Source organism: Acidobacteriota bacterium, from assembly GCA_034211275.1.
In the GTDB taxonomy this organism is placed as follows: domain Bacteria; phylum Acidobacteriota; class Thermoanaerobaculia; order Multivoradales; family JAHZIX01; genus JAGQSE01.
Window position 1 is genome coordinate 1 of sequence record JAXHTF010000033.1, and the last position, 45,802, is coordinate 45,802.

General features: G+C 69.4%; 20 protein-coding genes and 1 tRNA gene. 4 read left to right on the forward strand and 17 right to left on the reverse strand.

Annotation, left to right across the window (positions count from 1 at the left end):
• The 5 genes from SX243_07865 to SX243_07885 form a co-directional block, all read right to left on the reverse strand.
• Positions 1-10,476, reverse strand: a 10,476-nt coding sequence (locus SX243_07865) for an amino acid adenylation domain-containing protein (protein MDY7092872.1), incomplete at its 3' end; no start/stop codon positions are given.
• The gene (locus SX243_07870) at positions 10,473-15,332 is read right to left on the reverse strand and encodes an amino acid adenylation domain-containing protein (protein MDY7092873.1); all 4,860 of its coding nucleotides are present in this window, start codon (positions 15,330-15,332) and stop codon (positions 10,473-10,475) included. The genes SX243_07870 and SX243_07865, both read right to left, overlap by 4 nt.
• Entirely contained in the window at positions 15,329-16,657 is a 1,329-nt protein-coding gene (locus SX243_07875; GenBank protein ID MDY7092874.1) for a MupA/Atu3671 family FMN-dependent luciferase-like monooxygenase, read from the reverse strand. Before SX243_07875 ends, SX243_07870 begins: the two co-directional genes overlap by 4 nt.
• Positions 16,654-21,417 carry an SDR family NAD(P)-dependent oxidoreductase gene (locus tag SX243_07880; GenBank protein MDY7092875.1) on the reverse strand — a complete coding sequence of 1,588 codons (4,764 nt, stop codon included), beginning with the start codon at positions 21,415-21,417 and terminating at the stop codon, positions 16,654-16,656. Before SX243_07880 ends, SX243_07875 begins: the two co-directional genes overlap by 4 nt.
• Before the next feature lie 24 nt (positions 21,418-21,441).
• On the reverse strand, positions 21,442-27,036 hold the full coding sequence (locus SX243_07885; protein MDY7092876.1) for an amino acid adenylation domain-containing protein: 5,595 nt from the start codon (positions 27,034-27,036) through the stop codon (positions 21,442-21,444).
• Between the two features lie 484 nt (positions 27,037-27,520).
• Here SX243_07885 and SX243_07890 point away from each other — a divergent pair, with 484 nt between their 5' ends.
• Positions 27,521-29,539 carry a hypothetical protein gene (locus SX243_07890; GenBank protein MDY7092877.1) on the forward strand — a complete coding sequence of 673 codons (2,019 nt, stop codon included), beginning with the start codon at positions 27,521-27,523 and terminating at the stop codon, positions 29,537-29,539.
• 45 nt (positions 29,540-29,584) lie between these two features.
• Here SX243_07890 and SX243_07895 read toward each other — a convergent pair whose 3' ends face one another.
• The 4 genes from SX243_07895 to SX243_07910 form a co-directional block, all read right to left on the reverse strand.
• Complete coding sequence (locus SX243_07895; protein ID MDY7092878.1) at positions 29,585-30,967, reverse strand: S41 family peptidase; 1,383 nt, start codon at positions 30,965-30,967, stop codon at positions 29,585-29,587.
• Positions 30,968-31,172: 205 nt separating this feature from the next.
• On the reverse strand, positions 31,173-31,835 hold the full coding sequence (locus SX243_07900; GenBank protein ID MDY7092879.1) for a hypothetical protein: 663 nt from the start codon (positions 31,833-31,835) through the stop codon (positions 31,173-31,175).
• Between the two features lie 181 nt (positions 31,836-32,016).
• Positions 32,017-32,454, reverse strand: a complete 438-nt coding sequence (locus SX243_07905; GenBank protein ID MDY7092880.1) for a TA system VapC family ribonuclease toxin — start codon at positions 32,452-32,454, stop codon at positions 32,017-32,019.
• Positions 32,451-32,762, reverse strand: a complete 312-nt coding sequence (locus SX243_07910) for a DUF6290 family protein (GenBank protein MDY7092881.1) — start codon at positions 32,760-32,762, stop codon at positions 32,451-32,453. The genes SX243_07905 and SX243_07910 overlap by 4 nt, the downstream gene beginning before the upstream one ends.
• A 206-nt stretch (positions 32,763-32,968) precedes the next feature.
• On the opposite strand from SX243_07910, the gene SX243_07915 reads away from it, so the two are divergent.
• Positions 32,969-33,292: a hypothetical protein gene (locus tag SX243_07915; GenBank protein MDY7092882.1), complete on the forward strand. Its 324-nt coding sequence runs from the start codon at positions 32,969-32,971 to the stop codon at positions 33,290-33,292.
• Between the two features lie 385 nt (positions 33,293-33,677).
• A complete protein-coding gene (locus tag SX243_07920) occupies positions 33,678-34,505 on the forward strand; it encodes an alpha/beta hydrolase (GenBank protein ID MDY7092883.1) in 828 nt (275 codons plus the stop codon).
• A 43-nt stretch (positions 34,506-34,548) separates the two neighbouring features.
• Here SX243_07920 and SX243_07925 read toward each other — a convergent pair.
• Positions 34,549-34,625: transfer RNA gene (locus SX243_07925), tRNA-Glu, on the reverse strand.
• A 204-nt stretch (positions 34,626-34,829) separates the two neighbouring features.
• Here SX243_07925 and SX243_07930 point away from each other — a divergent pair.
• A complete protein-coding gene (locus tag SX243_07930) occupies positions 34,830-36,677 on the forward strand; it encodes an alpha-amylase family glycosyl hydrolase (GenBank protein MDY7092884.1) in 1,848 nt (615 codons plus the stop codon).
• Between the two features lies 1 nt (position 36,678).
• On the opposite strand, the gene SX243_07935 is transcribed toward SX243_07930, so the two are convergent.
• The 7 genes from SX243_07935 to SX243_07965 all read right to left on the reverse strand — a co-directional run.
• A complete protein-coding gene (locus SX243_07935; protein MDY7092885.1) occupies positions 36,679-40,260 on the reverse strand; it encodes a M1 family aminopeptidase in 3,582 nt (1,193 codons plus the stop codon).
• Positions 40,257-41,264 (reverse strand): ABC transporter ATP-binding protein, encoded by a 1,008-nt coding sequence (locus tag SX243_07940; GenBank protein MDY7092886.1) that lies wholly within the window; start codon positions 41,262-41,264, stop codon positions 40,257-40,259. Before SX243_07940 ends, SX243_07935 begins: the two co-directional genes overlap by 4 nt.
• A gap of 61 nt (positions 41,265-41,325) precedes the next feature.
• Positions 41,326-42,141 (reverse strand): hypothetical protein, encoded by an 816-nt coding sequence (locus SX243_07945; protein ID MDY7092887.1) that lies wholly within the window; start codon positions 42,139-42,141, stop codon positions 41,326-41,328.
• Complete coding sequence (locus SX243_07950; GenBank protein ID MDY7092888.1) at positions 42,138-43,103, reverse strand: ABC transporter ATP-binding protein; 966 nt, start codon at positions 43,101-43,103, stop codon at positions 42,138-42,140. The genes SX243_07945 and SX243_07950 overlap by 4 nt, the downstream gene beginning before the upstream one ends.
• Positions 43,100-43,489, reverse strand: coding sequence for a GntR family transcriptional regulator (locus SX243_07955; protein ID MDY7092889.1), 390 nt, complete (start codon positions 43,487-43,489; stop codon positions 43,100-43,102). The genes SX243_07950 and SX243_07955 overlap by 4 nt, the downstream gene beginning before the upstream one ends.
• Positions 43,490-43,740: 251 nt before the next feature.
• A complete protein-coding gene (locus SX243_07960) occupies positions 43,741-45,336 on the reverse strand; it encodes a 4Fe-4S binding protein (protein MDY7092890.1) in 1,596 nt (531 codons plus the stop codon).
• A 69-nt stretch (positions 45,337-45,405) separates the two neighbouring features.
• Positions 45,406-45,802, reverse strand: a 397-nt coding sequence (locus SX243_07965) for an NAD(P)/FAD-dependent oxidoreductase (GenBank protein ID MDY7092891.1), incomplete at its 5' end; no start/stop codon positions are given.

A 45,802-nucleotide genomic window follows, 5' to 3' on the forward strand; every position in this document is an offset into this window, starting at 1 on the left:
CACCGCCCAGGCGCCCTGCACCAGGGTGCTGAGGGTCAGTCCCCGCCGCTGCCCCAACGCCTCCAGCCGCGCCACCGTGGCCGGTCCGACGATCCTTTGAGGCGGCTCGGGAGCGTCCTCCGCCGGCGTTTCTGCGCCGCCCCGGCGGCCGGTGCCGTCCAGGGGCAGCGGTGTGGGACCGGGCCAGCGGCGCAGGTAGCGCCGCCAGAAGGTTTCGCTGGAATGGTGGTGAAGGCGGCGTTGCCAGGCGATGAGCTCTCCGTAGCGGTGAGCCGGCGGCAGGCGCAGCGAGGGCTCGGCATAGCGTTGGAGCACCTCCGCCAGCACCAAGCCGGTGGACCAGCCGTCCAACAGGAGGTGGTGGTGGGTCCACAGGAAGACGTGGCGGCGGGGCGTCTCTCCCGCCTCGGCGACGGCGTAGAGGGCGAAGCGCAACAGCGGCGGCCGTTCCAGGTCCACGGGCTGGCGAGCGTCCTCCGCCAGCGCTCGTTCCAGTGCCGCCCCGGCCTCCTCGGGGGACCACCGGGCCTGGGCCCACGGCAGCACCACCCGCCGGTGGATCGCCTGCAGGGGCTCGCCCTTGGGACGCGGTACCAGCGCGGCGCGCAGGATCTCGTGTCGCGCCACCGTCTCGTCCCAGGCGCGCCGGAAACGCTCGGGGTCCAGCGGACCGTCCAGGGTGCAGCACAGCTGCTGCAAATAGGTGGTGCCGCCGGCGTCGTAGAGGCTGTGGAAGACCAGACCCTGCTGCATCGGGGAGAGGGGATAGAGGTCCTGCACCGGGCGGCGGCGTCCACCGTCGGGACCGTCTTCCGGGAGCTTGACGGGGAGCTCGACGGGGAGCTTGACGGGGAGCGGCAGCGCCGCCAGCTCTTCCCGTTCCAGCCACTGGGGCTCGGTGCCGCCGAGGATCGCTCGGGGGAAGTCGGTGGGGGTGTAGGCGGCGTGGTGGGGCTCCCGGCAATGCTCCAGCAGGCGTTCGATCTCTCGGCCCCAGCTCTGCACCAGCTCGGTGGCGGTGGCGCGAGGGTGACGGCCCTGGCTGAAGCTCCAATGCAGCTGCAGCCGGCCGCCCCGGACCACGGCGTTGAGGTCGAAGGGGAAGGGGCGGGGCTGGAGCGGGTGCACCGCGGGTCCGGGCGCGTCCTCCACCAGGGCGAAGGGCAGCTGGTCGTCGGCGGGGAGCTCGCCCCGGCCCAGGTAGTTGAAGCTGAAGTCAGCGCCGGGCCAGGGCTGCACCAGGCCGGCGGCGGTGAGGGCGCCATAGCCCAGACCGCCGTCGGGGATCCGGCGCAGGGTTTCCTTCACCCGCATCAGTGCCTCCGCCGCATCGTCCGCCGGCAGCTCCAGGGCGACCGGGTAAAGGGCGGTGAGGGCACCGACGGTGCGGCTCAGGTCCAGGCTTTCCGGAGCCCCGCTCATGCCTGCTTCCGAACCTGCTTCCGGGCCCGCTTCTGGGGCCTTGCGGCCGTGGCCTTCGAGCATCACCCGCACCGGCGCAGGAGTTCCGTGGAAGCGGCGGAAGGCGAGGACCGCAGCAGTGAGGATCACTTCCTCCGGACGGTTGCCGTAGGCCGCGTCGGCGCCGGTGAGGAGGAAGTCGGTGAGCTCCTTCGACAGCTGCGATTCCACCACCGCCGCTTCCCGGTGGATGTCGGGGGCGTCGCCTTCCGTCACCGCTGTCGGCAGCGGCGGCGGAGGATCTGCGGGGGGTGCCCAGCGCTCCACTTGCCGGTGGCCGGCGGGGGAATGAGCCCAACGCTGCAAGGCCTCGCTCCAGGCGCGGGTGGAAACCGCCGGTGGTAGAGCCTTTCGTGCCAGGCTGCGGGCCAGGTCCTGCAGCAGCACCCGCCAGGACACCCCGTCCACCACCAGGTGATGAGCCACCAGCAGCCAGCGGGGGCCGGCCTCCGGCGGCTGCTCGAGCCACAGCGCCGCCAGCAGCGGCGGCCGAGAGAGATCGAAGCTGCTGTGGAGCCCGGCGGCGGCCTTCTCGAAGGCGCGGCGGCGGTCCTCGGCCCCGGCCACCCTGCGGAGGTCCAGGCGCCGGAGATGGAACGGCGCCTCGGCGGGATCCATCAACCTCTGGCTCCAGGTGCCCTGCCTCGGCCGCCATCGGAAGCTGGCCCGAAGGGCACCGTGGTGAGCGATCACCGCCCTCAAAGCCCGCTCCGCCGCCGGCGCCGTCAGCTCCGCCGCCGGTCGTAGCAGGATCGCCTGATTCCAATGCTCTGGATGGGGCGGCTCGGTGCTGAAGAACCAATCTTGGAGCGGCAGCAGGGGAGCGGGGCCCCGATCCAGCCGCCGGCCTTCCTCCGCCGCCTCCACGGGGCGGGCGGCGGCAGCCAGGTCGGCGAGGGTGCGGTGCTGGAAGAGTTCTCGAGGGGAGATGCGCAGGCCCTTCTCCCGCGCCATATCGGCGATTTGCAGGCTGAGGATGGAGTCGCCGCCAAGGGCGAAGAAGTCGTCCTCCGGAGCCACCTCCTCGACCCCCAGCACCGCCGCCCAGATCTCCGCCAGCCCGGCCTCGGCGGGGCTGAGCTGGCGGCCGGGGGCTGCGTCCTGGGGCATCGGGCCTGCCGACGGGGTCTCCGTCGCGAGCTCTTCCGGCGCCGGCAGCTGGCCCAGGGCCACCTTGCCGCCGGGGGTGCGGGGAAGGCGGGGCATGGGGACGAAGAGCGACGGCACCCACGCAGCGGGAAGCCGGGTGCCCAGGAAGGCACGGAGATCCTTCTCCAGCCCCCCGTCTCCCAGCGCCCCGTCTCCCAGCTTCTCGCCCTCCGGAGTCTCGTTGGCGGCGGCGGGTTCCGGTCTGTTGGAGGCGGGCTCGAAGTAGGCCGCCAGGCGCGGGCCGGAGTGGCTTCCGACCCCCGCCACCATCCGCACCGCCGCTTCTCCCACCGCCGGGTGCCCGGCGAGGGCCGCTTCGATCTCCCCGGGCTCGATGCGCAGGCCCCGGAGCTTGAGCTGGCGGTCCAGGCGACCGAGGATCTCCACCGCTCCGTCGGGGCGCTGTCGGGCCCGGTCGCCGGTGTGGTAAAGCCTCGATCCCGGTAGGCCGGCGAGGGCGGAGAAGGGATCGGGGCGGAAGCTCTCGGCGGTGCGCCGGGGCTGGTGGAGATAGCCGCGGGCGAGGCCCGGTCCTGCGAGACAGAGCTCCCCCGGCCAACCCGGTGGCACCACCTCGCCGCGGCGGTCGAGGAGGTAGGCCCGCATCCGAGACAGGGGCCGGCCCACCGCCACCGAGCTGAAGTCGGGGGGCAAGCTCTCCGGGGGCACTGGCTCGGGCACCGACGGACGGTGGGTGAGGGCGGTGACCGTGGCCTCGGTGGGGCCGTAGGCGTTGATCATCGGCACCGGGTCCGAAGCTCCGGGCCTCCTCAGCTCGCGCCAGCGTTGGAGAGCCCGGGCGGAGACGGCTTCGTTGCCGGCCACCACCCGGCGGAGTGCTCCGGGCAGGGAGGCCCCCGCCAGGGACTCGATCCATCGGCGCCAGAAGGAGGCGGGGAGGTTGATGACGGTGACCGCGGCGCGGTCCAGGAAGGCGCCGAGCTCGACGAAGGATTCCCGGGCCGCCGGCGGGGGCAGGACCACCGTGGCTCCTACGGACCAGCTGGTGAACAGCTCTTCGCCGGCGACGTCGAAGGCGAGGGCGGAGAATTGCAGCACCCGGTCCCGGTGCCGGAGGCCGAAGGCGCGGGCCGCGGCACCGACGAGATGGCCGAAGGCCCTGCGGGAGATCACCACCCCTTTGGGGCGGCCGGTGGAACCGGAGGTGAAGAGCAGGTAGGCGGCGGCTTCGGGGTGGGGCGCTACGGGATCGGCGACCTCCGCCGGCAGATCTTCGGCGGAGGCCCTGAGCAGCTCCTTGCGCTGCGGCGGCGCCTCCGCATCCAGCGGCAGATAGGGAATGCCGGCGAGCACCGCCGCCAGCATCTCCAGCACCGCCTCGGAGCGGCTACCGAGCTGGTCCTCGTCGATGACCCAAGCTTGCCGTAGCGAGCCGTTTCGAGACCGTCTCTCGGCGGCCCGGGCTTGGGCTCGCTGCCACAGCTCGGCGAAGCTCCAGGCGATGCCCGCCGACGGATCCTCCAAGGCCGTCGCCTCGGGCCAGCGGCGGACGGCGGCGAGCACCAGCTCCGCGGGGTCGGACGGGCTGTCACCGGCGGCCCCGGCGGTCTCCAGCAGCAGCTGATGCCGCTGGGCTGGGCTCAGAGGGCTGAGCTGTGCCAGCCGCTGGGCTCCCGACGGCAGCTCTAGCAGCAGCCGTGTCGTGGTTTCGAGGGCCCGGAGAGCGATGGTGCGGTCCACTCTGCCGGCCTCGTATTGCACCCGCAGCTCCAGCGGTGGCCCCGGCAGGACGGTGAGCACCAGTGGATATTCGGTGCGGTTTTCCATCACCGCGTCGCTCACTCCCAGCTCTCCCGAGGCCTGTTCCACGGAGGCGTCCAGGGGGTAACTCTCGAAGAGCACGAGGGTGTTGAAGAGCTCCGGCGGGTCGTTGGAACCGTCCTCCCCCTCGGCTCGAGTCCAGCGGCGGATGGCCGGTAGGGAGACCCATTCGTGGGAGCCGCGACGGGTGTTCTGTTCCTGCAGGCCTGCGAGCCAGGCCTCCGGCGAGGCGTCGGAGAGCACCTCCACCGCCGTCGGCACGGTGTTGATGAAGAGGCCCAGAGTGACCTCGCCGCCCCCGGCTCGGGGTCCCGCTTCCTGGCCGGCGAGTTCCGGTGGCCGGCCCGACACCACGGAACCGAAGGTGACCTTGCGCCGGCCGCTCCAATGAGCTAGGAGCAAGGCCCAAGCGCCGTCCACCAGGGTGCTGAGGGTGAGGCGTTGTCGGCGGGCCCAGCTCTGAAGTCTTTCGGCCTCCGCGGGGCTCAGCCGGCGGTGGACCTCGGCGGAGCCGGCGGCGGCGCTGCGGCGGGGGGGCGGCAGCGGGACGGCTCCGGCGGCCCCGGTCAGCGCTGAGCGCCAGAAATCCCGGGCACCGGCCCGGTCGCGGGTGCGTAGCCAGCGGATGTGGTCGAGGAAGGGACGGGCTCTGGGCAGCTCGGAGGATTCGCCGAGGCGATAGACGGCGAAGACCTCCGCCAGCAGCTGCCCAGCGGACCAGCCGTCGAGCAGCAGATGGTGGTGGGTCCACAGGAAGCGCCAGCGCCGCGCACCGATGCGCGCCAGCACGAGGGAGAGGAGGGGGGGACGCAGCAGATCCATGTCCCGGGCCTCGGAGCGCAGCAGAGCCTCCAAACGCCGCGCCTCGCCGTCCTCGTCGAGACCGTCGCTGCGCCAATCCTCCTGCCGCCAGGGCACCGTCACCGCCTTCGCCGGCAGCACCGCCTGCAGCGGCTCAGCGGAGCTGGTGTCGCCGGGACGGAGGAAGGCGGTGCGGAGCACGCTGTGGCGGCGCACCGCCCGGGCCCAGGCGCCGCGCAGGGCCTCGGGGTCGATGTCACCCTCCAGCACGCAGTGGAATTGCTCCACATAGGGCGGAGCCCCGGCCTCCGCGGCGCTCTGGCCCTCTCCTGGCGTATCTCTACGGGTCTCGGCATCCCGGTGGGTCGCCCAATGAAAGAGGATGCCCTGTTGCAACGGGGTCAGCTCGTAGATTTCCTCCGGCGGTGCCGGCAGCTGGCGCAGGGCTGCCGTCAGAGCTTCTCGGGTCAGCCCCGGGCACGAAAAGTCCGGGGCCGCCCACAGGCGCGTGGGCTCCTCCCTCAGGCATCGCTCCAGCTCCTCCGCCACCGTCTCGAAGCTGGCCGCCAGGGCCTCCATCTCGGTCTCCGGGATCTCCCTTGGGGCATAGGCCCAGACCACCTGCAGCGGAGCCTCCGACGGATCCCCGGAGGCCTCCCCCGGAGCGCCGCGGTAGACATTGATCTCCAGCCGATGGCGACGCTGCTGGTGGGGCGAGCGGGGGGCGCCGCCGGGAGCCTCTGGAAGCCAGCGGAAGGCTCCGTCGCCCGCGGGTCGGGCCGGCAGGCTGCCGAGGAAGTTGAAGCTGACCTCGGCGGTCTCGCGGGTTCCCAACAGGGGGTGGGCCGCAGCGAGGCCGGTCTTGACGGCGTGGACCCAGGACTCCACCGTGCCGTCGTGGGCCCCCACCGCCGGCACCGTCACCACCACCGCGGCGAGGGAGGTGAGCCAGCCGACGGTGCCGGAGGCGTCCAGTACCGCGGACTCGCTCTGGGAGAGAGGAGAGAGGAGGTCGCGGCCGTGGCCTTCGAGATGCAGCCGCAGGCGGGCGCCGGGCTCGAGGCCGCCCCAGGCCGCCAGCGCCGCCGCCAGCGCCGCCAGCAGCAGCGTCTCCGCATCGGTCCGGCTCTGGCGGGTGGCGCCCCCGTCGAGGCCGGTGCTGAGCTCTCGGGAGAGGCGCTGCCGGAGCAGTCGGGCTTCGCCGTAGGTGCTCGCTTCATCGTCGGCGAAGAGCCGCTGGCAGGGCTCTTCCGGAGAAGTCTCCTCGGCGAGGAGCTCGGCTTCCCGCCGGGCCACGGCCCGAGCCCAGCGGTGCCAGGGAGTGGCGACGGGGGGCAGAGGGCGGCGATGGTAGAGGGCCTCGAGGTCGTCCAGGAGGAGCATCCAGGAGTAGGCGTCTACCACTAGGTGATGGGCGGTCAAGAGCAGGCGCGGTCCCTCCTCCATGCGCATCAGCAGCCCCCGCATCATCGGACCGCGGGAGAGGTCGAAGCACTTCTGGAGCGCGTCCGCCAGCCGCCGCTGCTGCGCCGCCGCGTCCTCCGGCGGCAGGCGGCTCAGGTCCCGCACGACGAGCAAGGAGGCGAGGGGTAGCTCCGCGGTGGGGCGATGGCGCTGGCGCCACACCGCGCCGCCCTGGCCTGCTTCTGTCTCTTCCTCGACCTCGAAGGTTGCCCGCAGCGCCTCATGACGCTGCAAGAGCTCCCCCAGGGCCAGCTCCAGGCGCCGCAGATCCAGATCCACCGGCGGTTCCAGGGTGACGCCGAGGGTGAAGTGATGGGGGTCGGCGGGATTGCCCTCCAAGAACCAGCGCTGCACCGGGGTGAGGGGAATCTCCTCGCCGGCTTCCGGCGGCTCGGCGAGGTCGTCACTGGGATCTTCTCCGGGACCTTCGCCGGCGCTCTCCCCCCGTTCCAGCCGACGGCTCAGCCGGGCGACGGTGGGGTGCTCGAAGAGATCCGCCGGCGAGACCGGAAACCCCTCCCGCCGCAGCCGCCCCGCCAGCTGCAGGCTGAGGATGGAGTCGCCGCCGAGGTCGATGAAGTGATCGTCCCGCCCCACCGAGGCCACTCCCAGGACCTGGCCCCAGATCTCCGCCAGCCGTTCTTCGGTCTCACCGGACGGTCCCGCATCGGCGGCGGCCCCGGCGTCCGCGCTGCGGGAGATGGCCGGTGCGGCGCCGGGATCGGGGAGAGCTTGGCGATCGATTTTGTCGTTGGCGGTGCGGGGCAGGGCATTCAGGAAGAGGTAGCGTCCGGGGAGCAGCGCCGGCGGCAGACGTCGGGAGAGGAAGGCGTTGAGCTCCCGGGGCTGTGGCTCTTCGGCACCGGGGACGAGCTCGCCGTAGGCCACCAGCTGCAGCTCGCCCCCCAGGGGTCGGGACACCACCGCCACCTGGGCGATGGCGGGATGGGTGCCGAGGGCGGCGGCGATCTCCCCGGGCTCCACCCGATGGCCGCGAATCTTGACCTGGTCGTCCAAGCGCCCGTGAATCTCCAGCCGGCCGTCGGCGGTCCAGCGGGCGAGATCGCCGGTGCGGTAGAGGCGAGCCCCGAGGGTTCCCGGGGGCGGCGTGGGGTCGGGCTGGAAGGCGGCGGCGGTGAGGGCGGGACGGCGGTGGTAGCCGTGGGCCAGCCCCGGGCCGCCGACCCACAGCTCGCCGACGGAGCCGACGGGCAGCGGCGGTGCGCTGCTGCCCGCGCCGGGGGGCAAGATGTGCAGTCGGGCGGCGGCGGCGGGGCGACCTGCATCGGGTCTGGCTTCATCGAGTCTGGCATCATCGGAATCACGCTCCGAGCGCCGGACCGAAGCCTTCGCCGGCTCGCCGAGGGAGCAGGTGGAGGTGATCTCCGCCGGTCCATAGCAGTTGAACAGCCGCCTCCCCGGTGCCCACCGCCGCACCATGCCGGCGGGCAGGGCTTCGCCGCCGACGAAGAGGGTGCGGGGAAAGGCCTCATCGGATTCCTCGTCCTTGGCCCCTGGGTCGATCCCGACGGCGACCTCCTCGGCGGCGAGGAGGGAGGGAAGGGTGGAAACGTGGTGCAGACGGCGGTGGGCGGCGACCTCGCCGACTCCGCCGGCGCGCTGGATCTCCTCCGGCGTCACCAGGCAGAGGGTGGCGCCGGCGCCGAGGGCGAGGGTGACCTCCCACACCGAGGCGTCGAAGCTGGGAGAGGTGAGCTGGGACGCGCGCTCCCCGGGGCGGACGGGTAGCCGCAGCAGGGCTTCTACCAACAGGCTCCAGCCACGCCGTCCGAGGCGCACTCCCTTGGGGCGGCCGGTGGAGCCGGAGGTGTAGATGAGGTAGGCCGGCGCCGCGCCGGGGGGAGTCTCCAGGGATGGCCCCTCGCCACCTTCTTCCTCCACGGTGCTCCAACTCCACCGCGGAATGGTGTTCTCGGTGTTCTCGTCGGCCTCCTCGGTCCCGTCGGGGACCAACAGGGCCCGGGCTCCCGAATCTTCAAGCATCCAGCGCCGCCGGCTCGCCGGGTAGGCCGGATCCAGGGGCAGATAGGCGGCGCCGGTGGTGGTCACCGCCAGGGCGGCGAGAACCCATCGCGGGCTGCGGGGACAGAGCACCGCCACCGTATCGCCGAGGCCGATGCCGCGGCGGCGAAGGCCTCGGGCCAGGCGGTGCAGGCGGCGATGGAGCTCACCGTAGGAGATGGAGGAGCTCTCGGCATCCAGCGGCGAAGGCTCCAGCGCCGGTTGCTCGGGCCTTACCGCGGCGTGATGGGCGAGGCGCTCGAGAAGGTCTACCCCGCCCTCCGGGCTGCCCGGGGCGGCGCTCCACTCCCAGCGCAGCTGATGGCGCTCCGGGGCCGAAAGATGAGGCAGGGTGGCGACGGCCCGGTCGAGGGCCCGGTCGAGAGCCCCGTCCGTGACCGCCGTCAGCAGCTCCTCCAGGGCGCGGAGGAAACGCCGAGCCTGGAGCTCCGGCAGCCGCGACGGGTGATAGACCAGGCGCAGCAGCCAACGGTCCCCGGGGGCGACCCCGAGGCCGACGGGAAAGGGCAGGCGCTCGACGGTGTTCAGATCCAGCACCTTCAGGCCTCCCGCGGCATCGGGGTCGGCGGCGGTGAAGTCGGCGGAGCCGCGGGGATAGTTCTCGAACGCCAGGATGGCTTCGAAGAGCATTTCGTGCTGGCTTCTTCCGGACCAGCGGCGGATCTTGGCCAGCGGCGTGTGCTCGAAGCGCCGCCGATCTACCGAGCCCTGTTGGATCCGCTGGAGGAAGCAGCGAAGGCTCTCCGCCGGATCCACCTCGATCCGCACCGGCAGGGTGTTGACGAAGAGTCCGAGCATCCCCTCGATGCCCCGCAACTGCGCCGGCCGGCCCGAGACCACGGTGCCGAAACGAGCCCAGGGACGGCCACCGTCGGAGCGGCCGCTCCAACGCCCCAGCAGCAGGCCGAAACAAGCCTCCACCAGCACCGCCGGGGTGATGCCGGCGGCCCGGGCGGTAGCCTCCAGGGCAGAGCAGCGACCCTCTGTCAGCCGGCGTTCCAGGGCTCTTTGATCGACCTCCTGGGAAGGTGCTCCCGACCTTGGGACCAGGCGCTTCTGGAGGAATCCCAGGGAGGCGTCGCCGGCCAGCTGCGGTCGCCAGAAGGCTCCGGCCTCATCGGCCGGGGGCAGCCCCCGACGCTGCAGCCAAGTCAGGAAGTCACCGTAGGCTCTTCGCGCCGGCAGTCGCAGCCCGGCCGCGCCGGTGGCGCCCGTCTCCGCGGCGCCCGTCTCCGCGGCGCCCGTCTCTGCAGAGTAGAGCGCCAGCACCTCCTCGAGCACCAGGTACAGCGACCAGCCGTCCAGGAGCAGGTGATGGAAGCTCCACAGAAAACGCCAGCGGGCTCCCTCCGCCGCGTCCGCCAGGCGGATCAGGGTGAAGCGCTGGAGCGGTGGCCGGGTGAGGTCGAAGGGATGGCCACGGTCCGCCTGGAGCAGCTGGCGGAAACTCTCCGCCGCCTCGCCTTCCGTCAGCCGTCGCCAGTCGAGTTCGTGCCACGGCATGGAGGCGCTGCGGTGAATGGCCTGCACCGGCTGCTCCACCTCCTCCCAGAAGAAGGTAGCCCGCAGCGCCGGATGGCGGGCGAGGACCCGATTCCAGGCGCGGCGCAGCGCTGACCGGTCGAGATCACCGCGGCGCGCCCTCGCGGGAACAAGGATCGTGCCGAAGGTCTGCTCGTGGTAGAGCCCGGGCCGCTCCGACGCCAGGCTCTCGAAGAGCATGCCCTCCTGCATCGGCGACAGCGGCCACAGGGTCTCCAGGGCGGAGGGCTTCACGAGGAGGGCTCGTCCTGGTCGGCGGACCCGCCGGCGATCCGGTTCATCAACTGGTCGAGGGATTGTTGGCTAATTTCCACTTGGGGGAAGTCGGAGGGGGTGAAGCCGCCGGCCTTCGGGTCCAGGCAATGGCTCACCAGGGTCTCCAGGTGCTCTTCCAGCGCCGCGGCCAGAGCCTCGACGGTGGCGGTTTCGAGCCGCCGGTCGTAGCTCCACAGCAAGTGCAGCCGGTCTTCCAGCGAGTAGACCAGCAGCTCGAGGGGGAAGGGCCGGGGATCCTCCGGGTGATGGAGAGTGCCCACCGGTGCGTCGAGAACCCGGATGCCGCTGGCGGCCAGCATGCGGTCGAGGCGTCCCAGATGGTTGAAGGCCACGGGCAGGCCCCGGGGGCTGGCGCCGCCGGCGCGCAGCTGCTGCCGTAGGCCCTCCTTCACCCTCGTGAGGTCGCCGCCGGGGTCGTCCTCGAAGCCGTCACCGAGCTTCAACTCGACGCCGGTGAGGCGGGTCAGCCAGCCGACGGTGCGGGCGAGGTTCCACTCCTCGCCGGCCTCGACCTCCTGGCCGGCGGCATCGCCGTGGCCGCCGTCGCGGCCGTGGCCCTCCAGGCACAGGCTGATGGTGTGCGTCCCGGGCTCCAGCTCGGCGGCGCGGTCCGCCAGGGTGCGGGCGAGGGCGGTGAGCAGGAGCTCGTCCGGGCGGGTGCCGTAGGCTTCGCCGGCCCGCTGGTAGAGATCCTCCGTCAGCTCCACCGGCAGCCGGCGGGAGAGTCGTTGGACCGCCGCCTCGCGGCCATCGGCTTCGGGATGATCGAGGAGGGGAGCGGGGGAGAGCTCATCCCGGGGCTCTGTGTCCATCCGAGAGCCCCGAGCCGTCCGGGAGCCCCGGGCCCACAGGGCGAAGGGGGTGGCCGGGGTCAGAGCTCGGTCTGGTTCCTCCGCCAGCGCCAGCAGCTCCTCCGCCAGGACGGCGCAGGAGACGGTGTCTGCCACCAAGTGGTGGACTACCAGCAGCAGGCGTTGGGGGACGGCTTCGCCGGTGGGGCTCGCCGAAGATTCCGGCAGCTCTGCCAGCATCAACCGCAGCAGTGAGCTCTCCTGCCGATGCGCCAGATCGAAACCTCCCTGGAGCGCGTCCGCCGCCGCTTCCAGCTCCTGGTCGAGCTCCGACGGCGGCAGCTGGCGGAGGTCCCGCACCGTCACCGCCGGGGCCGCCGCCTCGCCGTGGAGCTGCTGGTGGAGCTCCGCACCGTCGCCCTCGAAGGAGAGGCGTAGGGCATCGTGGCGTTGCACCAGGCGTGCCGCCGCGGTGTGCAGGCTCTCCACGGTCAGACGCCGCGGCGCCACCACCCACAGGGCCAGATTCCAATGCTCGGGATGTTCCAGGGGCAGCTCGAAGAACCATCGCTGGGTGGTGGTCAGGGGGACCGGTCCGGGGGGCGCCTCCACAGGACCGCGCTCTTCCTCCAGCTCCGCCACCGTCGCCAGGCGGGCGATGGTGGGGTGGGTGAAGATGGCCTCCGGCTGCAGCCGAATCCCCGCCTCGGCGGCCCGAGCAAGGGCTTGGATAGAAAGGATGGAGTCGCCGCCGAGGGCAAACCAATCGTCGTGGATGCCCACCCGCGGGCGGCCCAGGAGCTCCGCCCAGATGGCCGCCAGCCGTTCCTCTACGGCATCCCGAGGCTGGTCGTCGAGCTCCGCAGTCTGCTCCTCCGAGAGCAGATCGAGGAGCGCGCCGCGGTCCACCTTGCCGCGGTCGGTGAGGGGCAGCTGGGCTATCGGCACGATGCGCGCCGGCAGCAGGTTCGCCGGCAGCCGCTCCGCCAGGGCGCCGCGGAGCTCTTCTTCAGTCTGTTTCGAGACCGCGAAGGCGACGAGCTGGATGCCCTCACCGCCGGGGCTGGGGCGGGTAGTCACCGCGGCGGATTCGATCTCCGGCAGGGCGGTGAGGGCGGCTTCGATCTCTCCGGGCTCGACCCGTAGGCCTCGCACCTTGACCTGGCGGTCGAGGCGTCCGAGGAAATCCAACGAGCCGTCCGGCAGGCGTCGGGCGCCGTCGCCGCTGTGGTAGAGCCGCGCTCCCGCCCCGCCGGCGGAGGCCTCGCTGGCGAAGGGATCGGGGCGGAAGGCGAGGGCGGTGGCCCGGGGATCGCCGAGATAGCCCCGGGCGAGGCCGTCGCCGCCGATGAGCAGCTCGCCGGGAACCCCCACCGGCTGCAGGTGGGCCCCGGCGGTGGCGCTGGCTACCACTACCCGGGTGCCCCCCAAGGGCCAGCCCAGGGAGACGCTGTCGGAGACCTCGTCCCCGGGCTCGAAGCGCCGGCAGGTGGTGAAGACCGTGGCCTCGGTGGGGCCGTAGCCGTTGATCACCGCCGGTGCCGAGCGGCCTTCCCCGACGGGCTCCCGGGCTACCCTCGCCAGCGCCGCCCGCACTGCCGGCGCTGCCAGCCGGTCCCCGCCGGCGAGGAGCTGGGGGACCTTCGCCAGGGCGTCGGGGTGCTTTTCCACCATCAGATGGAAGAGGCCGGCGGTGAGCCAGAGGGTGGTGACGCCATAGGCCTCGATGCCGCCGGTGATCTCCTCCAGTGAGCGCTGAGACCCGGCCGGCAGAGCGAGGGCGGCGCCGGTGGCGAGGGCTCCCCAGAGCTCCAGGGTCGAGGCGTCGAAGCTCGGTGGGGCGAGCTGGAAGAGCACCTCGCCGGGGCCCAGCCGCAGCACCGCCCGCGGGGTCCGCAGCCCTTGCAACAGCCGCACGACGGCGCCGTGGGGCACCGCCACCGCCTTGGGCCGGCCGCTGGAACCGGAGGTGAACATCAAGTAGGCCAGCTGGCTCGGGTCGGTGATGAGCGGCTCGAAAGGCGCCGCTTCCTCGCTGTCCGACGCCGGCGGCGAGTCCGACAGCTCCGGCATCAGCACCGTCCAGAGGTTTTCCTCGGCGTCCTCGAAGCCCTCCTCCGCCACCAGCACCGGCGGCGCCTCGGGAGCCGTTTGCCGGAGCAGGCCGAGGAGCTGCCGCCGGCGGGAGGCGGGATCCCGGGGGTCGAGGGGTACGGAATAGCCGCCGGCGAGCACCGTGCCGAGGATGGCCACCACCAGCTGCGGCGAGGTGGGCAGCAGGATGGGGACAGGCACCTCCGGCCCGACGCCGGCCCGGCGCAGGCGGTGGGCGAAGCGGCGGGCGAGGGCCGCCAGGGCGCGGTAGGTCAGGGTGGTGCTCGGTGGGCTCAGGTAGAGCGCCGGGGCTTCGGGATGGGCGTCGGCGGCTCGCAGGAAAAGCTCCGCCAGGTTGGGACGGGCTGCGGGCTCGGTCCCGCCTTGCCACTCCGTCAACAGCTGATGACGCTCCTGGGCGCTGAGCATGGGCAACTCCGCCAACGGCCTTTCGGGGTCCTCCAGAACCCCCTCCATCAGCCGCAGCAGATGGCCGGACATGCGCTCGATGGTGCTCTGATCGAAGAGGTCCGTGGGGTATTCCCACCACCCCGCCATGGCCTCGTTACCCTCCCAAAAACCCAGGGTCAGGTCGTCCCGGGCGGTGCGGGTACCGGTCTGGCGGAAGTGGCGCAGCTCCAGCTCCTCGAAGTCCGGGTGGGTGATGCCGACGTTCTGCAGCACGAAGGTGACCTGGACCAGGGGATTGCGCCGCAGGGTGCGGCGGTGCCAGAACTCTTCCACCAGCCGTTCGAAGGGCACTTCCTGATGGGCGAAGCTGGCCAGGCACATATCCCGCACCCGCTCCAGGAAGGTGCGGAAGGTCACTTCCCGGCCCCTCTGCTCCCGCAGGTCGAGGCGCAGCACGGCGATGTTGATAAAGAAACCGATGAGCTGTCGGGCGCTCTCCTGCTCCCGGGTCACCACCGGCGAGCCCACCAGCAGGTCCCGCTGGCCGCTGTAGCGGTGGAGCAGAGCGCCGAAGACCGCCAGGTAGAGCATGAAGGGGGTGACACCGTGGTGCCGGTGGAAGGCCTCCATGCGGGCGCTGAGCTGCGCCGGCAGCTGCACCGCGTAGCGCTCGCCGCGAAAGCTCTGGCGCGCCGGGCGGGGCCGGTCCGTAGGCAGCTCGAGGACCGTCGGTGCGCCGTCCAGCTGGCGCTTCCAGAATTCCATCTCCTTTTCCAGCCGCGGACCGGAGAAGCGCCGCCGCTGCCACACGGCGTAGTCATGGACCTGCACCGTCAGCTCCGGCAGCTGCGGGGGCCGGCCGGCCAGCCGGGCGTCGTAGAGCTCCGGTAGCTCCTGGAAGAAGAGGGCCATGGACCAGGCGTCGGTGACCAGGTGGGGCATGGTCACCGCCAGCAGGTGATCGCTGACCTCGTCCGCATCGACCCCCTGGGGAATCTCTTCCGGGTCTGGCATGCGCAGCAGGCTGAGCCGCGCCAGGGGCGGCTCCTCGAGGTCGAAGGGCTGACGCCCCTCGGCGGCGGTGAGGCGTTCCATCTCCGCCTCCGCCCGATCCCCGAGGCGAGAGAGATCGAGCACCCTCAGGGGCAACACCGGCAACTCTTCCGGCGGGATGGGGATCTGCACCGCCTGGCCGTCGACCTTGGTGAAGCGGGAGCGCAACACGGCGTGGCGTTGCACCAGCTGGTTCAGGCTCTGAGCCATGGGGCCATAGCGCAGCCGGCCCACCAGCCGGCCGGCGAAGGGGATGTTGTAGGCCGCGGAGCCGGGGACCAGCTGGTCGATGAACCACAGCCGCTGCTGGCCGAAGGTCAGGGGATAGTGATCCGCGGCGGCGGCCCGGGGGATCTCGCCGCCGACCTCGTCCAGGCCTTCCTTGCGCAGCCGTAGCTCCAGCAGGCGGCGCTTTTCCGGCGGCAGGGCGGCGATGCGCTTTTCCAGCAGGTCCGAGCTCTTCATCGGATACCCTCCTGGGGCGTCCTTGCCCCGGATGCTCGTGCGTCGGAGACCCGAGCCCCGGATGCCTCGGCGGCGGTGGGGTGATGCCGCCGGACCACGGCCGCCAGGCGTTCCAGGCTCGCCATCACCCGCTCCGGTTCCAGGCCGAAGTCCACCAGGCAGGCGATCTCGTTGACCCCTAGCCGGGCCAGATAGTTGATCAGCGGCGTCACCGATTCGGCGGTGCCGATGAGGGAGGCGGCGCGGGTGTAGTGCTCGAAGGCCAGGGGGATGAGGGCCTCCAGATCGGTCTCGTCGATGCCCTCGACGGTGAGGAAGGAGTCGCGCTGCTGGAGATGGCTGCGCAAATAATCCCCCAGCGGCTCGCGGGTCGCTTCCTGGGCCGCCGCCAACGACTCGTCGAGGTAGGTGTGGAGCATGAGGGTGACTTTGCCTTCGCCGCCCGCGCCGCCGCCGCCGTCCTCGCCCAGGGCGTCCTCGCGGGCAGCGCGGTAGCGGCGGATCTTCTCCTCCAGATCGGGGAAGGGCTGGCTACCCAGGGAGGAGAGGAGGTGGGTGTCCAGCTCTCCCGCCTGCTCCCAGGTGCGAGTGTTGCCGGAGCTGGTGGTCCACACCGGCAGCTCTTCCCGCACGGGCCGCGGCAGGGTGCGCACCTCGATGGTCTCGCCGGCGCCGTTGCGCCGTTCGATGGCGTCGCCGCGCCACAGGGTGCGCAAGTCTTCCAGATGCCGCACCAAGACTTCCTTACGGTCCTCATAGTCCTGGGGCCGCAGGATGAAGTCGTCGGGGTGCCAGCCGGCGGCGCAGGCGATGGCGGCGCGGCCGCCGGAGAGGTTGTCCACCACCGCCCATTCCTCCGCCAGCCGCACCGGGTCGTGGAGCGGCAGCACCACCGAGCCGGCGCGGATCTCGATGCGCTCGGTGATGCTGGCCAGGGCGCTGGCGAGGAGCGAAGGATTGGGGTAGAGACCGCCGAAGTCTTGGAAGTGGCGCTCGGGGGTCCAGACGGCGGTGAAACCGTGGCGGTCGGCGAAGCGGGCACTGTCTAGGAGCAGCTGATAGCGGCCGGGACGGGCGCCGCCGGAGCCGTCGGCGGAGAAGAAGAAGAGGCTCATCTCCATGGGCGCCGGCGGTGCCGAGGGATCCGGCTGGGCGAGCTCCGACGGCAGCTGGAGGGCGCCGCCGGGATCCGCCTCCGGCGAGCCTTCCGGCTTCCGGCGGCCGCCCTCGGGGCTCAGTCCTTCGCGCTTCAGACGCAGCTCCAGCAGCCGGCGCTTGTCCGGCGGCAGCGATGCCAGGCGTCGTTGCAGCTCGTCGGAGCTCATCCTTCCTCCTCCGCCAGCAGAGCTTCCACTTCTTCCGGTGACAGGTTCTCGATCTCCGCCAGGAGCTCGTCCATGCGCGCCGCCTCGGCCTGTTTTTGGGCCTTCTCGGAGTCGATTTCTCGGGCCAAGGCGGTGGCGGTGCGGGCTTCGAAAAAGGTGCGCAGGGGCATTTCCACGTCGAGCTCGGCACGCAGCTTGGAGATCACCTGCAATCCCACCAGCGAGGAGCCGCCGAGCATGAAGAAATCGTCGTCCAGCCCCACCGCTTCGACCCCCAGGAGCTCCTGCCAGATGGCCACCACCGTTTCCTCGGTGGCGGTTTCCGGGGCTCGATAGGGGGCCTGGTGGGTGGTGGTACGGGCGTTGCCCGCGCCGCCTCCCGCCGCCTCCCGGCCGGCGCGGCTCCACTGCCGGCGCCGGGTCTCCAAGTCGCCGGTGGCCACCGCCAACCGCCGCGGGCCGCCGGGGCCGCCGGGGCCGCCGGCGAGGGCAGCCAGAACGCGGTCGACGCTGTCCAACAATTCGTCGTCGTCGAGGGTGAGGGCACTTTGGGCCGCCCCCAGAGAGCCCGCTCCGAGAGATCCGGCGGCCAGCGAGTCCGCACCCTCCAGGGGGGCTTCCCAGCCTTCCCAATTGACGCTGCACCAGGGCAGGCGGCCGGCGCGGCGCTCGGCGAAGGCGTCTACGGCGGCGTCCGCCGCTGCGTAGGCCGCCAGCCCCAAGCCGCCCAGGATCGGGGCCAAGGAGGTGGCCACCACCGCCGTCGCCGGGCTTGGATCCTGCTCCGCCAGCAGCCGGTCGAGGAGCTGCAGTCCCCGCACCTTGGGCCGCCGGTGCACCCGCAGGAAGTCGCCGCCGGTCTCGGCGACGGTTTGATAGGGGGTGGGGAAGGGGGCTTCGGGGCTGTCGTCGCCGCCAAAGCCGGCGCAGTGGAAGACGGCGTCGTAGCCACCGAAGCGCTCCCGTCCCGTCGCCAGGGCTGCGGAGAGCTGGTCCGCGTCGGCGACGTCCGCCGCGAGCACTGCGACGGATTCCAGGCTCTCCAACCGGCGCTTCTCGGCAGCGCTGGGGCTTCGGGGGTCGAGGAGGCTCAGGCGGGCGCCGCAGCGGCGCTGCAGATGCTCCGCTAGCAGGAGCCCGAAGTGCCCCAGGCCGCCGGTGATGAGGACGTGGGCGCCGGCGGGCAGCAGAGCCGCCTCCGCCGCCGGCGCCGGCAGTGGGAAGGCGCCGAGGTGCAGGTGCCAGCGATGGGCTCCACGGAACGCCAGAATCTCCGCCTGGGTGTCGGCTTCGGCGCGCTGGAGCTCCTCCAGCAGCAGTCGCTGGATCTCCCGGGAGATTCCGTCGCCGTTAGGGGCGGGCAGGTCCAGGAGCCGGCAGTGGAGGTTGGAGTGTTCCTGGGGGATGCAGCGCAGCAGACCCGCGAGAGCGGCGGGCTGGGAGGTTGGATTGGCATCCGGTCCTGCGCTGGTCTTCGCACCTGCTCCCCCCGCCGCTTCGGTGCCCAGAACCCCCAGAGCTCCGTGGGTTACCACCGTCAGGCGAACGGTCTCCCGATGGACCTCCTGCGCCAGGCCGTGGACCAGGTGCAGCAGGTGCTCCTGAGCTTCGGCGCCGTCCGCCGCCGGTGCAGTCGGCGGCGTGGTCAGGAGAGCCACGTCGGTAGGGGTTCCGGAGCCTTCGGCGAGCTCTCGGAACAGCTCCCGGGCTTGGTCTGAGCTTTCCGGTGCCGGGCTGGTCGGTGCTGGATGCGCTACGGTTCCGAGGCCGGCGGCCAACGAGGTCGTCCACTCCTGTTCCGGCGCTCCGCCGGTCGTGAGCAGCAGCCATCGGCGGGGAGATGGCTCGTCCGGCTCCTCGACAGCCACCGGCGGCTCGGTGACGCTCTGCCAGCCGGGGGCGTAGAACCAACTTTCCCGGTCCGCCCGCTTGCCCCGCTCGGGCGCGCTCACCGGGGTGGTGGCCTCGACCCAATAGCTCTGGCGTTGGAAGGGATAGAGGGGCAGAGGGACTCGGCGACGGTAGGGCTCCGGGCGATGCGGCTCCGGGCGATGGGGCTCCGGGAGCCGCAGCTCCGAGGTCAGGGCCTCCAGGCGCACCGGCACCCCGTCCACCCACAGGGCGGCGGAGGCCTCCAGGATCACGGTGGCGTCGTCCCGGGGATCCTGCGGATGGCGCCCGCCGGAGGCCGCACGCTGGCCGTTCTCGAAGGCCGGCTGCTGGCGCATCAGAGTGGTGAGGGCCTCGCCGGGGCCGAGCTCCAGGAGCCGCCTCCCCTTGCCGGCGGCCCCTTCCAAGAGCGCCGCCGCAGCGGCGGAGAATCGCACCGGCTGACGCAGCTGGCGGGCCCAATACTCCGGGTCGGTGGCGTCGTAGGCGGAGATCCAAGTGCCGGTGACGCAGGAGAGGAAAGCCTTGGTCGGAGCCTGCCGGGGGACCGTCGCCACCCGCTGCGCGAAGTCCTCGAGGAGGGGGTCGAGGTCGGGGGAGTGGAAGGCCCGGTCGACGTGCAGCCGGCGATGGTGGACCTGTTCCTCCTCCAGAGCTTCCAGCAGAGCGTCCAGGGCCTCCGGTGGGCCGCCCACGGCACACACCGCGGGGCCGTTGACCGCCGCCAGGTGGATCGCGGGGTGACGTTCCAGCCACGAAGCCAGCTCCTCCTCTGGCAGCTGCACCGTGGCCATGGCCCCCGGCGGCAGCGAGGCCATCAGACGACCGCGTTCCGCCACCAACTCCAGGGCGTCGCGCCAGTGAAAGACTCCGGCGAGGCTGGCGGCGAGGTACTCGCCCACGGAATGGCCCAGGAGCACTCCCGCCTCGACCCCCCAAGAGGCCCACAGCCTCGATGCGGCATAGCCGACGCTGAAGATCGCCGGCTGGGTGACGGCGGTGCTCGCCAGGACACTGGCGGCTCGCTCCTCGGCACCCGGCTCGGGAAAGAGCACCCGGCGCAGATCGAGGTCGAGGATCGGCTGGAGGACCTCGGCGCATTGGTCCAGGGCACGCTGGAAGACCTGGTAGCGGCGGTAGAGGCCGGCGGCCATGCCGACGTATTGAGAGCCCTGACCGGGGAGGAGGAAAGCCAGCTCCGGAACGGCCGCCTCGGCTTGTGTTCCGCTCGCCTCTTGGGCCACGGCACTTTCCATGCCCTCGCTTTCCAGAGCTTCAGCTCCGGCGGCCAGGGACGTTCCCGGCGGCAGCACCCAGGCCCGACGCCGGGGCAGGATGCGGCGGCCGGCGGCGAGGGTGTGGGCGATGTCCGCGAGCTGGGCGCTGGTCTCCTCCTCCTCGGAATCCCCAGTCTCGGCGTCGAGCGCCCGCAGGTGCACCGCCAACGCCTGGCTCTGCACCGGCAGTGCGTCGGCGCTGCAGGCGGAGAGGGCGATCAGCTGGGGCCCCGGGTCCGGCGAGCCGGCACCTCGGCTGGCCGCCGGTGCCTGCTCCAAGACCACGTGGGCGTTGGTGCCACCGATGCCGAAGGACGAAACGCCCGCCCGCCGCGGGCCCCCGGCGACCTCCTCGGACCAGGGGCGGGTCTCGGAGTGCACCATGAAGGGGGAGGCGTCCAGCTGCAGCGCCGGGTTGGGGCGCTGGAAGTGGAGGGTGCCGGGGACCGTGCCCTGTTCCACCGCCAGCACCGCCTTGATCAGCCCGGCGCCGCCGGCGGCGCCGTCCAGGTGGCCCAGATGCCCCTTGAGGGAGCCCAGGGAGCAATAGCCTCGCCGCTCCGTGTGGGCGCGAAAGGCGCGGGTGAGGGCAGCCACCTCGATGGGATCCCCTACCGCGGTGCCGGTGCCGTGGCCCTCGACATAGCCGACGGTGGCGGGATCGAAGCCGGCGAGGGCCAGCGCCTCGAGGATCGCCGCCTCCTGGCCGTCCGCCCGTGGTGCGGTGTAGCCGACCTTCTTGCCGCCGTCGTTGTTGATCGCCCAGCCGCGGAGCACGGCGCGCACCGTGTCGCCGTCCGCCACTGCGTCGCTCAGCCGTTTGAGGGTGACCAGGCCGACGCCGCTGGCGGGGACGGTGCCGCGGGCAGCGGCGTCGAAGGGCCGGCAGCGGCCGTCGGGAGAGAGGATGCCCTGCTCTTGGTAGAGATAGCCGGCGCGGTGGGGTAGGCGGACGGTGACACCACCGGCGAGGGCGACGTCGCACTCGCCGTTCATCAGGCTGGAGCAGGCCAGCCCCACCGCCACCAGGGACGAGGAACACGCGGTCTGCACGCTGATGCTGGGGCCGGTGAGGTCGAGCTTGTAGGAGGTGCGGGTGGTGAGGAAGTCCTCGTCGGTGGCCAGCACCGCAGCGTAGGCGCCCACCACCTCCAGGAGCTCCCGATTGGGATGGACGTGGAGCAGAAAATACGCGTTCAGGCCAGAGCCAGCGAAGACTCCGACCCGGGCATCGCTGCCCAGGCTGCCCGGGCGGCTGCTGTCGAGGCCGGCGTCCTCCAGGGCGTGCCAGGCATTCTCCAGGAAGAGACGGTGCTGGGGATCGAGGATTTCCGCCTCCCGCGGCGAGAAGCCGAAGAAGTCGGCGTCGAAGCGGTCGATGCCCTCCAGCACTCCCGCTGCCGGAACATATTCCGGACGGGCCAGCAGCTCGCCGGACACTCCCTCGGCGCGTAACTCCTCCGTATCGAAGGTGCTGACGCCTTCGACGTCGTGGGTCAGGTTGTGCCAGAGCTCCCCGACTCCGGCAGCGCGGGGAAATCGCCCCGCCATCCCCACCACGGCGATACCGTCCAGCTCCTCATTCCAGTCCATCCATCCTCCTCGTCTCGATCTCAACTAATCACTTTCTACCGAACTGCCCCGCGTCGTGCTCCGCTTCCGCCGGGACGCCATCGAGGCTCGCCGTTCGTCCGCCCGCCGTCGCGCCTTCTCGGCGGCGCTGAGGGGGGATGCTGCTGTGTCGACCCCGGTCTCCTGGCCGGCCTCTCCGTCGCCATCGTTCCGGCTCGACTCGGAGCTTTCGGCGGATGCCGGCGGCGCGGAGTCCCGAGCCTCCAGGTAGCGCGACAAATCCGCCACCGTCGGATGGTCGAAGAGCGTGATCAAAGCCACCGGCCGGCCCAGCTCCTGCTCCAATTCGGCGGCGATGCGGGCGGCCAGCAGGGAATGGCCGCCGAGCTCGAAGAGACTCTGGTGGCGCGGCACGTGCTCTAGATCCAGGACCCGTCTCCACACCGCCGACACCGTCGCCTCGACGGTGGCCTGGTGCTGGTGTGCATCGGAGGAAGAGCCGCGGGACGCCGGGCCGCCAATCTCATCGCCGGTGTCATCGCCGGAGAAGGCCGCCGCCGGTAGTTCCGGCAGCGCCGAACGGTCCACCTTGCCGTTGGCGTTGAGGGGCAGGGTGGTCCGGGGAACGAAAACCGCTGGCACCATGGCCTGGGGGAGGTGCCGGACGGCGTAGGCGCGCAGCTCCCCGGGGTCGACACCGCCCGGTGCACAATGAGCTACCAGCCGCCAGCCGCCGCCGGGATCGGGCTGGGGCACCACCGCCACGGCCGCCACGCCCGGAGCGCCGGCGAGAACCCGCTCCACCTCCGCCGGCTCGACCCGGTGACCCCGCACCTTGAGCTGGCGGTCCACCCGGCCGCGAAAGTCGAGGCTGCCCTCGGGGCGCCAGCGGGCGCGGTCCCCGGTGCGGTAGAGGCGCTCGCCGGGTTGCGGTGAGAAGGGATGGGGCAGGAAGTGCTGGGCGGTAGCGGCGGGGGAGCCGAGGTAGCCCTGGGCCAGCCCTGCCCCGCCGAGGTAGAGCTCGCCGACGGTGCCGACGGGGAGCAGCTGCCCTGCTCCGTCGAGAACCCACGTTTCGGTGCCACCGATGGGCCCGCCGATGGGAACGGAGCCGCTCTGCTCTACGATCTCCGGCCTCGGCGTACCGGCGGTGGCGAAGGTGGTGCACTCGGTGGGCCCGTAGCAGTTGACCAGCCGCCCCGGGTCGGAAGCGTCGGAGGCTACCGCCGCCGAGCCCCGCACCCAATGGTCCGGAGACATGGTCTCGCCGCCGGTCAGCACCGTCCTGCCGGCGAGGGCTTCCGGCGCGTGATCCACCAGCAGCCGGAAGAGGCCGGTGGTGAGGAAGAAGGAGGTGACCTGAAGGCGCGCCACGGTCTCCGCCAGCAGCCGGGCGCTCGGCGGGCCGGGAGGCAGGAGCGCCAGCCGGGCACCGTTGGCCAGGGCGCCCCAGATTTCGAAGGTGGAGGCGTCGAAGCTCAGGGGCGCCGCTTGCAGCACGGTCTCTGGGCTGCCGTCTTCGAGGCTGCCGTCCCCTGGATTCGAAGCCCGGGGAGTCCAGAAAGACGAACGATGGACCAGCCGCACCACCGCCCGATGGGATACGGCGATGCCCTTGGGCTCGCCGGTGGAACCGGAGGTGAAGAGAATGTAGGCGAGGCTTTCTGGCGTGGGAGAGGACCGGGGATGGGGAGGCCGTGCTGCCGCGCCGGGTGACGGCTCGGGGGCGCTGCGGAGCTCGCCCCGACGGTCGAGGACCAGGGCGCGCCGCCGCCAGGCCTCAGGAAGCCGATCCTCTAGCCTTTCCTGGACCAATACCACCGGTTCGGCCGCCCTTCCGATTCCCGGCGATAGATCCTTCGCCGCCGTCTCCGCGGAGCGGATGAGGAGTTTGCGCCGCTCCTCCGGGAGCTCCGGATCGATGGGCAGATAGACATCGCCGGCGCGCAATGTCCCCAGCAGCGCCACCACCGCGCCGGGGCAGCGCTCGAAGCACACCGCGACGACCCTCTGATCCGGGGTTTCTGCTCCGGGTAGCCCTCGGAGTCGTTGCGCCACCCGCTCCGCCAGCTCTGCGAGGCGCCCGTAGCTCAGAGAACCCTCGGCGTCTACTATCGCCACGGCTTCCGGCTGGCACTTCGATTGCTCGAAGATCAGCCGGTCTACCGTCGCCCGGCGGGAGAAGCCCGTCTCGGTGTCGTTCCACTCCACCGCCAACTGATGGCGCTGCGCTGGCGACAGCCAATGGAGGGAGCTCAGGCGGGCCTCCGGAGCGCCAAGGGCAGTGGCGAGGAAGTCTCCGAAGCCTTGGGCCATGCGCCGCGCCGTGATCTCATCGAAGCGGTCTCTCCGATAGCGCCAGGAGAAGTGGAGCCTGGAGCTGGAAGGGACCTCCGAGCCGGCGGCTCCCTCCGCCACCATCAGCACCACGTCGAAGGGGCAGGGGCGGTGCTCCAAGGCCACTGGCTCCAGGGAGAGACCGCGCAAGCGCACCGCCGGTCCGCTCTCGCCCATCACCAGCGCCGCTTCTCCCGCCGCCTCCCCTGGGTTGGCGCCGCCGCCGCGCCGGCTTTCATAGGCCACCGCAACCTGGAAGATGGGGTGCCGTCGCTGCCGCTGGGGGGCCAGCCGTTGCACCAGGAGCGGGAAAGGGTAGTCCTGGTGCTCCAGGGCGCCGGTGATGGTCGGCGTGAGCCCCTGGATCAAGGACTCCAAAGTTTCCTCGGCGCCGATCTCGACGGGCACCGCCAACGGGTTGACCAGATAGCCCACTACCGGGCGGAGGGCCGGGTGGCTGCGGTTGGCGGCGGGAACGCCGACGGCGAATCGCTTCTGGCCCGCCAGGCGGCCCAGGTAGGCGCTGAAGAGGGACAGCACGACGGTGAAGCGGGAGGTACCCAGGGAGCGGGCCAACGCCGAGAGGCGGTCTTGGGCTTCCCGGCCGAGGCTCACGGCTTCCGCCGCTCCAGGCCGAAGCGCCGGTGCGGTAGCTGCCGTCTCCGCGTCGTGTCCGAGCTCCCGGTCCGCCGGTAGCTCCAGCGTCGGAGGTCTCGCCGGCAGGAGCCGGTTCCAGAAGGCTTCCAGAGCTCGGCCGCGGGGTCCTTCGAGGATCTGCTTCTGCCATCGCTGGAGGCTCCAGGGGTCGAGCTGGGGCGGCGGTGCCAAGGCGTTGCCGCCCATCAGCTCTGCCAGCTCCTGGAGCAGGAGGGTCAGGGATCCGAGGTCCACCGCGATGTGGTGGGCGGCGAGGACCAGCAGCGGCCGTTTGCCGCCTTGGAAGACCCGCAGCCGTGCCGGAGGGCCGGCCTCCAGATCGAAGGGAGCCCAGGCGAAATCCTCGGCGCGGCGCAGAAGCTCCTCCGTGGAGCAGCCCTCGGCGAGAGATTCTTCCACCGGCTCCAGCGGACCGGGGGTCTCCATCCGTTGCTCCGGCTCTCCCGCGGGGCCCCAGCGAAAGACGGTGCGCAGGGCCGGGTGCCGCTGGCGTAGCCGGTGCCAGGCCTGGTCCAGCAGGGAAAGGTCGGTGTCTACCGGCAGCCAGCCGGCGACGGCGACGATGTAGGAGGGATCCTGAGGGTGCAGGCGGTGGAGGAACCACAGCGAGCGCTGGGAGTGGGAGAGAGGACCGGCAGCGGTGGCCGGGAGGGGCTCGGTGGGGGGCGGTGGCAGCCGGACCGGAGGCTCTCCTCCAGAGCGGCGCTCCCAGGCCTCGGCGGCGAGCTCCCGAGCGCTGGCCCCGGCGAGCAAGAGCTCCAGCGGCAGCTCCACCGCCAGCGCCTCCTGGATCCGCCCCCGCGCTTCCACCGCCCGCAACGAGTCCAGCCGTCCTTCCTCGTCCGCCGCCGGCCACCGCTCCGGGGGTAGATCGAGGGCGACGCCGAGAGTCTGGCGAAAGAAGGAGGTGAGACGCTGCCGGCCCTCGTCCGGCTCGAGCTGCTCCAGCTCCTCCCAGGAAGGCGCGGGCTCTAGGGAAAGTGGGGCCGATGGGGAGCTGTTGATTCCGCCGGTGATTCCACTGGCGACTCCCGAAAGCTCGCTGGCGAGGAAGAGCTGGCGGCAGCGATGGCGGCGCACCTTGCCGCTGGAGGTGCGGGGCAGGGTGCCGAGACGCAGGATTTCCACTGTCCAGGGGTGGACCTGGAATTCCTCCGCGAGGCTCCGACGGATGCAAGCCGCGGCTTCGGGAGCCTGGTCCTCTCGCCGGCGGTCGATTTCGCAGGCCAGAATCAGCCGCTCCTCTCCCTGAAGGTCGACGGAGAAGGCGGCGGCGCCGGCGGTGCGCAGCGCCGGATGGCTCTCCTCGGCGGCGAGCTCCAGGTCCTGCGGATAGAGATTGCGGCCCCGCAGGATGATCAGATCTTTGGAACGGCAGGTGATGCGCAGCTCGCCATCGGCCAGGATGCCCAGGTCCCCGGTGCGCAGCCACGGCCCTTCGCCATCGGCGAGATAGGCCTCGAAGACTTCGGCGCTGAGCTCCGGGCGGTTCCAATAACCGTCCGCCACGTGGGGGCCGCGGACCCAGATCTCGCCCTCGGTGCCCTCCGGCACCGGCCTCCGGGTCTCCGTATCCACCACCGCGAAGTCGGTGCCCAGCTCTTCCTGCAGCCAGGTCCCGCCGCAGCTCACGGGATCCTGGCCGAGGGACGGCGTTTGGTCCGCCGGCGGACCGGCGACGAAAAGCGTGGCCTCCGCCAGGCCATAGCAAGGGAAGAAGGCGCGGCGCTGGAAGCCTTGGGCGGCGAAGGTCTGGCTGAAGGTTTCCAGGGTCGCCGCCCGCACCGGCTCGGCACCGTCGAAGGCGATGCGCCAGCAGGAGAGGTCGAGGTCCCGGCGCTCCTCGGTGGTGGTGCGCTCGGCGCACAGGCGGTAGGCGAAATCCGGGCCGCCGCTGATCTCGGCGCGGTAGCGATGAATCGCCCGCAGCCAGCGGATCGGGCGCTGGAGAAAGGCGGTGGGTGCCATGAGCACCGTCTCGGCGCCGGCGTAGAGGGGTTGAAGGACGTTCCCGATGAGTCCCATGTCGTGGTAGAGGGGCAGCCAACCCACCACCCGGCTGTCCTCGCGGACTTCGAAAGCTCGCTGCATCATCGCCTCGTTGGCCAGCAGATTGCCGTGGGTGATGCGCACTCCCTTGGGATCGCCGGTGGAGCCGGAGGTGTATTGGAGGAAGGCGAGGGATTCGGCTTCGAGCTCGGGCTCTCGCCACTCTTCCTCGGAAACGTCCTCGATGGCGTCGGTGACCAGCAGCGGCGGGTGGGGCTCCTCGAGCTTGGCGGCGAGGCGCCGGGAGAGCCGCTCCTCGGTGAGCACCAGCGACGGCCGACAGTCGCGGATCAGCCGGTCGGTGCGCTGAAAGTCTTTGGGCCGCTGGGGAGGGTAGGCGGGGACCGCCACCACGCCGGCATAGAGGCACGCCAGGTAGGCGACGATGAAGGGCAGTCCCGGAGAATAGAGCAGCAGGGCTCGCCGGCCGGGCTCCAACCGCTGCTGCAGCTGTGCAGCCAGCGTGCGGCAGCACAGGTCCAGCTCCCCGCGGGTCAGCGAGGCCGCTTCCTCTTCGCCGTCCGCAAGGAACACCAGTGCCCGCCGGTGGGGCTCTGCCGAGCTCCTGCTCCTCAATCGGTGGACGAGGGAGTCCACCGCGGACCGTTTCCTACTACCTCCCAAAAATCAGCCTTTCGGCAACTCACCAACCGAGGAGTCGATCCTCTTCCATGGTGAACCATCAATAAAGGGGGATTGTATACGTTGTCAGGCGTTTCTGCCGGTCGAGCGGGTAGCGCCTTTCCGCCTGGCTGTAGCCTGGGAGGGGTCGGGCTGGGAGGAAATCTCTTTATTGATAATAGGTTCCCATGATTGCTTGTGAGGCTCTCTGTTTCGTCGCTGCTCGCGTGTCCGAGAATCGGCCCCATTGGCTTGGCCAGTGAGAGTGAGGCAGGAAGGGTCGCCGCCACTTCCCTGCCCGCCCTGGAACACTTTTTTGGATATTTCCGTAGTGTTTCTGTGAATGAGGATTTCTTCTTTGCATGGACCTGCCGATAAGGAGGCCCTGATGGACTCGACCCTCTCGTACAGATCCCTGGTCTCAATGTCTCTCTCCGGAATCTGGTGGCGCCGAATGCCAGTGGCGCTGCTACTGATCTTCATCGCTCCGTTCTTGCTGAGTTGTGGCGTTGGGACGGAGGAGCCATCGGCTTCAGCGCAGCAAGGGTTGGTGCAGGCGGAACAAGAGTTGGTGCAGGCGGAGGAAGAGGTAGCGCGGGTGCGAGCTCAATTGGAGGTAAATCCTCGTTCGTCGACGCTGTGGCGGCGGTTGCTCATCGCAGAGCCTGAGCGGGCCGTGGCGGAGATGGCGCTAGAGGAGCCCAGCAGTAGCGAAGAGGATCGCTATGAGTTGAAGGAGCGGGTGGCGAAGCGGATTCTGAGGACCTGGAAGGCCGAGGTGCCCAACTCGGCAGGGCCCTGGCTGATCGACGCTGCATCGCCACTCCAACGGGGGCATCGAGACCATGACATTCTAGTGCTGGCGAAACGCTTCCCCGACGATCCCGAGGCCATGCTCCACGCCGCTCATGTGCTGACCCGGCTTGGGCAGAGGAGCCAGGCCACGGAGTTGTTGGAGAGCTTCCTCGAGCGCCGGCCCGAAGAGCCCAACGCCTACCGCCTGTTGGTGGGGCACTATTTTGAAGAAGGAGCCGTGGTTCCCGCCCGTGAAGTTGCGGAGGAATGGCTGCGGCGCTGGCCTGGCGACCTGGGGGCTCGGGCTTTCTGGCTGCGCGCCCATGCGACGGTGGAGGATCCGGAGACGTTACGGCCTCGGATCGAAGCCATGCTGGCGACGCCGGTGGATCCGGCTTCGATGGACACGGGCATGTTGCAACCCGGCTGGATGAGCAAGGAGATCCCGGTTCCCGACATGGCGGCGCTCTGTGGGCGCTTACTTCGGATGTTCGACAGCACCTTCCGCACGCTGGCCCAGCGGTGTCTGAGCGACCTCGCTGCCGCGGACAACCCGGAGGTGCGGGTGCAGGCCTCCCACGAGCTTCTGCGCGATGCCGCCCGGGACGGGGATTGGGCTTCGGTGGAGGAGACGGTGAGAAGCCTGCCGGAGGTAGACCGGGGACCAGCACTGGCCTCCGCTCTCAGTGCCTCCAGCGACACCGAGGATTGTGCCACCCAGTCCATGCTCGCCCTCGAGCACCTGAGCTCTCACGATCTCGATGAGCGGCACAGCCGTGGGCTGGGCCATTTCTTGGTGCGCTGTAGGGGCTATTCCGATGCTCGGAAGCTGCTGCTGGTCCGGCTGGCGGATGGCGAGCCGTTGGAGGCTCGGGATCTTCTCGAACAATGGGAGACCGCTCGAAGAAGTGACCGGGGCGCTGGACCGGTGGGGGAGGAGGTAGCGTCGATTCTGCTCCAGCGGTTGGATCGGGAACCGAGTAGCTACGCGTTGTGGCGAGCCCTCGATCTTGCGTACCAGAGCAATGGTGCTCTCGCGGAACGGGAGCAACATCTCCGCCGCTGGATCGCCGCTGAGTCCAGCGGGACGCCTTCGATTCGTCCTTACCTGGAGCTCTGCGAGCTTTTGGCCAGTCGAGGCGAGGACGATGCGGTGATCGAGCTTCTGGAGTCGGCTCCGCCTGCGTGGGATCAGTCCGAACCCATCTTGGAGCATCTCCTGGGGGCTCTGATCCGCACTGGTCAGGCCGCCGAGGCGCGGGCTTTGGGAACGAAGATCCTCGAAGGCAGCCCCCGAAGGACGACGTCGCCACCGCATCTGCTGCTGGCCCGGGCCGCCATTGCCGTTGGTGATACCCCGACGGCCCTACGGCACTATCGAGCGGTCTTGCGAAGAACTTTCAGGCCGGTGCCCCAAAGGATGGCAGAGGAATTCCTGGGGCTGCTCCTGCAGCAGGGGGAAATCAAAGAACAGGCCTATGTTCGTGCCGCGGAAGAGACCTGCCGGGCTCCAAGATCCGGTTCCAGAATGCCGGCGGTGCAGGAGTGCATCGGCGATCGCCTGATGCGATTTGGCCGGCCGGTGGAAGCGCTGCCTTTCTATGCAGAGGCTCTCAAGCGGGCGCCCAACAACGCGTCGTTGCGGTCGAAGATCGCCTCTGTGCCTGAGCCACCCGAACGCTAAGGCCTGGAGGGTTCTTCTTCGTCCGGACGTTTGTTGAAGCTCGCCTCAAACTCCGAGAGCCACTGACTGTTGGAACTGGACGCCGAAGATCCCCAGCGCTACCTCCTCGATGCCCGCGTCGTCGACGGTTTGGCGCGGGGTGAGTTCCACGTCCGGCGGCGTGCCCACGCCTTCGATGCGTTCTCCCTTGGGGCCGAGGATCTCCTGGATCGGCACCGTCAGGTCGAAGCCGCCGGCGAGGCCGCAGGAGACTCCTCCCAGCAGCGCGCCGTGGGTGGTCGAACCCACCAACACCGCGTCCCTCGCCCCGTCGACGATGGCCGGGAAGAGATCCCCGCCGCTGCCGGACGCGCCGTCGATGAGCACCACCAGTGGGCCGTCGTAGGTTTCGTCGACGTTCTTCCATCCGATCTTGAAGGGATCTCCCAGGGCCTGGATGCGCTCTTCGGTGGAGAGCCCGTCCTGCTGCAAGGCCTTGTGCCGCCGCTGATAGTCCTTGCGCTCGGTGACCACACCGCCGACCTCGCCGGCGGGTACCAAGAAGGACGCCAGATGCACGACGTTGTTGAACAGTCCGCCGCTATTACCCCGCAGGTCGATGACCAGGCCATCGGCGCGGCTGCGGATCTGGCTGAAGAGCTCGGCGACCTGCTGCCGGTCGTAGACTTCCTCCCGGAAGGAGTTGAGGGTCAGCCAGGCGATCTCCGAAGCCTCCGACTCGGGCGCGGGAGGCGGCACCGTCTTCCATTCCAGGGTCGTCGGGAGGCCCACCGGATGCGCTGCATAGCCGATGGTCTCCTCAAAGGTCGCTGGCCCCTCGGCACCTTCTCGCTGCCAGCGCAGGACCTTGGTCAGCCCCGGCGCGCCTTGGAGGCGATAGTCGATGAGCCCGGGGAAGTCCTCGCCACCACCCACGGGCACACCGTCGACGTGAGTCACGAGATCCCCCTTGACCATCCCCGCCTGCGCCGCCGGGCTCTCCGGCAGCACCAACGCCACCAACTGCCCCTCCGCCACCGGCACCACCTTGATGCCCGCGCCGATGGTCCGCCCGTCCTTCTTCGACGCCTCCTCCCCCGGCGTGGTCACCTTCAAGTGGGAGACCCCGAACTCCGCCAGCGCCCGATTGAAGCCGGCGGCGAGCTCGTCGTCGGTGGTACTGGCGTCGATGTCGCCGCGGTACCCCTCGACGATCTCCGGCCAGCGCCCGAAGTCCACCCCATAGACGAAGGCGCGCTTCTTCAGACATTTGTTGACCTGCCGCAGCATCTGCCGCTTGAGGGCCGGCGTCGGCGGGCTGAACGCCGTGTCGCCGGCTGGGATGGAGGGCTCGGCGACGCCACTGCAGGCCAGGCCGGTGGCCAGCAGGAGGACGAGGAGTGCTTTGGGAGCTGCGGAGAGAGAGCGGAAGAGCGCGGATGGAAGCATGCGATGAGTCCTGGTCGATAGCGTGGATTTCGGCAACAGATCTCCGCCGTGGTGCGGCTACGAGTCTGTCGCTTTCTACGGCTCTATCGCTCCTGGGGTTCCACTCCTCGCCGATTCTCTTCCTGGCTCCGCTGGGTTCCCCGCCTGTCCGGCCCGTTTAGCCAGAAGGCCGGAGGATCCAGGCCGGTCGCTCAAGGCGGTGTGCTCAAGATTGGGGAATCTTCACCTCGGAGAAGGCGCCCCGAGCCCTCACCTCCGGCCCGGTGTCGGTGTCGAAGTGGGCGGTGAAGTCGAAGCTCCCGGAGACCCTATCGCCGGAGACCTCGAGATCGAGGGTGCCCTCTACGCTCTCGATGTAGAGAGCGCTGGGCAGCACGCTCTTCTCGTCTTCCTTCGGCAGCTTCACCTGCGCCTGGATCTGCCCGGCCTGCGGCTCGATGCGGATGTCGTGGAGAGCGTGGCTGCCGCTCACCAGATCTTCCTTGAGCAGGATGAACTCCACCTGCACCAGGTTGAAGCCACCGTCGTTCTCCTTCACCACCAACACCCAACCATCGACGCCCTCCGGCGCCGCCGGCGTATCGGCGAGGTTGCGTAGATAGACCCGGGCGTCGTTCTCGGTGAAGCTGCGGTTGCCGCTGATCTCGAAGTGGTCACCACCGGCGGCGGAGGCAGTTGCTTCGTCGGCCGCTGGAGCGTCCTCTTCAGCTCCTGCCGGCGCCGGGTCTGCGGACTCGCCATTCGCTGCGGAGCTCGCAGTCTGGCCGCAGGCGGTGACTAGTAAGAGCAGGGCGGTGAGAAGCAGGGTCCCGAGCCATGCGGCGGCGGGGCGGGTTGAGGGCTGCGGGTGATCAGTGGGGTTGGGCATAGCTTCTCCTTCGGTGTTGCAGAGGCGCAGGGGTTCTGGACGGGGTAAGGCAAAAGGCTGAAAAAAAGAGATATGGCGATAGGCGTTGGAGGAAGGGTATCAGGTGGGAGGATGACGTCTAGAGGGCTGGTTCCTCCTGAACCAGCACCGCGGACCTGGGTGGCCAGAACTGAGCTCGATCTCAACCCACCACCGGCTCCACCACCTCCAAGAACCCAAAGACCTCAAAATCCCGCCGGTTGAAGGTCGCCAGGCGGTGGATGCGGGCTGCCTCCAAAGTAGCCGCCAGGGCGGTATCCAGAATGCGCTTGCGGCCCAGGAAGTGTCGGTGCATGAGGGTGGTGACGCGGTCGGGGGGAGCGGCGGTGGGGAGTTGGTGGGTTTCGGGGGCTTGCCAGAGGTGGCGGACGAGATCGAGGGCTTCGTCCATGGGGAGGGGGTTTTGGAATCGGCGAGGGTCGGTGGCGACGTGGAGGAATTCGTAGAGCACTTGCGGTCCCAGAGCGAGGGGGACGCCGCGGTCTAGCTCTTGATCCAGGAAGGCCCGCACGGCCCGGTGCTGCGGGGCGCCGGTCATGAACCAGTGGATCAAGACGTCAGTGTCGAGGGCTAGGCTCACGGGTCTTGGTTCCGACTGGTCTCTGCCTCTCCGATGACTGTGCCGTCCGGGCTGGGTTCGTGGACCTCGAAGCCATAGGAGGTCATCTCGTCATAGACGTCGCTCCGCTGCCACGGCTCGAGCAGGGCTCCGCTGGGGTGGGGAGCCAAGTCGCGAAGGGAAGGCCGGTCGCGGCGGGTGGCCTCCCGCTCCAGATGCTCGCGCATGGCTTCACGAATCAGTGAGGCGACGGAGCGGCCCTCGTGTTCCGCGACAGCCTGGAACCGGCGGTAGTCGTCTTCGTTGACGTGGAGTGAGATTGTTCTCATGGGGTAATCATATATCGGATATCGATATTGGTCTAGAGGGTCCGTCGGGGGGATCGGGGGCTCAGCGGATTCTCCATGATTACTAAAGTTCAGTGGTACCATTCCGGCCAGCTCGCGCCTTACCGGGAGCCGCTGCTCGCAGACTGCTGAGGGGTGACCGACCGGGAGGGCTCCATCTTTTTTTCTTGTTTTGAAGGAGATCGATCATGAAGACTCTGACCATCCGTTTCGCCCTGCTCGCGGTACTGGCCGCCGGCCTCATGCTGTGGGTGGCGCCGCCGGCGGATGCGGCGTATCAGAACTGCCGCCAGGTTTGCGACTACGTGCCGCCGACGGACAACTGCACCTGTATGCCGGAGTACTACCACACCACCTGTGGGAGCTTCCTCGTCTGGGGCTGTGGCCTCCAGCCGCTGGCGTCGGAGGCTTCGCAGGCGCAGTCGGTAGCCGTCGAGGTGGCTCCTCAGGTTGTCGAGTCCCAGGAGGTTGGCCAGCCGGCGGAGGCGGAGACTCCTGTCGCGACCGATTGAGCCCTTGGCCGATCTCCTCGGGCCTCTCGGCAGTCGAGGGGCCCGAGGGCTCGTCCCACCCCGCAAGCCTGGATCTCTTCCCGAACGCAGGCTTCTCCCCATCGACTTCGGAAGTCCCCGCCGCCTCAGCTCCTGCAGTCCCTACCGCCTGATCTGACTCTCGATCCAAAGAGGCACGTCGCTTGCAGACTTTTCGGAACGGGCTCTTCGAATTGGGGCTTCCCGATGCGGGCGAGAGCCTCTCGGGCGATGGCTTAGAAGTCCGGGACGTGTAAATCCGGGAACCGCCAAGGCAAGTTTGGGTTGAAGACGCCGAGGAGGCGGGGAAGAGGATGGGATGAACGAGGAAATCAGGATGTTTCAGAGCTTGAAGAGGTGGGGTGGGATGTTTGTGGCCTGCCTCGGGATGCTGGCGGTGGGCTGTTCGTCCATCACCCCGCCGTCTCCCGAGAAGGTCTTCGCGGATCGCCAGGATCCGGAGCAGGTGAGCTATTCCCTGGCCGACGGGGGAACCCTCTCCGGCCGGGTTATCGGAGCTTCGGAGGGGCCGCTGGTGCTCTTTGTACACGGCTCGCCGGGAGGCTGGAACGACTTCGCTCACCTGCTCGCGAATCGATCTCTGGCGGACCAGGCTCGGCTCGTATCGGTGGATCGGCCCGGCTGGGGCGATTCGGCCAATCTGAGTGTCCGGCCTTCGCTGGACGCGCAGGTCGAAGCCTTACAGGCGGTGCTCGACGCTCACTCGGAGCAGCTTCCGGCGTTGGTGGTGGGGCATTCCTACGGCGGGCCTGTAGCGGCGCTCTTGGCGATGGAGGAGCCGGAACGGGTGGGAGGATTGATCCTGGTCGCCGGATCCATCGATCCCAAGCTCGAGAAGACCACGTGGTTCCAGAAGGTGAGCCGCTGGAGCTTGGTGCGCTGGATGCTGCCGGACGCCCTGGTCGACGCTGACCGCGAGATCCAGCCGCTCAAAGAGCAGCTTCAGGAGCTGATGCCCCGCTGGGGCGAGCTACGGATGCCGGTAACGGTGATTCAAGGCGAAGCCGACGACCTCGTGCCCCCCGCCAATGCCGATTTCGCCGAGGAGCGGATCACCGGGGCGACCCCGCTGACGGTGACTCGCGTACCGGACATGGGCCACCTGATTCCGTGGAACCGGCCGGAGCTGGTGGCGGAAGCTGTGGAGGAATGGTTGGCGGATGCAGCTCGCTGACTGCAAGCTCTGCCTACGAGGACTGACGAAGTAGAAAAGAAGCTGGTAGCCCCAACGGGATTCGAACCCGTGTCGCCAGCTTGAAAGGCTGGTGTCCTGACCTGGCTAGACGATGGGGCCATGGTGCGTCGGGTGGCCCCGGCGCGGTCGAAGAGAATACCACAGGAAGGGGGGCGGAAGGGAAGCCTTTCCGAGGAACGAATCGGCAGGCGGAAAGCGAGCGGCGCTCGGCACCAAGGCGTTCGTGCTAGCCTGCTCAAGAACTCACTGAAATCGGAGTGCTTCGCCGCTCCTCAGCTCTGCGGCATTCGGAGGTAAATCCCCATGATCAGGCTGTATCTTCGGTCTCCTCGACGGTCTCTCGTCGCCGTTCTGACGGTGCTCTTGGCGGGGACGGCCTGCCAGTCTCCCCGGGCGGTGGAGGCGCGCACCGTGCAGACGCCACCACCCTCGACGACGGCGGAAGAAGGGGAGCGCATCGAGCCCGACTGGTCGGTGGTGAAGAAGCCCCAGACGCGGGCCGAGGCGGCGGCGCTGGAAGCGGAGGCTGCGGAGTCGGAGGCTGCGGCGTCGGAGGCCGAGTCCATGCAGGCCAAGACCGTGAAAGACGACCCCGTGCAATGGGATCTGGACTGGGCCGACGGCGCGGTGTTCTACGAGATCTTTGTGCGCAGCTTCGCCGACTCCGACGGCGACGGCATCGGGGACTTCCCCGGCCTCACCGCCAAGCTCGACTACCTGAACGACGGCGACCCGGAGACTCATGGGGATCTGGGGGTCGAGGGCATCTGGCTGATGCCGGTCTTCGCCTCACCCAGCTATCACGGATACGACGTCGTCGACTACGAGACCATCAATCCGGACTACGGGACTTTGGAAGACTTTCAGACCTTCCTCGAAGCGGCGCACCAGCGGGGGATCCGGGTGATCGTCGACTTCATGCTCAACCACACCAGCGCCCAGCATCCTTGGTTCGTGGAGTCGGCGTCGTCGCCGGATTCGCCGAAGCGGGACTGGTACGAGTGGTCCGACACCGATCCGGGCTGGACCCGGCCCTGGGGCGATCCCGGGACTCCCACCTGGCACGAGAAGAACGGGGCGTACTACTACGGCATCTTCTGGAGCGGCATGCCGGACCTCAACTTCCGCAATCCGGAGGTGCGGGAGGAGGCCAAGCGGCTGGCCAAGCTGTGGCTCGATCGCGGGGTCGACGGCTTCCGCCTCGACGCCGCCCGCCACCTCATCGCCGCCGGGCCGGGGGAGGGGCAGAGCGGCTCGGAAGAGGGCCACGAGTATTGGCAGGAGTTCGCCGCTGCGGTGCGGGAGTACCAGCCGGAGGCGCTGCTGGTGGGGGAGAATTGGACCGACGCTCCCACCATCGCCGAGTACTACGGCAGCACCGAGAGCATCACCCTCGGTGACGAGCTGCCCATGAGCTTCGACTTCCCGCTGGCGGAGGCGATGGTGCAGGCGGCGAAGAGCGGGCTGGCGGCGCCGCTGGTGGAAGCCCTGGCGGAGCGCGACGAGCTCTACCCGCCGGGGGTGCTGGACGCCACCTTCCTGACCAACCACGACATGGTGCGCATCGCCACGGTGCTGCAGCGGGATCCCCTCGCCCTGCGCACTGCCGCGGCGCTGCTGCTGACCCTGCCCGGCACACCGTTCATCTACTACGGCGAGGAGATCGGCCTGGCCAACGGGCCGGTGGCCCAGGGGGACCCGGCCAAGCGCACACCCATGCCCTGGAGCGGAGAGCACGGTGCGGGTTTCACCACCGGGGATCCCTGGCGGGCGCTGGCAGGGGGCTGGCAGACCACGAACGTGGAGGCTCAGACGAACGATCCGCGTTCGCTCCTCAGCCACTACCGGCGGCTGATCCAGCTGCGTTCCGAGCATCCGGCGCTGGGGTCGGCGAAGCTCGGCACCGGCGATATCCAGGTACTGGAGACCGGCGACCCGGCGATCTTCGCCTTCGTGGCCCAAGCCGGGGATTCACGAGTCGTGGTGGCCCACAACCTGGGCACCGGGACCGCAGTCACGTCGCCCTTCCCTCTCGAGACCCACGGGTTGGATCTGCGCTTCACCAGCGTCCTGGGTACCACGGCCCGCTTTAGTCAGGCGGGCTGGAGTCTAGAGCTCCCCGCCAGCGCCAGCGCGGTGTGGGTTTGGTGACCTACAGCTTGGCCACCGCGGCGTTGCGCTGCAGCTGCAGGACCTGGATGTCGGGGTCGACCACCAGCTCTTCCGGCTCGAAATCCGCCAGCAGCTCCACCGGTAGCCTCTCCCCGGCGTCGAGCCATACCGTGGTGCGCACCTCGCGATAGTTGGGGTCGAGGTCGCCGTCCTCGGTGAAGCGTTCCCCGGCGGTGGCGGCGATGGTGACGGCGACGCGGCCGGTGCCGACGTTCTCCAATTCCGCCGCGGTGCGCCAGCGGTTTCCGATGGCTTCCTTGGCCGCCTCGTGGAGCTGGAAGCGGGGCACCACCGTGTCGAAGATCCATTGGTCCACGAAGGCGTCGTAGGCCGCCGGATCCTCGGCGTAGGGGCGCAGATGCTGCACCAGGTCCTCGATGAGGGGGAAGTCCGGGCCGTCCTTGTAGGCGGCGATGAAGCTCTGCAGCCCTTCCAGCATGGTCTCCCGGCCGAGCTCTTGCATCAGCATCCAGGCCACCCAGCCGCCGCGGTCGTAGGTCACCGTGGTGTCGCCGCGTTTGCTGCCGTCGATCTTCACCAGCGGCCGCTCGGCGTCCTTGCGGCGGCGGTCGCCGTAGCGTTCCTCGATGCGCTTCATGAAGCCGCGGCGGGCGCGTTCGCCCTCCACCTCGCCTAGCAGCATGGCGGTGGAGAAGTGGGCCATGCCCTCCGACAGGATGTTGCCGCCGGGGCCGTCGGCGGGGGTCAGCAGATTGCCCCACCATTGGTGCGCCACCTCGTGGGCGGTGACCAGGGCGACGGTGTTGGTCTCGTCGTCGTTTTCGGTGAGGAAGCCGATGGATTCGGAGAAGGTGATGTTGGTGGGGAAGCCCTGGGCATAGCCCGCCAGGCCCGGGAACTCGCTGATGCGCAGCTCCTGCCACGGATAGGGGTAGAACCACTCGGAGTAGTAACGCCGGGAGGCGTCGAGGATCTTGCCCATGTCCTCCACGTTGTAGGAGTGGCGGGGATCGTAGTAGAGGGTGGTGCCTTCACCCTGGCGTTCGGTCCAGCGGCCCGCCACCACGTTGAACAGGCGTACGGGGTGATCGCTCACCCACACGGCGGTGCGCCGGCCGTTCTTCACCGTCTCGCTCTCCAGCACGCCGACGGAGTTGTAGCGGTAATCCTCCGGTCCGCTGACGGTGATGCGGGTGGTGAAGCTGTACTGGCTGCCGGTGAAGGGCTGCAGTACTTCCTCGAAGTAGTCGTCCGGGTACTCCCGGGGCTCGTAGCGGTTGTCGTCGTCGACGCCGACGCTCTCGATGAAGCCCGGCACCGGCACGACGGTGGGCCGGAAGCTGGTGAGCACGACGCCGGAGGGCAGGATGAACTCTTCGGCCTGGCCGCCGTTCTTGGTCGGCCCGTCGGGATAACGGCCGGAGAGGTGGAAGCCCACGAGCACCTGCTCACCGGGAGCCAGGGGGCGCTCCGGGGTGAAGACGTAGAGGCCGGTACGGTCGTCGGGCTCATAGTCCTCGCCGTCGAGGGTCCAGGTGGGGTCCTGCCAGTGGGGGCCACCGGTGAGGGCGAAGCGCCGCAGCTCGTGCTCGTAGGGGTTCTCGAACAGATAGCTGCCGCGGTTCTCGAAGGAGCTTTCCTCCGGTTCCAGGCGCAGGTCGAGGGTGACCTGGCGTAGCGCCGGCAGGGGGGCGTCCTTCCAGGTGGCGAGGTTCTGCTTCCAATAGTCCTCCGCTTCCTTCTGGCTGGCGGAGCCTTCCGGCCCCTGGGTCACGGAGAGGAAGAGCACGCTCCCCAGCACCAGGGCCGGCAGTGCCCAGGGGGCCAGGCGCAGACCGGCGGCGCCCAGGGCTTTGGGCCGCAGGCGGTGCAGAATGCGGTTGGAGTCGAAGCGCCGCCGCGGGAAGAGCCGCAGGGCGAGGACGAAGAAGAAGACCGTCGCCGCCAGCGCCACTCCGCGGTTGAGCAGCAACGCCTTGCGGTCGAGCTCGAAGACGCTGAGGTCACTCCAGCGCAGGGCGTCCCAGAGCATCCAATTGCCGACCCAATTCATCTGATCGGTGAATTGACGGTAGAGGGTGAAGATGAGTACGCCGAGGCTCAGGCCGTAGGTGGCGTAGCGGTTGCCGGTGAGGGAGTAGAGGAAGGCCACGAAGGCGCTCCAGAGGAGGAAGGTGGGTCCCAAGAGCAGGCCCCAAACCAGGGCGAAGGGCCACACCTCCAGCCCCACCTTGCCCTGCACCAGCAGGGCGATGGCACAGCCCAGGAAGACCGCCATGGAGATGACCACGGCGAGGACGGCGTTGCTGAGGATCTTGCCCAGCATCATCGGGGCGGTGGAGATGGGAGCGCTGTAGGCCAGAGAGTCGAAGCCGGTGGTGCGCTCGCGCTCCAGGGAGGCGGCGATGAAGAACATGAGCAGCGGGCAGAGCAGGAAGACCAGGGTGTTGGCGCTGTTCACCGCCAGCAGCCCCGGGGTCAGCAGCACCGAGGTCTGGAAGGCGCCCAGGGCCAGCAGGCTGCTGCCGAGGGTTTGGGTGACCACCAGGAAGCCGAAGAGGTAGACCCCCGGCTCCCGCAGCAGCGCACCGGTCTCGGTGCGCAGGGTTTGGCGCAGGGTGGCGAAGAAGCCTTGGGGGCGAGAGCTCATGGCCAGGGGAGCAGGCATCGAGGGGGTTGTGGAAGCGGGCTCGAGCGGCCTTGAGAGCAGCTCGTCCACCTGCTGCTGAGCCAGCTTGACCCGGGCACCGCCGCCGACGGTGTGGGCGAAGTGGCGGTGGGCGGCGGCGATGGCCAGCAGGCCCAGGGCCGCGAAGACCAGGCGCGAGAGGGCGAAGCCGGCATCCACGCCGATGGTGGCGGTGTTGTAAAAGTCGGCGCCGCGGTCGAGGGCGATCCAGGTTTGATCCAACCAGCGGAAGCCGGAGGGATCCACCAGCATCAGGGCGCGGTTGATGGTCGGGTCGAGCCAGGTGGGCTTCCAATTCCACAGGAAGAAGCCCATCACCAACATCAGGCCGATGGGGAAGAGGAAGACCCAGGCGGCCCGGCGGAAGCGTTCTCCCAGGTAGAAGGCGACGCCGCCGAAGAAGATCAGCGCCGGCAGCGCGAAGACGAACGCCGGCCGCAGATAGTTGAGGACCTCGAAGGGGCCGCGGATCTCCGCCGCCACCGGGCTCGGCCGCAGATGATTGAACAAAGCCATGAGCACCAGGTGCACGCCGAGGACGACGGTGAAGGTGGCGATGGCCGCCAGGGCTTTGCCCCAGATGTACTCACCGGCCCGCAGGGGGGTGGAATGGAGCACCTCCCCGACCTTGGCCTGGTCGTCGTCCAGCAGGCGCATGCCGGCGGCGACGGCGAGGAAGAAGAGATAGAGGGCGGAGACCATCATGGTGAGCACGAAGGCGGTGGTGAACTCGGAGGTGATCCAGGCCTTGGTGCCGCCGACGCTGGCGTCGCCGCTGGAAACCTGGACCCGGCCGGTGGACATGCCGAAGGAGAGGAGCCCCAACAGACCGATGAGGATCCACACCATGGGCCGGCGCAGAAGGAAGCTGAATTCGAGACGGAAGACCTCGAAGAAGCGGCGCAAGCTCATGAGCGCACCTCGGCGGGGACAGGTTCCTCCTCGGAGGCCGTCACCTCGGGATTCGAGACGGCGGTGGGCTCGCCCTTCGATGCTTCCTCGGCAGGGCCGCCAGCATCCCCGGGGACGCTCGGCAGGCGGCCGGCGGGATCCTGCATCAGCACCAGGTAGGCGTCCTCGAGGTTCGCCTGCACCGCGGAGAATCCCAGCGGGGCGACGCCGTCGGGCTGGAAGATGCGCACCTTGTGGCGGCCTTCGAAGAGGATGCTCTGGGTCACCTGGTAGCGCCGGTGGACCTCCTCCAGATCACCGCGGTCCACCATCGCTTCGAAGACCCGGCCGGCCACCGCCGCCCGCGCCTCCGCCGGGCGGGTGGAGGTGAGGAGCCGGCCCTTGCGGATCACCGCCAACTGCGGGCAGAGCACCGCCACGTCCTCCACGATGTGGGTGGAGAGGAGCACGATGCGGTCCTCCGCCAGCTCCGCCAGCAGCCGGTAGAAGCGCAGCCGCTCCTCCGGATCGAGGCCGGCGGTGGGCTCGTCGACGATGATCAGTCGCGGGTTGCCGGCGATGGCCTGGGCGATGCCGAGGCGTTGGCGCATGCCACCGGAGTAGGTGGAGACCTTGCGGCCGGCGGCGGCGGTGAGGTTGACCCGCTCCAGCAGGTCCGCCACCAGCTTCTTGCGATTGCCGTCCGCTGCCTCGATGCCCTTGAGCTCGAGGAGGTGGGCGAGCATCTTCTCGCCGCTGAGGTGGGGATAGAAACCGAAGTCCTGAGGCAGATAGCCGAGGCGCCGCCAGACCTTGGACGGATCATCCAGGATGTCCTCGCCGTCGAGACTGGCGCTACCGGAGGTGGGCTCCAAGAGCCCGGCGAGAATGCGCATGAGGGTGGTCTTGCCGGCACCGTTGGGCCCCAACAGCCCGAACATGCCGGTGGGAACGTCGAGGTGAATGCCCTGCAGGGCCGCCACCGGGCCGGGATAGATCTTGACAAGCTCGCGAATACTCAGCATGGGGTTCCTCCTTCTTGCCTAGCAGTACGACGGGGACGAGGTAAATGTGTCTCGAGAAGGCTCAATAGCGCTTTTGGATGTTGATCAGGAAGCCTCCGAGGTGGACAGCGCACCACAGGGCGAGGGCCCAGGCCCAGTGCTCCGGGTAGAAGAATTCGGCACCGAAGATCTGGTGGCCGGCGGCGCCGGTGAGGGCGTTGAAAGCGCTCAGGGGGCCGTCGAAGAAGGTCGCTTTGATGCTCGGCCAGGTCAAGAATCCCGGTCCCGTGACCAGCAGCAGCAGGACGGTGCCGCCGGCTTCGATGAGCCAATAAGTGGTCTTCGAGCGATCCTTGCGGGTGGCGTCGGCGCAGGTCAGCAGGAAGGCCAGGAACGGAGCCAGCCACAGATTGAGCCAGCCCAGGGGACCGAGAACGGAGAGCTGAGCCAGGTTCCCGGCCATCGCCGCTGCCAGCGCCGCCAGTCCCAGGACCAGGGAGGAGCTCGTCAGGGTGATGAGCAGGCCGGCGAGGAAGCGGGCGATGTCGAGGCGTTTGCGGTCCACCGGCAGGCTCCAGGCGTAGCGCTGCTGGTCGGGCCAGCCGAAGGGCACGAAGAGGCCCCACACCGAGGCCAGGCCGGCGCCGATGAGCACCGCCGCCACCGCTTCGCTGAGCCCGGTGTCGGAGATGTCGGAGAAGAACCAGCGGGTCTGCTCGCCATCGACCACGATGGTGACGCCGAGGAGAATGCCCACGGTGGCCAGGAGCAGCACCTGCAGCAGGATCAACCCAAAGATGATGGCCTTGGCGCGGTGGGCGTGCAGCAGATAGAGCACCACCTGACTCGCCACCAGCTGGCGCAGCGAAGGTACGGACGGTGGGTGGGGAGTGCTCATGACGATTCTCCTCGTGGGTGGGTGGTCTGGAGTCCGGAGCTCTCGAGGCCCAGCAAGATGCGGCAGGCCTGATCGAGGGTCGGACGGTCGAGGGAGCGCACGGTGGCGCCGGAGCCGGCGAGAGTGCGGCGCAAGGACTCGGCGTCGCCCCACAGGGTCCAGGCGACCTCTCGCCCCCGGCCTTCCCGGCGCAGCAGAGCGGTCTCGGTCTCCGCCGGCGGTTGCCAGCTTTCGGGGAGCTGGAGCCGGAAGGTGTGGAGGCGCTCCTCCAGCCGCTGCCTTTGGAGCTGGGCCAGCAGACGCCCACCCTGGAGCACTCCCAAGTGATCGGCGAGGCCTTCCACCTCGTAGGGCAGGTGGGTGGAGACCACCACCGTGGTGGGGTGCTCCGCCAGGTGCTCGGCGAGGAGTCCCAGGAAGCGGTCCCGAGCCAGGGGGTCGAGGCCGTCGGTGGGCTCGTCCAGGAGCAGCAGGGCCGGCCGGTGGGCCAGCGCCATCACCAGCTGCACCCGTCGCGCCTGACCCTTGGAAAGCTTGCCGAACTTCTGCTCCGTGGGAGCGTCCAGAGCCTGGATCAGGCGTTCCGCGTAGGCGGCATCCCAGGTTTCGAAGTGGCGGGCGTGAAAGCTCAGCAGCCGGGCCACCGGCAGCTTGGGATAGCCGAATTCCGGAGCGTCGGCGACATAGCCGATGAGGGACCGGGCCGCCGGGCCTTGCTCGGGGACGGGGAGGCCGCAGACCTGGCGGCTGCCGGAGTCCGGCGGCAGCAGATCCAAGAGACACCGGAGGGTCGTGGTCTTGCCGGCGCCGTTGGGCCCCACCAGCAGGTAAAAGGCTCCCTCGGGGACGCTGAGGTCGAGGCCATCGAGGGCGGTCTGGCGGCCGAACCGGCGGCTCAGGCCCCGGGTCTCGACGGCGAGGTCGCGGTCCGGGAAGGCATCGAGGAGGGCTTGGGCGATCATGTCGGGTCTCCTGGGTTGAAGTCTCGGGCTTCCTGTCGGATGGCCTCGATGAGCTCATCGGCGTTCAATCCGTGGCGGTGGGCGTCGAGGAGGGCGCGTCCGGCGACGGCGGAAAGAAGGCCGAGGCGGTGCTCTTCTTCCCGTTCTTCCTGCGCAGCGGCGAAGGTGCCTCGGCCGCGGCGCACGTAGACCACGCCCTCGCGCTCGAGCTCGCGGTAGGCCTGTTGCACGGTGTTGGGATTGATCCGCAGCTCGGCGGCGAGTTGGCGGACCGAGGGCAGCGGCTCGTCCGCCTGCAAGGTGCCCAGGACCAGCGCTCGACGGATCTCGTCCATGATCTGGAGATAGATGGGCCGGGCCTCGGCGGGATCGATGGTGATCAACATGGTGGATTTCTCATGGCTCTGGCTTCGTCACTCATTTCCTGTTCATCACTCTCTCCACTACCTACGATGGAAGTGTCTTGGTGTTTCAGTGTTCCGATCAACTAATACACTAGATCGACTCTTCACCGGAGTCAAGAAAGGCCATCGAGGAGGGCTGAAAGAGGGTGGGCGGTTGCCCGGTCTACGGAGCTAAGTGCCTGAAAAGAAGGGGACCAACATTTGGGTCCCCCCTGAGGGAGGGCGGTCGAAGATCAGCCGATATCCACCCGCCCGGCGCCGATTTGCACCAGCTTGGGCTCGTGGAAGCGGGTGTCGGTGGGGCCGTTCTCCAGCCGCAGGACGCCGCGGGGGCAGACGGCGGCGCAGATGCCGCAGCCGACGCAGGAGGCGCGGACGATGTTCTGGCCGCGCTGGGCGTACCAGCGGACGTCGATGCCCATCTCGCAGTAGGTGGAGCAATTGCCGCAGGAGATGCACTGGCCGCCGTTGGTGGTGATGCGGAAGCGCGACTTGAAGCGCTGGACGATGCCGAGAATCGCCGCCAGCGGGCAGCCGAAGCGGCACCAAACCCGGTTGCCCATGAGGGGGTAGAAGCCGGTGCCGACGACGCCGGCGAAGATCGAGCCGATGAGGAAGCCGTACCACTTCTGGAACTTCCAGGTGGCGTTGCCCAGCAAGGGGTCGCCGCCCTGGGCGGTGAAGAAGTTGGTCAGCACCACGCCGGTCATCACCACCGCCGCCACCAGCACGCCGTGCACCAGCCAGCGTTCCACTCGCCAGGCTTTGAGGCTTTTGTCGGAGAGGTGGCGGAACGGATCGCCGAGGGTCTCCGCCAGACCGCCGCAGCCGCACACCCAGGAGCAATACCAGCGCTTGCCGAAGAAGAAGGCGAAGAGGGGCACCAGCAGCACCGCCAGGCCAATACCCCAGAAAAGGATGAACCATCCCAGTACGCCGCTGGACATCAGCTGCTCGAGATTCCAGCCGTAGAAGAAGTCGTAGTCCAGGGGCCAGGCGTTCTTGAAGTCGTAGGCCGGCTGGTTGAGGGCGCCGAGGATGGTGGGGATGAGGAAGGCGAAGCCTAGCTGGAAGAAGCTCACCGACACCGTGCGCACCATCTGGTAGCGGTTGTGGCGGTAGTGGATGCCCATGCGCAGGCCCATCACCAGGATGGCCAGGGTGTAGATCAGCCCGTAGAAGAACCACCGGTCCGCCGGTCCGCCGGTCAGCCAGCGGCTCACCGGATCACCGAGACGAATCCAGTTGACGATGTACGCGGGGAAGAAGTAGAGGGCGATGTAAAAGCCGATGAGGAGGATGCCCAGGGCGATGCCGAAGTACCCTCGAGACTTCAGCGAGCTGAACCACACGCCGTTGTTCTTGATCCCCGCCGGCTGGCGCCAGATCTGGGGCAGGAAGAAGATCACTCCACCGAGGCTGGCGAGACCGATGCTGAGCCAGAAGAACAGTCCCGTGCTCGCGGCCAGCGGTCCCCGGGTCGCCTCCCGGGCGATGTGGAAGCGGTATTCGGTGCGCTGGTAGTCGCCGATTTGGGAGCCCAGGCTCGTCTCCGCCGCGTCGAGGGCCGTCTCCAGCCGCTCGAGGAACGCCCCCACGGAGTCGAAGTACTGCCCTTCCATGGCCTGCAGCTCCGGTCCCAGAGCGGAGCGGTGGGCTTCCTGGATCACTCCCCGCTCTTCCAGCGCGGCCAGGGCTTCCGGGGTGATCTGATAGCCGCCGAGGGTGAGGGCGAAGAAGAAGATCCCCAGACCGAGGGCGAAGGCGGCGAAGCCGGCGCCTCGCAGGAGGGTCAGAGTGCGCTGGGATCCGGATTCCTGGTGGGCCATGATGGGAGTCCTCGGGTTGACGGAAAGATCCTCGAAACAAGACTTGAGGCGACGATCAGGAAGCGCCCACTAGGAAGCGCGACGGAGCCGCAGGAAGCCCGCCAGGCCGCGCTTGCGCCGGAGCTTGACCGGCCGGTCGGGATGGCGCCGGTTGTAGAGCTCCACCAGCCGGTTCTCGTATTGGCGATAGATCTCGGGATCGAAATTGGCGGCGCCCAGGTTCTCCAGCACCGCCGGCAGCGGGCGCTCTTCCTCGATCCATTGCTCGCACAGGGCGTGGCGGTAGCGAATGCCCATGAGGTTGAAGCCCTGCACCGCCTGATCCTCCCGGCGATAGTTGATCCGCAGGGCGCGCTCGCCATCCTCGTGCTCCCAGTAGAGCGTCTCCTGATCCTCCGGCAGCTCCGACGGCACGGTGCCGTAGACCTGCCATTCGAGATCGAAGAACTTGGCCGAGTTGAACCAG

What these genes read in the sequence shown, in the direction of transcription:
- SX243_07870 (MDY7092873.1), bottom strand. Translation starts at nt 15,332, where the DNA reads ATGAAGAGCTCGGACCTGCTGGAAAAGCGCATCGCCGCCCTGCCGCCG.
- SX243_07875 (MDY7092874.1), bottom strand. Translation starts at nt 16,657, where the DNA reads ATGAGCTCCGACGAGCTGCAACGACGCCTGGCATCGCTGCCGCCGGAC.
- SX243_07880 (MDY7092875.1), bottom strand. Translation starts at nt 21,417, where the DNA reads ATGGACTGGAATGAGGAGCTGGACGGTATCGCCGTGGTGGGGATGGCG.
- SX243_07895 (MDY7092878.1), bottom strand. Translation starts at nt 30,967, where the DNA reads ATGCTTCCATCCGCGCTCTTCCGCTCTCTCTCCGCAGCTCCCAAAGCA.
- SX243_07900 (MDY7092879.1), bottom strand. Translation starts at nt 31,835, where the DNA reads ATGCCCAACCCCACTGATCACCCGCAGCCCTCAACCCGCCCCGCCGCC.
- SX243_07910 (MDY7092881.1), bottom strand. Translation starts at nt 32,762, where the DNA reads ATGAGAACAATCTCACTCCACGTCAACGAAGACGACTACCGCCGGTTC.
- SX243_07915 (MDY7092882.1), top strand. Translation starts at nt 32,969, where the DNA reads ATGAAGACTCTGACCATCCGTTTCGCCCTGCTCGCGGTACTGGCCGCC.
- SX243_07920 (MDY7092883.1), top strand. Translation starts at nt 33,678, where the DNA reads ATGTTTGTGGCCTGCCTCGGGATGCTGGCGGTGGGCTGTTCGTCCATC.
- SX243_07930 (MDY7092884.1), top strand. Translation starts at nt 34,830, where the DNA reads ATGATCAGGCTGTATCTTCGGTCTCCTCGACGGTCTCTCGTCGCCGTT.
- SX243_07935 (MDY7092885.1), bottom strand. Translation starts at nt 40,260, where the DNA reads ATGAGCTTGCGCCGCTTCTTCGAGGTCTTCCGTCTCGAATTCAGCTTC.
- SX243_07940 (MDY7092886.1), bottom strand. Translation starts at nt 41,264, where the DNA reads ATGCTGAGTATTCGCGAGCTTGTCAAGATCTATCCCGGCCCGGTGGCG.
- SX243_07945 (MDY7092887.1), bottom strand. Translation starts at nt 42,141, where the DNA reads ATGAGCACTCCCCACCCACCGTCCGTACCTTCGCTGCGCCAGCTGGTG.
- SX243_07950 (MDY7092888.1), bottom strand. Translation starts at nt 43,103, where the DNA reads ATGATCGCCCAAGCCCTCCTCGATGCCTTCCCGGACCGCGACCTCGCC.
- SX243_07955 (MDY7092889.1), bottom strand. Translation starts at nt 43,489, where the DNA reads ATGTTGATCACCATCGATCCCGCCGAGGCCCGGCCCATCTATCTCCAG.
- SX243_07960 (MDY7092890.1), bottom strand. Translation starts at nt 45,336, where the DNA reads ATGGCCCACCAGGAATCCGGATCCCAGCGCACTCTGACCCTCCTGCGA.